The 57,671-nt window shown below is 65.3% G+C and carries 48 protein-coding genes and 1 pseudogene (2 of these 49 cut by a window edge); 19 read left to right on the top strand and 30 right to left on the bottom strand.

Translation table 11 applies throughout. The features are described from left to right. The 7 genes from ACODTA_RS20830 to ACODTA_RS20800 all read right to left on the bottom strand — a co-directional run. Window positions 1-84: the 5' portion of a nuclear transport factor 2 family protein gene (locus ACODTA_RS20830; RefSeq protein ID WP_489068186.1), read on the bottom strand. 453 nt of this gene lie to the left of the window's left edge; only the first 84 of its 537 coding nucleotides appear in the window; it begins with the start codon at window positions 82-84; the stop codon falls past the left edge of the window. A 76-nt stretch (window positions 85-160) separates the two neighbouring features. Continuing rightward, on the bottom strand, window positions 161-2,530 hold the full coding sequence (locus tag ACODTA_RS20825) for a TonB-dependent receptor (protein ID WP_489068184.1): 2,370 nt from the start codon (window positions 2,528-2,530) through the stop codon (window positions 161-163). A gap of 110 nt (window positions 2,531-2,640) precedes the next feature. Next, window positions 2,641-3,114: a nuclear transport factor 2 family protein gene (locus ACODTA_RS20820; RefSeq protein WP_489068182.1), complete on the bottom strand. Its 474-nt coding sequence runs from the start codon at window positions 3,112-3,114 to the stop codon at window positions 2,641-2,643. Beyond that, complete coding sequence (locus tag ACODTA_RS20815; protein WP_489068180.1) at window positions 3,111-3,617, bottom strand: SRPBCC domain-containing protein; 507 nt, start codon at window positions 3,615-3,617, stop codon at window positions 3,111-3,113. The genes ACODTA_RS20820 and ACODTA_RS20815 overlap by 4 nt, the downstream gene beginning before the upstream one ends. A 120-nt stretch (window positions 3,618-3,737) precedes the next feature. After that, a complete protein-coding gene (locus ACODTA_RS20810) occupies window positions 3,738-4,748 on the bottom strand; it encodes a flavin reductase (protein ID WP_489068178.1) in 1,011 nt (336 codons plus the stop codon). 76 nt (window positions 4,749-4,824) lie between these two features. Continuing rightward, window positions 4,825-5,967, bottom strand: coding sequence for a helix-turn-helix transcriptional regulator (locus ACODTA_RS20805; RefSeq protein ID WP_489068176.1), 1,143 nt, complete (start codon window positions 5,965-5,967; stop codon window positions 4,825-4,827). An 80-nt stretch (window positions 5,968-6,047) separates the two neighbouring features. After that, a complete protein-coding gene (locus ACODTA_RS20800) occupies window positions 6,048-7,136 on the bottom strand; it encodes a helix-turn-helix transcriptional regulator (RefSeq protein WP_489068174.1) in 1,089 nt (362 codons plus the stop codon). An 82-nt stretch (window positions 7,137-7,218) separates the two neighbouring features. On the opposite strand from ACODTA_RS20800, the gene cysD reads away from it, so the two are divergent. Genes cysD through ACODTA_RS20785 form a run of 3 tightly spaced genes read left to right on the top strand, consistent with a single transcriptional unit; the run spans window position 7,219 to window position 10,777 of the window. Beyond that, complete coding sequence (cysD, locus tag ACODTA_RS20795; RefSeq protein ID WP_489068256.1) at window positions 7,219-8,124, top strand: sulfate adenylyltransferase subunit CysD; 906 nt, start codon at window positions 7,219-7,221, stop codon at window positions 8,122-8,124. Continuing rightward, window positions 8,124-10,028 carry a sulfate adenylyltransferase subunit CysN gene (cysN, locus tag ACODTA_RS20790; protein WP_489068172.1) on the top strand — a complete coding sequence of 635 codons (1,905 nt, stop codon included), beginning with the start codon at window positions 8,124-8,126 and terminating at the stop codon, window positions 10,026-10,028. Before cysD ends, cysN begins: the two co-directional genes overlap by 1 nt. Then, a complete protein-coding gene (locus ACODTA_RS20785; protein WP_489068170.1) occupies window positions 10,025-10,777 on the top strand; it encodes a 3'(2'),5'-bisphosphate nucleotidase CysQ in 753 nt (250 codons plus the stop codon). Before cysN ends, ACODTA_RS20785 begins: the two co-directional genes overlap by 4 nt. On the opposite strand, the gene ACODTA_RS20780 is transcribed toward ACODTA_RS20785, so the two are convergent. The 5 genes and pseudogenes from ACODTA_RS20780 to ACODTA_RS20760 form a co-directional block, all read right to left on the bottom strand. Further along, window positions 10,758-11,945 (bottom strand): acyl-CoA dehydrogenase family protein, encoded by a 1,188-nt coding sequence (locus ACODTA_RS20780; protein ID WP_489068168.1) that lies wholly within the window; start codon window positions 11,943-11,945, stop codon window positions 10,758-10,760. The two genes, ACODTA_RS20785 and ACODTA_RS20780, sit on opposite strands and share 20 nt — an antisense overlap. 121 nt (window positions 11,946-12,066) lie before the next feature. After that, complete coding sequence (cueR, locus tag ACODTA_RS20775) at window positions 12,067-12,465, bottom strand: Cu(I)-responsive transcriptional regulator (protein WP_489068166.1); 399 nt, start codon at window positions 12,463-12,465, stop codon at window positions 12,067-12,069. Further along, on the bottom strand, window positions 12,462-14,966 hold the full coding sequence (locus ACODTA_RS20770; RefSeq protein WP_489068164.1) for a heavy metal translocating P-type ATPase: 2,505 nt from the start codon (window positions 14,964-14,966) through the stop codon (window positions 12,462-12,464). The genes cueR and ACODTA_RS20770 overlap by 4 nt, the downstream gene beginning before the upstream one ends. Window positions 14,967-15,065: 99 nt before the next feature. Further along, window positions 15,066-15,191, bottom strand: a pseudogene (locus ACODTA_RS20765) (ATP-binding protein); the annotation flags it as partial. Window positions 15,192-15,691: 500 nt separating this feature from the next. Next, window positions 15,692-15,982: a hypothetical protein gene (locus ACODTA_RS20760; RefSeq protein ID WP_489068162.1), complete on the bottom strand. Its 291-nt coding sequence runs from the start codon at window positions 15,980-15,982 to the stop codon at window positions 15,692-15,694. Between the two features lie 208 nt (window positions 15,983-16,190). Between ACODTA_RS20760 and ACODTA_RS20755 the strand changes: the two genes are divergently transcribed. Further along, window positions 16,191-16,601 (top strand): EF-hand domain-containing protein, encoded by a 411-nt coding sequence (locus ACODTA_RS20755; protein ID WP_489068160.1) that lies wholly within the window; start codon window positions 16,191-16,193, stop codon window positions 16,599-16,601. Between the two features lie 2 nt (window positions 16,602-16,603). Here the strand turns inward: ACODTA_RS20755 and ACODTA_RS20750 are convergent, their stop codons facing one another. Continuing rightward, on the bottom strand, window positions 16,604-17,293 hold the full coding sequence (locus tag ACODTA_RS20750; RefSeq protein WP_489068158.1) for a TetR/AcrR family transcriptional regulator: 690 nt from the start codon (window positions 17,291-17,293) through the stop codon (window positions 16,604-16,606). Between the two features lie 20 nt (window positions 17,294-17,313). Continuing rightward, window positions 17,314-18,519: an FAD-dependent monooxygenase gene (locus tag ACODTA_RS20745; protein WP_489068156.1), complete on the bottom strand. Its 1,206-nt coding sequence runs from the start codon at window positions 18,517-18,519 to the stop codon at window positions 17,314-17,316. Between the two features lie 160 nt (window positions 18,520-18,679). Here ACODTA_RS20745 and ACODTA_RS20740 point away from each other — a divergent pair, with 160 nt between their 5' ends. After that, on the top strand, window positions 18,680-20,776 hold the full coding sequence (locus tag ACODTA_RS20740) for an FG-GAP-like repeat-containing protein (RefSeq protein WP_489068154.1): 2,097 nt from the start codon (window positions 18,680-18,682) through the stop codon (window positions 20,774-20,776). Here the strand turns inward: ACODTA_RS20740 and ACODTA_RS20735 are convergent. Together ACODTA_RS20735 and ACODTA_RS20730 are read right to left on the bottom strand one after the other, a co-directional pair. Beyond that, window positions 20,773-21,405 (bottom strand): helix-turn-helix domain-containing protein, encoded by a 633-nt coding sequence (locus tag ACODTA_RS20735; protein WP_489068152.1) that lies wholly within the window; start codon window positions 21,403-21,405, stop codon window positions 20,773-20,775. The genes ACODTA_RS20740 and ACODTA_RS20735 overlap by 4 nt on opposite strands. Before the next feature lie 105 nt (window positions 21,406-21,510). Continuing rightward, window positions 21,511-22,788, bottom strand: coding sequence for a flavin-dependent oxidoreductase (locus tag ACODTA_RS20730; protein ID WP_489068150.1), 1,278 nt, complete (start codon window positions 22,786-22,788; stop codon window positions 21,511-21,513). 158 nt (window positions 22,789-22,946) lie between these two features. Here ACODTA_RS20730 and ACODTA_RS20725 point away from each other — a divergent pair, with 158 nt between their 5' ends. The 7 genes from ACODTA_RS20725 (at window position 22,947) to ACODTA_RS20695 (ending at window position 33,413) form a co-directional block, all read left to right on the top strand. After that, window positions 22,947-23,960: an alpha/beta fold hydrolase gene (locus ACODTA_RS20725; protein WP_489068148.1), complete on the top strand. Its 1,014-nt coding sequence runs from the start codon at window positions 22,947-22,949 to the stop codon at window positions 23,958-23,960. A 27-nt stretch (window positions 23,961-23,987) separates the two neighbouring features. Further along, window positions 23,988-25,046: a 2,5-dihydroxypyridine 5,6-dioxygenase NicX family protein gene (locus tag ACODTA_RS20720; protein WP_489068146.1), complete on the top strand. Its 1,059-nt coding sequence runs from the start codon at window positions 23,988-23,990 to the stop codon at window positions 25,044-25,046. Between the two features lie 3 nt (window positions 25,047-25,049). Then, complete coding sequence (locus tag ACODTA_RS20715; RefSeq protein WP_489068144.1) at window positions 25,050-26,351, top strand: amidase; 1,302 nt, start codon at window positions 25,050-25,052, stop codon at window positions 26,349-26,351. Continuing rightward, complete coding sequence (gene mhpT / locus ACODTA_RS20710) at window positions 26,348-27,580, top strand: 3-(3-hydroxy-phenyl)propionate transporter MhpT (protein ID WP_489068142.1); 1,233 nt, start codon at window positions 26,348-26,350, stop codon at window positions 27,578-27,580. The genes ACODTA_RS20715 and mhpT overlap by 4 nt, the downstream gene beginning before the upstream one ends. 126 nt (window positions 27,581-27,706) lie before the next feature. Next, window positions 27,707-28,648, top strand: coding sequence for a sugar phosphate isomerase/epimerase family protein (locus ACODTA_RS20705; RefSeq protein ID WP_489068140.1), 942 nt, complete (start codon window positions 27,707-27,709; stop codon window positions 28,646-28,648). 71 nt (window positions 28,649-28,719) lie between these two features. Continuing rightward, the gene (locus ACODTA_RS20700) at window positions 28,720-31,104 is read left to right on the top strand and encodes a TonB-dependent receptor (protein ID WP_489068138.1); all 2,385 of its coding nucleotides are present in this window, start codon (window positions 28,720-28,722) and stop codon (window positions 31,102-31,104) included. Window positions 31,105-31,190: 86 nt separating this feature from the next. After that, window positions 31,191-33,413 carry an outer membrane protein assembly factor BamB family protein gene (locus tag ACODTA_RS20695; RefSeq protein ID WP_489068136.1) on the top strand — a complete coding sequence of 741 codons (2,223 nt, stop codon included), beginning with the start codon at window positions 31,191-31,193 and terminating at the stop codon, window positions 33,411-33,413. A 232-nt stretch (window positions 33,414-33,645) separates the two neighbouring features. Here the strand turns inward: ACODTA_RS20695 and ACODTA_RS20690 are convergent, their stop codons facing one another. Next, a complete protein-coding gene (locus ACODTA_RS20690; protein WP_489068134.1) occupies window positions 33,646-35,751 on the bottom strand; it encodes a malate synthase G in 2,106 nt (701 codons plus the stop codon). 101 nt (window positions 35,752-35,852) lie between these two features. On the opposite strand from ACODTA_RS20690, the gene ACODTA_RS20685 reads away from it, so the two are divergent. Beyond that, window positions 35,853-36,731, top strand: a complete 879-nt coding sequence (locus ACODTA_RS20685) for a LysR family transcriptional regulator (RefSeq protein ID WP_489068132.1) — start codon at window positions 35,853-35,855, stop codon at window positions 36,729-36,731. Window positions 36,732-36,776: 45 nt separating this feature from the next. On the opposite strand, the gene ACODTA_RS20680 is transcribed toward ACODTA_RS20685, so the two are convergent. The 6 genes from ACODTA_RS20680 to ACODTA_RS20655 form a co-directional block, all read right to left on the bottom strand. After that, complete coding sequence (locus ACODTA_RS20680) at window positions 36,777-37,538, bottom strand: alpha/beta fold hydrolase (protein ID WP_489068130.1); 762 nt, start codon at window positions 37,536-37,538, stop codon at window positions 36,777-36,779. 13 nt (window positions 37,539-37,551) lie between these two features. Beyond that, window positions 37,552-38,415 (bottom strand): fumarylacetoacetate hydrolase family protein, encoded by an 864-nt coding sequence (locus ACODTA_RS20675; protein WP_489068128.1) that lies wholly within the window; start codon window positions 38,413-38,415, stop codon window positions 37,552-37,554. A 72-nt stretch (window positions 38,416-38,487) separates the two neighbouring features. Then, window positions 38,488-38,976, bottom strand: coding sequence for a DUF1097 domain-containing protein (locus ACODTA_RS20670; protein WP_489068126.1), 489 nt, complete (start codon window positions 38,974-38,976; stop codon window positions 38,488-38,490). A 76-nt stretch (window positions 38,977-39,052) separates the two neighbouring features. After that, window positions 39,053-40,303 carry a metal-dependent hydrolase family protein gene (locus ACODTA_RS20665; protein ID WP_489068125.1) on the bottom strand — a complete coding sequence of 417 codons (1,251 nt, stop codon included), beginning with the start codon at window positions 40,301-40,303 and terminating at the stop codon, window positions 39,053-39,055. Window position 40,304: 1 nt separating this feature from the next. Beyond that, a complete protein-coding gene (locus ACODTA_RS20660) occupies window positions 40,305-40,736 on the bottom strand; it encodes a DUF1636 family protein (protein ID WP_489068254.1) in 432 nt (143 codons plus the stop codon). 229 nt (window positions 40,737-40,965) lie between these two features. Beyond that, window positions 40,966-41,619, bottom strand: a complete 654-nt coding sequence (locus tag ACODTA_RS20655) for a FadR/GntR family transcriptional regulator (RefSeq protein WP_489068252.1) — start codon at window positions 41,617-41,619, stop codon at window positions 40,966-40,968. On the opposite strand from ACODTA_RS20655, the gene ACODTA_RS20650 reads away from it, so the two are divergent. Continuing rightward, window positions 41,536-41,877 (top strand): hypothetical protein, encoded by a 342-nt coding sequence (locus ACODTA_RS20650; protein WP_489068262.1) that lies wholly within the window; start codon window positions 41,536-41,538, stop codon window positions 41,875-41,877. The genes ACODTA_RS20655 and ACODTA_RS20650 overlap by 84 nt on opposite strands. Here the strand turns inward: ACODTA_RS20650 and ACODTA_RS20645 are convergent, their stop codons facing one another. The 6 genes from ACODTA_RS20645 to ACODTA_RS20620 form a co-directional block, all read right to left on the bottom strand. After that, complete coding sequence (locus ACODTA_RS20645; RefSeq protein WP_489068123.1) at window positions 41,878-42,849, bottom strand: DUF6807 family protein; 972 nt, start codon at window positions 42,847-42,849, stop codon at window positions 41,878-41,880. A gap of 86 nt (window positions 42,850-42,935) precedes the next feature. Then, the gene (locus ACODTA_RS20640) at window positions 42,936-43,364 is read right to left on the bottom strand and encodes a GlcG/HbpS family heme-binding protein (RefSeq protein ID WP_489068121.1); all 429 of its coding nucleotides are present in this window, start codon (window positions 43,362-43,364) and stop codon (window positions 42,936-42,938) included. Beyond that, a complete protein-coding gene (gene glcF, locus ACODTA_RS20635) occupies window positions 43,361-44,674 on the bottom strand; it encodes a glycolate oxidase subunit GlcF (protein WP_489068119.1) in 1,314 nt (437 codons plus the stop codon). The genes ACODTA_RS20640 and glcF overlap by 4 nt, the downstream gene beginning before the upstream one ends. After that, complete coding sequence (gene glcE / locus ACODTA_RS20630) at window positions 44,674-45,807, bottom strand: glycolate oxidase subunit GlcE (RefSeq protein ID WP_489068117.1); 1,134 nt, start codon at window positions 45,805-45,807, stop codon at window positions 44,674-44,676. The genes glcF and glcE overlap by 1 nt, the downstream gene beginning before the upstream one ends. After that, window positions 45,807-47,300, bottom strand: coding sequence for an FAD-linked oxidase C-terminal domain-containing protein (locus ACODTA_RS20625; protein ID WP_489068115.1), 1,494 nt, complete (start codon window positions 47,298-47,300; stop codon window positions 45,807-45,809). The genes glcE and ACODTA_RS20625 overlap by 1 nt, the downstream gene beginning before the upstream one ends. A 70-nt stretch (window positions 47,301-47,370) precedes the next feature. Further along, window positions 47,371-48,009, bottom strand: coding sequence for a helix-turn-helix domain-containing protein (locus ACODTA_RS20620; protein ID WP_489068113.1), 639 nt, complete (start codon window positions 48,007-48,009; stop codon window positions 47,371-47,373). Window positions 48,010-48,514: 505 nt separating this feature from the next. On the opposite strand from ACODTA_RS20620, the gene ACODTA_RS20615 reads away from it, so the two are divergent. The 5 genes from ACODTA_RS20615 (at window position 48,515) to ACODTA_RS20595 (ending at window position 56,846) form a co-directional block, all read left to right on the top strand. Beyond that, on the top strand, window positions 48,515-48,772 hold the full coding sequence (locus ACODTA_RS20615) for a hypothetical protein (protein WP_489068111.1): 258 nt from the start codon (window positions 48,515-48,517) through the stop codon (window positions 48,770-48,772). 1 nt (window position 48,773) lies between these two features. Then, the gene (locus ACODTA_RS20610; RefSeq protein WP_489068109.1) at window positions 48,774-51,161 is read left to right on the top strand and encodes a TonB-dependent receptor; all 2,388 of its coding nucleotides are present in this window, start codon (window positions 48,774-48,776) and stop codon (window positions 51,159-51,161) included. Window positions 51,162-51,278: 117 nt separating this feature from the next. Continuing rightward, window positions 51,279-53,486 carry an outer membrane protein assembly factor BamB family protein gene (locus ACODTA_RS20605; RefSeq protein ID WP_489068107.1) on the top strand — a complete coding sequence of 736 codons (2,208 nt, stop codon included), beginning with the start codon at window positions 51,279-51,281 and terminating at the stop codon, window positions 53,484-53,486. Continuing rightward, complete coding sequence (locus ACODTA_RS20600; protein WP_489068105.1) at window positions 53,483-55,372, top strand: FG-GAP repeat domain-containing protein; 1,890 nt, start codon at window positions 53,483-53,485, stop codon at window positions 55,370-55,372. Before ACODTA_RS20605 ends, ACODTA_RS20600 begins: the two co-directional genes overlap by 4 nt. 16 nt (window positions 55,373-55,388) lie before the next feature. After that, window positions 55,389-56,846, top strand: coding sequence for an aldehyde dehydrogenase (locus ACODTA_RS20595; protein ID WP_489068103.1), 1,458 nt, complete (start codon window positions 55,389-55,391; stop codon window positions 56,844-56,846). 342 nt (window positions 56,847-57,188) lie between these two features. Here the strand turns inward: ACODTA_RS20595 and ACODTA_RS20590 are convergent, their stop codons facing one another. Further along, window positions 57,189-57,671 carry the 3' portion of a TetR/AcrR family transcriptional regulator gene (locus ACODTA_RS20590; protein WP_489068101.1) on the bottom strand. It continues 105 nt past the right edge of the window, so 483 of the gene's 588 nt are visible here — the last part of the coding sequence; the start codon falls outside the window, past its right edge — the gene reads right to left on this strand; its stop codon occupies window positions 57,189-57,191.

The raw sequence follows: 57,671 nt of genomic DNA, 5'->3' as shown, positions 1-57,671 counted from the left end.
GTCGGCGGCGTTGCAATAGCTGGCGATGAGCTGGCGGATCTCCTCGCGGTCGAGCAGGTCCTGCAATCTGGCATCGAGCGTCATGTGTGTCTCCAGACAAAGAGAGGGCGGAGCGACGATCGTCGCTCCGCCCGAAGTTCCCAGATAGGAGCGGTGCGCTTCAGAAGCGCACGCCCAGGGTCACACCATAGGTGCGGGGATCGGGATAATAGGCGACGGTGAGGCCGCCGAAGCTCGGGCCGAAATCGATGAAGTTCTGCGGCGCCTTTTCCTTGGTCAGGTTGCGCACCCAGAGCGAGAGTTCGCCCTTGACCGCACCCAGCGGCAGATCGGCGAAAGTGCCGCGCAGATTGACGATGTTGCGCCCCGGCGAACGCGTCGTGCGTGCATTCTGGTCCGATGGATTGTTGACGCGTAGCGCGTAGGGGAAGGTGTAATAGGCGGAGACGAAATTGAGGTCGCCGACCATGTTGAAGCGCCCCCAGTCGCCCTCGACCACGCGCCAGTCGACGCCCGCAGATGCGGTATATTTGGGCGCATGCGGGAAGGCGCGATTGTTGGAGACGTCGGGGCCGCCCGGCACTTCGATGAAATTCTTGTATTTGGTGTCGAGCAGCGCGAACGAGCTGTTGAAGGTCAGCCAGTCGGCGGGGCGGATGATCGCTTCGAGTTCGATGCCGCGGATGCGCGCGGCCGCCGCGTTGCGCACGATCGACGCCGCCGATCCGGTGCCCAGGAATACCGAAAGCTGCAGATCCTTGTGCTCGTCCCAGAATGCTGCGGCGTTCAATTGCAGCGTGTTGCCGAGCAGTCGCGTCTTCACGCCGATTTCGTAGCTGTCGACCTTTTCGGGACGATAGGGTTGGCACAGTTCGAGCGCGCCTGACGGGCAGGCGGGCGTCGGCGCGGCGACGACGTTGGTCTCGCCGTTGAAGCCGCCCGATTTGAAGCCCTTCGAATAGCGTGCGTACAGGTCGACCTTGCGGCCGGCCTCGTAGCGGACGGTGAACGACGGGCTCAGATCATTATAGGTCGCGTCCGGCAGGCCGCCATAGGGCACGTTGATCAGCGTGAACTGCGGATTGGGCGCGGCCGTGATCGACAGCAGCCGCTTGATGTCCTTCTTTTCGTGATTGTAGCGCAGCCCGCCGACCAGGGTCAGCGCGTCGGTCACCGAGAAATCGACTTGCGCATAGGCGGCGAGCGCTTCGGTGTGCGATCCGTAGTTGGAAACGAAGGACTGCGCGCCGAAGAAGAAATGCTGCGGATTGTCGGTTTCCGCCTTGTCCTTGAAGTAATAGCCGCCGACGACATATTTCAGCCGGTCGTCGAACGCGGTGCCCGAAAGCTGCAATTCCTGGCTGAAGGCGCGATAGCGGCTGAAGCGTTGCGTCAGCGCGATCGCCATCGGTGAACCGTCCAGATCGATGCTGTCGGACCAGCGCAGCTTGCGATAGGCGGTGATCGACTTGAGCGTGGCGTCGCCAAGGTCGAGCGTCGCCGTCAGCGCATGGCCCCAGGTCTTGGATTTCTCGAACAGCGGATCGGCGTCGATGCTGCCGCTGCCCTGCCGTTCGCGATTGGCGAACAGGTAGAGTGGCAGGCCCGAATAGGAGGGCGAGTTCGGATCGAAGATGTCGCGCGGGTCGCCATTGCGGTTGACCTGATAGAGCTGTGCGTAATCGGGGCGCTGATTGTAGCGCGTCCAATCGAACATATAGTCGAAGGTCAGGTTGTCCGTGGGTTCGGCGCGCACCTGCACCATGGCGCTCTGGCCGTCGATATCATTGGTGCTGGTGACTGAATTCGGCCCGGAGAAGAACGCGGCCTGTGGATGGGGATTGGGGCCGATGGCGATGACGCCATTGCGCTTCTGGATCTGGCCGGCGACCTTGACCGAGAAGATGCCGAATTTGGGCAGGTCGATCGCGCCCTTCAGCTTCCAATAATCGAAATTGCCATAGGTCGCCTCGAACGATCCGCCGAACTCGCCGCTTGGCTTGCGGGTGATCAGATTGACCGCGCCGGCCAGCGTGTTGCGGCCGTAAAGCGTGCCTTGCGGACCACGCAGCACCTCGACGCGCTCGAGATCGGCGACGTCGAAGATCGAGCCCTGCGCCTTGGCGATATAGACGCCGTCCAGATAGAGGCCGACCGCCGGTTCCCAGGTGATCGCCGGGTTGATCGTCACCGACCCGCGGATCGCGATCTGCGAGATCGTCTTGTTCGACGGCGCGCGGTCGATCTTTACGTTGGGCGCGACCGAGCCGAGCCGGTCGATCGAGCTGATGTCGCGCGAGCGGAGATAGGCTTCGTCGACCGCCGAGATCGCGATCGGCACGTCCTGTACATTCTCGGCGCGCTTCTGCGCGGTGACGACGATATCGGCGATGCCGGTGCTTTCCTCTTCGGCCGGCGCGGCCTGGGCTGCGGCATCGCTGGACGCGCTCTGCGCGAACACGGGCGGGGCGCCGAGCGCGGAGATCATCGCGAACAGGCTCGCGGTCGAACGATGAACTCGGTTTCTCATGGCAAGGGATACCTCCGGATAGAAATGGCGTGAGGATGGAAATTTCGGGTTCGTGCGGACGCCGGGCCAAAGGTGGCCTGGGCGCATGGCGGAAGCGGATCGAGGCCCGCTCACGGCGCGACGCTTCCCAATATGTGGAAGGTGATCGCCGGATTGGGCTCGTTGAAGACGCGCTCGTAGATCCGCGTGTAGCGCGATCGGGCGATCTTCCAGTCGCCGTCCCGAAGCACGTAGCGGTCGACATAATTGGCGGCGCCGATCGTCGTCAGATTGTCGTCCCGCAGGCTCATCGCATAATCGACCAGCCGCCAGCGACCATCGGCGGTGCCGTCGCCATGGACGTCGATGATCGGGTGCTGGACCGCATGGCAACCGACGAATTCGGGATGGAACGCCGCCTCGATCGCGGCGAGGAACTCGGTTCGCCCGTTCGCCTGGAGGCGGTAGCTGCCGCCCTGGTAATCGGCGCTGAAATCCTCGGTCAGGATCGTTTCGAGCTGGGCGAGGTCGCAGCGGTCGATCGCTTCGCAATAGAGATATTTGACGCGCTTGATCCGCTCGATCGCGGCGAGGTCCAGGCTCATTGCCCGACCTTTCGTGCGCGATGCATCGCTTCCGCGCGCGCCTTGAGCGCCAGCGCGGTGTCGTCGAAGGCGCGCTTCACCCATGATCCGGCGAACCGCATCACATGGATGCCGTTGGGTCCCAGAAAGGCATCGGTCGACTGATATGCGCAGGCTTCGGGGCCGATCGTCTCGATGATCTGGTCGCGGCGCGCGGGATAGGGCCAGGCATCGTCATGGGGCAGCTCCCAGGACAGTAGTCGCTCGGGTTCGAACGCGCAGACATATTCGCAATTGGGAAAGGTGACGTCGGGCTCGATATAGCTTTTGAGCGTCATGTTGACCGGAGCGCCCATCGCCAGCGTCGACGTCGCGGCGATGCAGAAGGGGTTCCATTCGCCATAGCGGGGCAGGTCGATCAGGATTTCCCACACGATCGCGGCGGGCGCCGCGATCTCGACGCGGTCCGAAGCCACGATCGCGTCGGGATCGATGCGCGTCAATATCTCTTGCGTGTCGCGCATAACCCCTCCTGATCGGTGACGCATTATGTCGTAATAAATCCGCAATGGCGTCTATTTGCGTAGTGGTTTGCCGTAATCGGTTCCGGTTCGTCAAGCCCGCTTTACGCATTCCGTGATATTTTAAGGATTATGATGACGTTTTGCGGATTGGTCTGTCGTTCGCGCGGCGCCGGTCGTCCATGGGTCGGGCAAGCCGGGATCGGTGTTGCGGACCACATGTTTCAGCAGGTGCCGGAGCAGCGCGGTCTCATTCTCGTCGAACGCGCCGAGCGCATCCTCCTCGGCCGCCTTCGCGGCGGCGGAGAGTTCGAGCAATGTCCGGCGGCCGCGATCGCTGAGCCATAGTCGCGTGTCGCCTGCATCGATGGAGAGGATGCCGCGCGCCTCGAGTGATGCGATCCGTTCGGGCGTGACGTGCGCGCCGGTATAGCCGATCATCGCCTCGATCTCGGCGGCGGTGCGTCCGTCGCCGATGCCGAGCACGCTGAGGATGAAATGATCGCGCGCATCGAGCCGGTGCGCGTCGAGGCTCGCCTGCATGCGCGCATAGAGCTGGAAGTGCGCACGGCCGAGCAGATAGCCGAGGAAATTCTCGTTGAAGCTACCCGCCGGCGGTTCCGTTCCGCCGCCGGCAGTCAGCGACTGCGCCCTACGCGCGGCCAGCGCGTAGCGACCGCCATGGAACAGCAAGGGTGCGCGGTCGTGCCTCTCGAAGCCGATCACCTCGCCGACGAAGATGATGTGATCCCCGCCCTCATATTGATAGGCGGTCCGACATTCGAAGCGCGCTGAGCAGCCGGTCAGCAGCGCCACGTCCTCGCTTCCGCGCTCCAGCGCGACATCGGCGAACTTGTCGGCGCCGCTTTTGGCGAAGCGGTTGGACAGCGCTTCCTGATCGGCGGCGAGGATATGGACCGCGAAGTGCCTGGCGTCGCGGAATGTCGTCATGCTTTGCGAACCGCGCGCCAGGCTCCACAGGATCATCGGCGGGTCGAGCGAGACCGAATTGAAGCTGCTCGCGGTCAGTCCGACATCGCGTCCGTCCGCGTCGCGCGCGGTGACGATCGTCACGCCGGTCGCGAAGGATCCGAGCGCATCGCGAAAGGCCCGCGAATCGAGATTGACCGTCATGTCCTGCCGTCCCCCTTCGAGTGGACACGCGGACTCTCACGGCAAGGATGCGGGCGATACGTCCATTTGGGGGAGATCAGCCCAGCACGGCGACGCTGCGCAGGATCAGGCGGACGAGATCGGCCTGGCGGCTGACCCCGGTCTTGCTCAGGATCGTCTTGCAATAGCTGCGCACCGTATTCTCGGTCAGGTCGAGCTTGTCGGCGGCTTCGGACAGGCTGAGCCCGCCGGCGAGCAGCGCGGCGAGATGCGCTTCGGAGGGAGTCAGGTCGAAGATCTGGCTGACGAGCCGTTCCAGTGGCTGCCCGGTCTCCAGGCCGGAGACGTAGATCACGGCGGCGGGCTCGGCATCGTTCACATAGCGTGTCGGCGCTTCGATCGCGCGCACGAGTACGCCCAGTGGCCGTTCGGCATCGACATCGACGCGCAGCGCCTCGGTCGAGCTGCCGCCGTCACGACGGGCCGTGATCGCCTTTCCGACAAGCTGCTGGAGCGCGCCGTTGCTGGCCTTGCCCGCCAGCGAGAGGCGGCCTTCGGCCAGCCGGATATCCCGGCTGGACTGGAGCAGTTTGCGCGCGGCGCTGTTGGTGCGGATCACGCGTGATGCGCCGTCGAGGATGAAGGTGCAGATGGTGAGCCGGTCGAGCGCGTCGATCATGGCCTGAAGCTCGGTCTCGTCGCGGCGCAGGCGCGAGAAGAGCGTGAGCGCCTGTTCGAGATGCGGGCGCAGCGCGATCAGCACATCCTTGTCGGCTTGGGTGAAATCGTCTTCGTCGGGGCCGGCGGTGAGCCCGACATTGGCGTCCCAGCCGCCGGGTTCCGACACATACATGCCCAGTTCGTGGCCGATGCCATAGGGACGCATGATCTCCTGATAGAACCGGTTCTCCGCCAGTTCGGCCGGCGACATCACTTCGCTCAGGGTCAGGATATGGCCGGGGCGCGTCAGCGCGTTGCGTAGCGGATCGAGGTCGCCCAGTTCGGCATGGCGTTCGTTGATCCGGCGCGCCTCCGCCTCGTCGATCGGCTGCGGGCGCCCCCAGACGATCAGCGGTGGCGTGCCCTGCCGGCTCAGCCGCAACACCATGCCGGCGTTGCTGCACCGCATGCGCCGGGCCAGCGCCTCCAGGAAACCCTGGAAAGGCGTCGGTTCGAGCGGTCCCTTGTAGATGAGCGTCACCAGCTCATCGACGGGTTGAAGTGGCGTGCCGATTCGCATGTGCATCCTGCCCCGAATTTCTACCCTTGAGCCCAGGAGGTACGCCGCCTTGCCATCCCCGAATAGGGGTTTGCTCGATCTTACGCGATCGCAAGCACGCTGGTGAGGATGTTGCGGATCAACTCGGCCTGGCCGCGCGCGCCGGTCTTGGCATAGATGCGTTTCGAATAATGGCGGCCGGTTTCGAGGCTGAGGCCCAGTTCCTCGGCAGCTTCCGCGATCGAAAGCCCGCTGGTCAGCGCCCAGGCGAAGCGCGCTTCACTGGGCAGCAGGCCGAACAGTTCGGCGAGTTGTTCGCAACGGTCGGCGCGAGACCGGCGATCGCCGCTCAGATAGGCGATGGCGACGGGCATCGAGCTTGCGGAAACCGAACGGTCGTGAAGCGGCGCCAGCAGCATGTCCATCTGCGGATCGCGGCTGAGATTGATCGCCCTGGGCGGGCTGGCGGGATCGGCCGCGTACAGCTTGACCAATCCGGTCAGTTCGCGGTCGATCGCGGGATTGGCGGGGAGCAGCCGGCCATAGCGACCGCGCCGCAGCACCATCGTCCTTTCCAGCAGATGCTCGACATGTGGGGTCATGTCGATCACCCGGCATTTGGCGTCGAGCGTCAGCCAGCCGAAATTGAGCCGCCCGAACGCCTCGGACGTGACCGACGAGCGAAAGCGTTCGCGTTCCAGGGCGACGAAGGTCCGCAACGCGATACGCAGATGCGGCACCAGCGCGCTCAGCACCGCGCCCTGCGCAGCGCCGAGCGCGGGTCCGCCCGCGCAACCCAGCCACGCCTCAACCCCGCTGGGCTCGCTGACGCGCACCGAGCGGAGATTGGTCATCCCCTGCGGCAGCATCAATTCTTCCTTGAAGCCGCGATGGACCGGGTCATCGGGATCGATCAGCTCGTCCAGCGCATAGACGCGCCCTTCGCGCATATGGCGGTAGGCCAGCGGATCGCGGACATATTTCTCGACGAACAGCGTGCGCAGATGGGCGGGTGGCGTGCGCCCGGCGAACAGCTCGACAACGGTATCCTCGTCGATCGTCCGAAAGATCAGCGTCGTATAGGAAGCGCGAGTGCGGACACGCAGCCTCTCGAGGAAATCATGCCATAATGGCTGCTGGAACATGCCCTCGTGAAGGGCTTCGAGCAGGGTGTCGTCGTTCCAGCGCATGGCCGAATGTATATCCTCCCATATGGGAGGTTCAATGCCTCGTGAATCCTGCCAGATCGGCATCGACAGGAGAGGCGAGGCGATGGATCGCGGGACACTGACCCATATAGAGCGGCTAGAGGCCGAGAGCATTCACATCATGCGGGAGGTGGTATCGGAGGTCGAGAGGCCTGTGATGCTGTACTCGGTGGGCAAGGACAGCGCGGTGATGCTGCACCTGGCGCGCAAGGCGTTTTATCCGAGCCCGCCGCCGTTTCCGCTGCTGCATGTCGATACGACGTGGAAGTTCCAGGAGATGTACAAGCTGCGCGACCGGATGGCGGTGGAGAGCGGCATGGAGCTGCTGGTCTATCGCAATCCGGAGGCGCTGGAGCGGGGGATCAATCCGTTCGACCATGGCTCGCTGCACACCGACATGTGGAAGACGGAAGGGCTGAAGCAGGCGCTGGACCTGCACGGTTTCGACGCGGCGTTCGGTGGCGCGCGTCGCGACGAGGAGAAGAGCCGCGCCAAGGAGCGGGTGTTCAGCTTCCGCTCGGCCAATCACCGCTGGGATCCCAAGAACCAGCGGCCGGAGCTGTGGCGGCTGTACAATGCGAAGAAGGCGAAGGGCGAGAGCATCCGGGTGTTCCCGATCTCGAACTGGACCGAGCTCGATATCTGGCAGTACATCCATCTGGAGAATATCCCGATCGTGCCGCTCTATTTCTCGGCGAAGCGCCCGACGGTGGAGCGCGACGGCCTGCTGCTGATGGTGGACGACGATCGTTTCCCGCTGCGCGAGGGCGAGGTGCCGGTGGAGCGCTCGATCCGCTTCCGCACATTGGGCTGCTATCCGCTGACGGGTGCGGTCGAGAGCGAGGCGGCGACCTTGCCGCAGGTCATCCAGGAGATGCTGCTGACGACGACATCGGAGCGCCAGGGTCGCGCGATCGATCATGACCAGTCGGCGAGCATGGAGAAGAAGAAGCAGGAGGGGTATTTCTGATGACCAATCCTTCCTCCTACCAGGCCGAGGCGCTGATCGCCGAGGATATCGACGCCTATCTGGAGGCGCACCAGCACAAGAGCCTGTTGCGCTTCATCACCTGCGGTTCGGTCGACGACGGCAAGTCGACGCTGATCGGGCGGCTGCTCTACGACAGCAAGATGATCTTCGAGGATCAGCTGGCAGCACTGGAGGCGGACAGCAAGCGCGTCGGTACCCAGGGCCAGGAGATCGATTTCGCGCTGCTCGTCGACGGGCTTGCCGCCGAGCGCGAACAGGGCATCACCATCGATGTCGCCTATCGCTTCTTCTCGACCGAGAAGCGCAAGTTCATCGTCGCCGACACGCCGGGGCATGAACAATATACGCGCAACATGGTGACGGGCGCGTCGACCGCCGATCTCGCGGTGATCCTGATCGACGCGCGCAAGGGCGTCCTCACCCAGACGCGGCGCCACTCCTATCTCGCGCACCTGATCGGCATTCGCCACATCGTGCTGGCGGTGAACAAGATGGATCTGGTCGGTTACGACCGGCTGCGCTTCGATGCGATCGTCGAGGATTATCGCTGCTTCGCGCACAGCATCGGCATCGAGAGCTTCGTCGCCATGCCGATCTCGGGCTTCAAGGGCGACAACATCACCGCGCTGTCGGACAACACCCCCTGGTACAAGGGCCCCACATTGATGGGGCATCTGGAAACGGTGGAGGTCGATGCCACCGCCGATCAGGCGCGGCCTTTCCGGATGCCGGTGCAATGGGTCAACCGCCCCAATCTCGACTTCCGGGGCTTTTCCGGGCTGATCGCGGCGGGCACTGTCCGCCCGGGCGACGCGGTGCGGATCATCCCCTCGGGCAAGACCTCGCGCATCGCGCGGATCGTCACGCTTGACGGCGACCTGGAGCAGGCGGTCGCCGGCCAGTCGGTGACGCTGACCTTGACCGACGAGGTCGACTGCTCGCGCGGCGACGTGATCGCCATCGCCGAAGCGCCGCCCCAGGCGGCGGACCAGTTCGAGGCGACGATCGTGTGGATGGCGGACGAGGCGATGCTGCCGGGCCGCTCCTATTGGCTGAAGGCAGGCACGCAGACCGTGTCGGCCAGCGTGCAGGCGCCCAAATACCAGGTCAACGTCAACACGCTCGAGCAGCTCGCGGCCAGGACGCTCGAGCTCAACGCGATCGGCGTCGCCAATCTCTCGACCGACAAGCCGATCGTGTTCGAGCCCTATGCCGACAGCCGCGACCTCGGTGGCTTCATCCTCATCGACAAGATGACCAACGCCACCGTCGCCGCCGGCATGATCCACTTCGCTCTCAGGCGCGCCGAAAACGTCCATTGGCAGGCCGTCGACATCACGCGGGACGATCACGCGAACCTCAAGAACCAGAAGGCAGCGATACTCTGGTTCACAGGACTTTCGGGCGCCGGCAAATCGACCATCGCCAATCTGGTGCAGAAGCGGCTCCACCGGATGAACCGGCATACTTGCCTTCTCGACGGCGACAATGTGCGCCACGGATTGAATCGGGATCTCGGCTTCACCGATGCCGATCGGGTGGAGAATATCCGCCGCGTCGGCGAGGTCGCGAAACTGATGGCCGATTGCGGGCTGATCGTGATCACCGCGTTCATCTCACCCTTCCGGGCGGAGCGGCGGATGGTGCGCGACATGATGGCCGCCGGCGAGTTCGTCGAGGTGCATATCGACACGCCGCTGGCGGAGGCGGAGGCGCGCGACGTGAAGGGCCTTTACAAAAAGGCGCGATCCGGCGCGCTCAAGAACTTCACGGGGATCGACAGTCCCTATGAAGCGCCTGAAAATCCCGAGATCCGCATCGATACCACGCTGATTTCCGCCGAGGACGCCGCCGAAGAGATCGTGAAAAGGCTGATATTATGAGCACTGCACTGGCCGAGATGAACGACGCGGCGCTGGCCGCGCATCTGGCGCATCATGCCGGCGTGATCCTGAAGGCCGTGCGCGCTTCGGGGCTGTTTGGTCCCAAGGCTCTCGGCAAGGCTGGAGACCAGACGGCGAACCAGTTCCTCTGCCATGCGCTGCGCGCGGCGCGGCCGGACGACGGGCTGCTTTCGGAAGAGGAGAAGGACAGGCCGGACCGGCTCGACCGGCGCCGGGTGTGGATCGTCGATCCCATCGACGGCACGCGTGAATATGGCGAGGATCGCGCCGACTGGGCGGTGCATGTCGGGCTGGCGATCGATGGTGTCGCGGCCGTCGGCGCGGTGGCGCTGCCGGGCATCGACATGGTGCTGCGTTCGGACGCGCCTTTGACGGTCCCGCCCGCCCCGCCGATTCCGCGCATGGTGGTCAGCCGCACGCGCCCGGCGGCGGAGGCGGTGGCGGTTGCCGAACGGCTGGGCGCTACGCTCGTGCCGATGGGATCGGCGGGTGCCAAGGCGATGGCGATCGTGCGCGGGGAGGCCGATATCTACCTGCATAGCGGCGGCCAATATGAATGGGATTCGGCGGCGCCGGCGGCGGTCGCGCAGGCGCATGGTCTCCATTGCTCGCGGATCGACGGTTCCCCGCTCGCCTACAACCGGCAGGACAGCTATCTGCCCGATCTGCTGATCTGCCGGAAGGAACATGCGGAACCGATACTCGGCATCATCGCCGAACTCGGCTGAGCGGCGGATCCGCTTTATGGTCGCGCTTGATCTTCTTGGCGAGCGACCATTTATGGACCTCGGTCGGGCCGTCATAGATTCGGAAAGCGCGGATCTCGCGGAACACCTGTTCGACGATCGTATCGCCCGAGACGCCGGTGCCGCCCATCACCTGGACGCAGCGATCGGCGACGCGCATCAGCGCTTCGGACACCGCGACCTTGGCCATCGAGCTTTCGACGGTGCCCAGCGCGCCGGTATCGAGCACGCTCGCGCACCAGTCGATCATCAGTTCGGCCTGTTTCAGCTCGATCAGGTTTTCCGCCAGCATGAAGCCGACGCCTTCATGGTCGATCAGCGGCTTGCCGAAGGCATGGCGGGTACAGGCATAGGCGGTCGCGATCTCGTTGGCGCGCGTCGCCGCGCCGTGCCAGCGCATGCAATGCGTCAGCCGTGCCGGCGCGAGCCGCACCTGCGCATATTTGAAGCCCTCTCCGCTGGCGCCCAGCATCTGATCGGCGGGCACGCGCAGATTGTCGATGGTGATCACCGAATGGCCGCCCGGCATCGAACTGTCGATCGTGTCGAGCACGCGATCGATGCGGATCGCCGGATCGGGCAGTTCGACCAGGAACATGCACGCTCCCTCCTCAGCCTTCGCCATGACGATGCCGACGCCGGCACCGTCCGCGCCGGTGATGAAGGTCTTGCGCCCGTCGATCACCCAATGATTGCCATCGGGCCGGCAGGTCGTGCGCATCATCGAGGGGTCGGAACCCGCGCCGCCTTCGCTCGCCGGTTCGGTCATGAAGAAGGCGGAGCGCACCTCGCCTGAAATCAGCGGATCGAGAAAACGCTTCTTCTGCTCGGGGCTGGCGACCTTGCCGAGAAGATACATATTACCCTCGTCGGGCGCCATGGTGTTGAGCGCCACGGGCCCGAGCGGCGACAGGCCAGACGCCTTGAGCACGGTCGCGGTTTCGGCATGGCTCAGATGGTCGCCACCGGACAGGATATGCGGCGTCATCACGCCCGCTGCGCGCGCCTTTTCCCGAAGTTCGCGGACCAGGTCCGCCGACGGGCCATGCTGGCCGCAGCGCGGGTCGCGTTCATAGGTCGCAACCACGTCGCGCACGAACGCTTCCACCCTGGCGGCAATCTCCTTCGCGCGATCCGTTGCTGCCGTCATATTCTCGCCTCCCCATCCCATGCCGAATCCCATCGGGGGGGCCGTACCTCAGAAAGTGCCGGATATCAGCTTTCAAGTTCGGGAGCGGTGCGTCGATATCTGAGTGGTGTTCCCTGTATCGTCAGCGTGGAGCATCCACGGCCAGTTCGTCGATGATCGGACAATCCGGCCGGTCATCGCCATGGCAGCTTTCGGCCATCTGGATCAGCGTGCGGCGCATCTCGTCGAGCTGGCGGGCCTTGCGATCCAGTTCCGCCGCATGTCGCAATGCGATGCACTTCACATCCGCGCTGGCGCGATCGCGGTCGCGCCACAGCGCGAGCAGATCCCCCATCTGCTCCACCGAGAAGCCGAGTGCGCGAGCGCGCGCGATGAAGCGCAGCGTATGGACATCCTTGTCCGAATAATCGCGATAGCCGGAACCGGTGCGCAGTGGCGGCGAGATCAGGCCGATCTCCTCATAATAGCGGATCATCTTGGCGGAGATGCCCGACGCCGCCGATGCCTTGCCGATATTCATGCCGTTGCTCCAATCGCTCGGGGCGCACGGAATGCGCGCAATCGCAGCGCGTTGCCGAGCACGAAAATACTGGACAGCGCCATCGCGCCCGCCGCGAGCATCGGCGACAGCAGCGTGCCGCCCAACGGATAGAGCAATCCGGCCGCTATCGGAACCAGGCTGGCATTATATGCGAAGGCCCAGAACAGATTCTCCCTGATGTTGCGGATCGTCGCCTTGCTGATCGCGATGGCGGAGACGATCCCCCCGAGGTCGCCCGACATCAGCACGACGTCCGCGCTCTCCATCGCGACATCGGTGCCGGTGCCGATCGCCAGCCCGACATCGGCCTCCGCCAGCGCCGGGGCGTCGTTGATGCCGTCTCCGACAAAGGCGACCGCGCCGCCCTCCGCGCGCAAGGCCTTCAGCGCGTCCGCCTTGCCGTCGGGCAGCACCTCCGCCACCACCCGGTCTATGCCCAAATGGCGGGCGATGGCCTCGGCGGTGCGCCGGTTGTCGCCGGTGATCATCACCACCTCCAGCCCTTGGGCATGAAGCGCGGCGATCGCCGCCGGCGTCGTTTCCTTGACAGGGTCGGCGACCGCGACCAGCGCGGCCAGTTCGCCGTCGATGGCGACATAGAGCGGGCTCTTGCCTTCGTCGCCCAGCCGCGCCGCTTCGGCGGCGAAGCCGTCGATGGCGATTCCGCGCCGTGCCATCAGCCGATCCGCGCCGACGATCACGTCATGGCCTTCCACCCGCGCGCTCGCGCCGAAACCGGGCAGCGCCTCGAATGCCGAAGCCTCTGGAATCGACAGGCCCTCGTCGCGGGCGGCGTCCACCACCGCGCGCGCGATCGGATGTTCCGAATGCGCCTCCACTGCTGCGAGCAGCCGCAGCACCGTCGCGCGCGCCTTGCCTGGCGCCACGGCGAGATCGGTCAGTTCCGGATGGCCCTTGGTCAGCGTGCCGGTCTTGTCGAGCGCGATGATGCGCGCGTCTCGCAGTGTCTGCAGCGCCTCGCCCTTGCGGAACAGCACGCCCAGTTCGGCGGCGCGCCCGGTGCCCACCATGATCGAGGTCGGCGTCGCGAGCCCCATGGCGCAGGGGCAGGCGACGATCAGCACCGCGACCGCATTGACCAGCGCGAGCCCAAGCGAGCCTTCCGGACCGAAGATGAGCCATGCCGCGAAGGTCAGGATCGCCGCCGCGATGACGGCGGGGACGAACCACGACGTCACCTTGTCGACCAGGGCCTGGATCGGCAGCTTTGACGCCTGGGCCTGTTCCACCATGCGGACGATCTGTGCGAGCATGGTATCGGCGCCGACGCGTGTCGCTCGGAAAGCAAGCGAGCCGTTGCCGTTGATGGTCCCGCCGACAAGCTCGGCACCCGCTTTTTTCTCGACTGGCACCGGCTCGCCGGTCACCATGGATTCGTTGACGAAGGACGCGCCGTCGATCACTTCGCCATCGACCGCGATCTTCTCTCCGGGGCCGACCAGCACATGATCGCCGACGATCACCGCCTCGACCGGGATTTCACGGGTTTCGCCGTCGCGCACGACGCGCGCGACCTTCGCACCCAGCCGCACGAGCCGTCGGATCGCGTCGCTCGTCCGCCCCTTGGCGCGGGCTTCGAGCAGGCGCCCGAGCAGGATCAGCGTGACGATGACCGCCGCCGCCTCGAAATAGACGTTCACCGTGCCGTCGGGCAGCAGGTCCGGTGCGAAGGTCGCGATCGTCGAATAGCCCCAGGCGGCGGTCGTCCCCAGCACCACCAGCGAGTTCATGTCGGGCGCGGCTCTGAACAGGGCGGGCACGCCCGTGCGGAAGAAACGCAGACCCGGGCCGACCAGCACGGCGGTGGTGAGCGCGAACTGGAGCCGCCAGCTCGCATCCATGCCGATCGTCTCCATCACCAACAGGTGCAGCGGCGGATAGAGATGCGAACCCATCTCGACGATGAAGACCGGCAGGGTGAGCAAAGCCGCGAGCAGGAACGACCATCGCAGACCGCGAATCTCGCTGTCGCGCTTTTCGGCTCCGCGATCGGCGGTATTGGCGTCGCCCTCCAGGGCATGCGCTTCATAACCTGCATGGCGGACAGCCGCCTCGAAATCGGCGGCGGCCGCGCCGCCGACATGCCGCACCGTGGCTTTTCCGGTCGCCAGATTGACCGCCGCGTCGATGGTGCCGGGAACGGTCTTGAGCGCGGCTTCGATTTTTCCGACGCAGGACGCGCAGTTCATGCCGTCGATGGCGAGTTCGAGCGTCTCGGTTTCGGCGGCGTATCCGGCGGCTTCGATCGCGCGCGCCACCGCCTGCGGGTCTGCGGTGCCGAGGAAGCGGACATCGGCGCGTTCGGTTGCCAGGTTGACCACCGCCGATGCCACGCCGGGAACCGCCGCGATCGCGCGTTCGACGCGCCCCACGCAGGATGCGCACGTCATCCCGGCGATGCGCAACACGGCGCTGGAACCGTGGTCGCCGGCGGGTTTGGACACGGCATTCGATGCCATGGATACACTCCTCGATCTGCTTCCCCATCAAGATGGGGCTTCCCATCATGGGAAGGTCAAGGGGTCTGCGAGTTCCTTTTGTTCCGGCAGCCGCGCCGTTCAGATCGGGAGCGTCACCTGAGCGACCAGCCCGCCCGCCGGATCGTTCCTGAGCGTGGCGTCGCCGCCATGCCCGCGCGCGATCGTGCGCACCGTCGCCAGCCCGATTCCCGCGCCGCCGGTGTTGCGGTCGCGCGCATCAAATCATCCCTCGTCAGTCCGTTCGAGGACAGCCTGAGCGATCCGGCGCATCCCGAATTCGTCCATCGGCAGCAAATGTTGCTCGGAAATTTCAGCATGGCTGGTCACAAGTCGGGCGCGTGATGCCGCGATCGCCTCGGGTGTGGTTGGAGTTGCAGCGCGCTGGCCAGTGTCGCCCGGCGCGGGCGGCTGAAACATACTGCAAGAATCTGTCATTCCGCAGAAACCAGCGGCCCGCAGACATGCGGGTCAAGCACGCAGCAATCCGATGAAGATATCGATCGGCCGAGATCCTCAAACCTGCGCAAAGTTCGTTTCTAGGCTTCCCTTGGCCTAGCGACGTCGACCCGCGAAGTCCCGACTTCGCGGGTCGCTTCTTTTGTCCCGCTGCTGTTGGGACGCCCGGAAAAAGGCGGGTGCGATAGCGGTGCGGCCTTGAATCGACGGCGCTTCGATCATGGACCGTCGTGCCGGCCCGGCGTCGTTCAGCCCGCCCCGCGCTCGCGGATGCGGCGGAGGAAATGGACGCGCCACAGATCGATCAGCGCATCGGCGACCGGGCCGTCGCCCGCTTCGATCGTCACCTGCGCCTCGTCGCCCTGGACACGAAAGGGGTTCGGGCCACCGATACGGAGCCCGTCGAGCGCAAGGCCGTCGCGCCGCAGCGCGGCCTTCGCGGCGTCGTCGAACGCCAGATCGGCCCAGATCTCGGCATTCAGCCGGTCGATATCCGATGGATCGAGCGCACCGCGCTCGAAGGCGAAATACGCGCCCATGGTCTTGCGATTTCCTCTGTCTGGCCGGTGGCGTGCGATCCTGTCGCTTCCGGCTTGCCGGTGTGGATATCGTGCCTCGCTCCGGTCCGCAACCGTTACCGGGCCTTTCGCTTGTGGCGAGCATGATCGATGCCGGCTCGCCCGGAATGTCATTCACGCTGCCGACAGCCGCACGCGGCGAATGTTCGGCTTTACGAAGGAATGACGCATGATCCGGATCATGGTTGCCATGTTGCTTGGCTTCGGTGCCCAGGCCGCGCTCGTCTCGCCGGCGGCCGCCCAATCGTCGATCGCGCTGGGTGAGCGGCCGATCAAGCGACCCGAGGTTGTTGTTTTCGTGAAGCGGCAGTTCGCGCAGATGGACAGCAATCACGACGGGCGCGTCGATCTGGCGGAGTACGAGGCCTATCGCGCGGCGCAGGGCGACAGGGCTGGTGCCGGGCTGGGCTATATCGGCCGCCGCTGGTTCGAGCGGGCGGACACGAATGGCGATGGCCATGTCACGCCCGAAGAGGCGCAGGTCCGACCGCTCCAGCTGTTCGACATGGCGGACGTCAACAAGGACGGCGTCGCCAGCTTGCAGGAACAGTCGGTGGCCTCGCTCTTCATGGGACGATAAGATCAGCTCTCAGGGGCGGTGAAGCCGCCGGCGACGAAGGCGACGAGTTGGCGGAGCGTCTCCGCATCATCGCGGACCTGCACCGCGCCGGCTGTCAGTTCCTGGATCCGGTGCGCGTCCGAGATCAGGTAGAGATAGGCGCCGATGGTCTGCACCAGCCGCCAGTAGATCGTCCGTTCGGACAAATGCGGCAGATGCTCGCCCAGCAGTGTCGCATAGGCGCGCGTGGATTCGTCATAGGTCTGCCGGCGAATGTCATAGGCATAGACCATCGGCTCGGTATGCAGCCGTGCCTGAAGTCGCAGGAAGGCGCGGCCGCCGGGCGATCCGCGCAGCTCGAAGCCCGGCGCGAGATAGTCGTGGAGGATATCGGCGACGCCGAACGCATCCGCGCGCTCGCGCAGCGCCGCCAGGTTCGCCATGCGCCGATCGGCGACCACGCGACCCCGCCGCAGATAGACCTCCACGAACAGGCTGTGTTTCGAACCGAAATAATAATTCACCAGCGCCTGCGTCACGCCCGCCTGTTCACTGATGTCGCGCAGCGACGTGCCGGCGAAACCATATTCGGCGAACTTCTCCTCCGCCGCATCCAGGATTTCCGTGCGGACGGTGCTCGGGCCTTCGGGGCGCCCCGGGGTGGCTCTCTTCTTGCGTGCGCCGACGGGCGGCGTGTTCGGCTTGGTCGCCATCGATTCTCGCTCCTCCCGCCTCACGCACCAACAGGTTTCGTGCCGAGCGGGACCGTGGTGGCGTCGTAGGCGTAGATCCAATCGGCCTGCAAGCCCGACGCGTGCGGATCGCGCAGCGCGCGCAGCCGGTGGATGAGGTCGCGGAGCTTGCGGCCCAGCCATGACGACTGGTGATAGCTGTGACCGCGCGCGCGGGCGCCGAGCTGCACCCGGGCGGTGCGGGGACGACGATCCGCCTCATAGGCGGCGAGCTTCGCGGCAAGATCGCCAGGCACTTCGGTGAGCGCGCGCGCGAGGACATTGCCGTCCTCGATCGCCATGGCCGCGCCTTGTGACAGGAAGGGCAGCATGGGGTGGGCGGCATCGCCGAGCAGGGTCACGCGCCCGACGGTCCAGCCCTGCATCGGATCGCGATCGAACAGGCCCCATTTGAATACGCTGTCGGTGCGTGAGAGCAGTTCGCGGACGCGCGGGTGCCAAAGTGCATAGGCTTCCCCCAACTCGGCGGGCGAACTCGGGGTGGTCCAGGATTCTTCCTCCCAGGCGTCGGTCTCGTGGATGGCGACGACATTCACGGCTTTGCCGCCGCGCACATAATAGGTCACGACATGGCCGCGAGGGCCGAACCACATCGTCGATCCCGGCAATACCAGATCGAAATCCGGCGGATCGAGCGGCACGACGGCGCGCCAGCACATATTGCCGGTATAGCTCGGCTCCGCCCCCGCGAAGAATTGCGAGCGGACCGCAGAGCGGATGCCGTCGGCGCCGATCACCAGATCGGCCGTCGCGCTGGCGCCATTCTCGAAATGGATGGTCGCGCCATCCGCGTCCTGCTCGATCCGGGCGCATCGATGCGCGAGATGGATATGTTCGGGCGGCACGAGACCGCGCAACAGATCATGCAGGTCGGCGCGATGGACGTGATAATAGTCGGCGCCATAGATCCGGTCGCAATGGCCGGCGAGGGGGGTGCGAAACGCCTCCTTGCCGGACTTCCAGTCGAGCCCGAAGATCGCGTCCGGCTTGAAGCCGCGCCGCGCCAGTTCGTCCTCCAGCCCCAGCGCGCGCAGCACCTTGGTCGCGTTGGGGGTCATCTGGATGCCGGCGCCGACTTCGCCCAGCCTGTCCGCCTGTTCGTAGACGGAAACCTCGAAGCCTTGGCGAAGCAGCGCGGCTGCGGTCGCCAGACCACCGATTCCCGCGCCGACGATTGCTACATGCACCTGCGAATGTCCCTGTTGTCGATGGAATGTCGGCCGTCGGATCGATCGGTCGCGTCAAATTATTTATATGATCATTTAATTATAGTCAATCGTGCCTCTCCGTGATATTCGCGAAGCGAAGACATCGCCGTCCGGACTGTTCTGCATCGGGGAGTGAACCATGGTGACGTTCAGGGGATCGATGCCGGCGTGGTGGCGACCATGGCTGGCAGCCGCCCTGGCCCTGTTCGTCCTTGCCGGCGCGGCGCGTCCGGCGTGGGCCGAGATGCGCTGGGTCCGTCCGGCGGCGGCTGATCTGGAAGGATGGCGAAAGATCGGGCCTGACGGATGGCGTGTCGTGGCCGGCGATCTTGATGGCCGCGCGCGTCGGGGCGGCGAGAGCGTCGTGATGGCCGATCGCGGCTATCAGGATTTCATGATCCGTGCGGCATTCCGCTGCGCCGATTGCACCGCCGGCATCCTGGTCCGCGCGACCTCGGCCTCCGCCGGGCTCAGCGCCATCTATATTCCGTTGTCGGGGCCGGATCTTGGCAAGCTGTATCGGGTCAGCATTGATCAGCGCACCGGTGCGCTGACCGGTGCGACGGCGATGCCCGCGCCGCCAAGGGCGCTTCCGCCCGGCAAGATCGATGTCGGCCCGTGCAGGCCGCTCGCCTGTGCGGGTATCAGGGACGGGCATGGCGGCGCTCCGCTGGCGCGCCCTGCCGGCCCGGTGTCGATTGCGCTCGATCGTGACGGCTGGAATCAGATCGAGATCGTCATGCGCGGCGATGCGATCACGGCTTCGATCAACGGCCGCCGGCTCGCCGCCGCGCGGATGGATCGCGCGCCGCTGTTCGGCCGGATCGGTTTGCGCGTCGCCGGAACGGGACCGATCCAGCTTCGCGATCTGCGCGTGCTCGATCTGATGGAGCGTCCCGCCGGTTTCGCTTCGGCTCATACTGACCCCAGCTTTGAACGTCGCCAGTTGAGCGACGCCTATTATTCGGAAGGGGCCGCGATCGGGGACATCAATCGCGACGGTCATGTCGATCTGGTCGCCGGCCCCTTTTATTATCTCGGACCCGACTTCGCGATCGCACGCGAAATCTATCCACCGGAAACCGCCAATATCGCGGGGCCGCAGGGTGGCCAGCTCGACGGGCCGTCGATCCCCGGCATGGGCATGTCGTCCGCGGCGGCCTTCGAAGCGGGTGCGCGGGTGCCCGCGGTTTCGCACGGCAGCTACAGCAACGCCTTCCAGTCATGGGTTCACGATTTCGATGGCGATGGCTGGCCCGATATCCTCGCGATCCTGGGCCTGGGCGGCAAACCCACTTTTTCGGCGCATCTCTTCATCAATCCTGGCGCCGAAAGCCGGAGCTGGGACAATTACGAGATCGCCTCTATCGTCGCGGACGAGCAGGAGGACCTGGTCGATATCGACGGCGACGGCCGGCTTGAACTGGTCATGCGCCGTGCCGGCCTTGCAAGCTGGGATGATGCGAAAGTGGGCATCCTGCGCCCCGATCCCGCCGATGTCACCCGGCCGTGGATCTTCACGCCGATCTCCGAAAAGGCCACCTGGCGCGGCCATGGCAGCGGGGTGGGGGATATCGATGGCGATGGCCGGCTGGATATCGTCAATGGCGAAGGGTGGTGGCGGCAGCCCGAGCCGGGCGTCACCGGGCTATGGACCTATCATAAGCAGCTCTTCCGCGCCGATGATCCCGTCTGCGGCTTTATCTGCGGCGGCGCGCAGATGTCGATCCAGGATGTCGATGGAGATGGGCTGGCGGATGTCGTCACCAGTCTGGTGGCGCACGGCCCCGGCCTCGCCTGGTATCGGCAGCGCCGCGATGCAGCCGGGGCGATCGGATGGGAGAGGCATCTGATCATGGGCAGCCCGGAAAGCGATCCCGCCGCACGCGGCGACTGGGCGGAAACCGACACATCGGTGGCCTTCACCGAACTGCATGCGCTGGGCTTCGCGGACATGAACGGCGACGGCCTGCCGGATATCGTCACCGGCAAGCGCTGGTGGTCGCACGGTCCCCAGCCGCAGGAGAGCGAAGTCGACGATCCGCCGGTGCTCTACTGGTTCGAGCTCAGCCGTGCCGGTGGAACGGTCCGCTGGATTCCGCACCTGATCGACAATCGGTCGGGCGTGGGCACGCAGATCGCGGTGGGGGATGTCGATGGCGACGGACGCCCCGACGTGCTGACATCGGCCCGCAAAGGGACGTTCCTGTTCAACAACCGGCTTGGGAGGCCCTAGCCGACCTGGACTTCGTTGAGATTGGTGCCCACCCAGAGGACAAGCGCGTCCTCCTCGCTCACCGAAATGCAGAGATGGCCCATACGCGCGTCGAAATAGGCGCTGTCGCCAGCCTGCATGCGCTGCGGCTGGTAGAATTCGGTGTGCAGTTCGATCTCGCCCTCGATCACCAGCAGGAAATCGTCGCCTTCATGGCGCACCCAATCCTTGAATTCGGTCAGCGATCGGGCATGCACGCGCGCCTTCGACGGCAGCACGCTCTTCTGCGTCAGGCCCGCGCAGAGGAATTCGCTGGTATAGGGGCCGGTGTCACGAATTTGGCCCTGGCCGTTGCGCGTCATGCTCCAGCGACCGATCGGCGCCAGCGCCGCGGGGGATGAGAGCAACTCGTCAATCGCCACGCCCAGGCCGAAGGCGAGTTTCTGCAACACTTCGAAGGTTGGGGAGGTGTGGTCGTTCTCGATCTTCGACAGCGTCGATCGCGCCAATCCAGCGCGCTCGGCGACTTCGTTCAACGTAAAACTCTTCGCCGCGCGAAGTGCGCGCACCCGCTCGCCAAGTTTGAACTCGGTGGGGGAACCGGGCCTTGGAATATGGGGGCCGCCCGGCTCGTCGCTATTCTGACCCATCTCCTCCGATGGGAACTTGCCCTGTTTCACCAAAGTCGTTCTCGCCTTGCGCTCTGCACAGCTGCGGGGCCGAAGCCCGATATGCGCTGCCTAGCATCTCAATCGCTATACTGGTAGCCGGGTTGTTCCGCCCTTCCGGGCGATCTCGGATTGTTTCGCCTGCAGGCTCTCCGGATCGAAGCCGGCCACTTTCTGATAGCTCCGCGTGATGGCGTCGATCTCTTCCCGCGAGATCAGCGCGCTGATGTCGTCGTCGGGGCCGGTGACGCGCTCGCGTGCGAGCTGGAGCACGGCTTCCGGTCCCTTGGCGCGGTTTGCGGCGACCACGGCGGCGGCGGCCGGCAACCGCTGCCGCTCATAGGCCTGGAGCGCTTCCACCGGATCGGCATGCTCCCTGAGCGCCTTGTCGAGCGCATCGGCATCGAGAAACGCCTGCGAGGCGCCGTTCGCGCCGATCGGATACATGGGATGGGCACTGTCGCCCATCAGCGTCACCCGCCCCTGGCTCCAGAAGGGCAGGGGGTCGCGATCGACCATCGGATAGACGAACACGTCCTCGATCTCGCGCAGCGCGGCCGGGATATCGAGAAAGTCGAACTTCATATGTTCGAAGGCGTGGATGAACTCGCTGACATGCGCGGGCCGGTTCCAGTCTTCCTTCGGATAGGTGGCGCTGGTGCCGATATGGATCTCGGCGGTGAGGTTGATCAGCGATCGGCCGCGAAGCCGCGCCTCCTCCGAGATTGGATAGATCACCATCTTGGCGTCGTGATGGCCGGCGATCACCATGGTCCGCCCGTCCATATAGGGTTCGCGCTCCACCGCCCCGCGCCACATCATCGTGCCGGAGAAGGTGAGCGCGGCATCGGGGTGCATCTGCTTGCAAAGCGCGGAATGCACGCCGTCGGCGCCGATCAGCAGGTCCGCCTCCAGCGTCGCGGCGGTGCCGTCCGTCCGCCGGAGCTGGGCGGAAACGCGATCGGCGGTTTGGGTGAAGCCCTCGATCCGGTGGCCGGTCATGATGCTCCCCGCCGGCAGAGCTGCGGTCGCCGCCTCGAGCAGAACCTTGTGCAGATGGCCGCGATGGATCGAATATTGAGGGAAGGGGTCACCGGCGTTGCGTCCGCGCGGGTCGCGGAGAATCACCTGGCCGAATTCGGTGCGATACTCGACGGCGCTGGTCTGGATGCCCGTCCGGTTGAGCGCGTCCTCCAGCCCCAGTTCGTAGAGGATGCCCGCCCCGTGCGGCAGCATGTTGATCCCGACACCCAGCGGCAGCAGCATCGGAGCGGCGTCGATAACCGTCACGTCGTGGCCAAGGCGGTGCAGCTTGTTCGCCGCCACCAAGCCGCCCAAGCCCGCGCCCGCAACGATCACTTCCATTCGCATTCTCCGTTTTTCGGGCGGCCAGACAGCACCGCTCGATCCTCGATACCTATTCTCTTATCCGCTATAAATGTTTCCAACAAGCTACATTAGTAGTTGAACTAGATCATATGTGTCTCATAAAACGCTGGCTATCAGTGGAGGTTTGCGCGCGGATGAGTTGGGAAACGCAGCAGGGCAGCTATGAGCTGGGCGATCTGCCGCTGCAGAAGGGCGGCGTGCTCCAGGCGGCGCAATTGAGCTGGAAGGCGCACGGCACGCTTTCGCCCGCACGCGACAATGTGATCCTCTATCCTACCAGCTTCGGCGTTCATCACACCGATGTGGAATGGCTGATCGGCCCGGATGGCGTGCTCGATCCTACCCGCTGGTTCGTCGTGATGGTGGACATGTTCGGCAACGGCCTGTCGTCGAGCCCGTCGAACAATGCGTCCTATCCGATGCTGCTTTCGATGGCGGACAATGTTCGCGCGCAGCAGCGGTTGCTCGCCGATCTGTTCGGCGTCTCGCGACTTGCCTGCGTGTATGGCTGGTCGATGGGCGCGCAGCAGGCCTATCACTGGGCCGCACTTTATCCCGACATGGTCGAACGGATCGTCGTCAATTGCGGCAGTGCGCGTACCGCGCCGCACAATCAGGTCTTCCTCGCCGGGCTGATGGCGCTGCTCCAGGCGGCGCCGCAATATAAGGGCGAGGGCCGTTTTCATTCGAAGCCGCACGAGGCGCTGCGCGCTTTTGGCCGGGTTTATGCAGGCTGGGCGATGAGCCAGGGTTTTTATCGCGAGGCGCTGTATCGCGACGCTTTCCAGGTCGAGGCGCTGGAGGATTATCTGGCGCAGAACTGGGACGGCCGCTTCGCCGCCCGCCACGGTTCAGACCTCCATGCCCATCTGATGACCTGGTATCACGCCGATATCAGCGACAATGATCTGTATCGCGGCGATCTTGCCGCCGCGCTCGGCGCTATCAAGGCGCGGGTGCTGCTGATGCCGGGGCAGACCGACCTGTATTTCCGCGTTGCCGACAATGCGCTGGAGATCCCGCATCTCGCGCAAGCGGCGCTTGTGCCGATCCCAAGCAAATGGGGGCATGTCGCCGGCAATCCCCAACGCAATCCGGCCGACGCGGCGTTCCTGCGGGAACATGCGCGCGCGCTGCTGGCCGCGTGAAGCAGATGATGATCGAAGGAGTCACGAATGAGCGCGCTTGACCTGCTGGATTTGTTTCAACGCGAGCTTGAGCTTTGCAAGGTCGGCCCCGGCGAGGTGATGGCGGTGCTCAGCGGCCCCGGCACGCGGCCTTTCTATGCCGAGGCGTTCGTGGCGGCGGGGCAGCGGCTGGGCGCGGAGGTGTTCCACCTGCATCTGCCGCAACCGATGAAGAGCGCGGGCGCGACGCCGACCACGGCGCAGGGCGCATTATGGGGGATCACGCCGCTCACCGGGCATAGGTCGGGCGTCGAGATCCTGAAGGGTACAGACATATTGATCGATCTTGTCGGGCTGCTGCATTCGCCCGAGCAGATCGAGATCCAGAAGGCCGGCACGCGGGTGCTGATGGTCGTCGAGCCGGCCGATATATTGGCGCGCATGATCGCGCGTCCCGATGCCCGCCCGCGCGTGGAGGCGGCCGGCCGCAAGATCGCCGCGGCGAAGACGCTGCGGATCACGAGCCCGGCGGGCACCGACCTGACCTATCAGCTCGGCCAATATTCGCACACGCCGATCCTGCAATATGGCTATACCGACATACCCGGCCGTTGGGACCATTTCCCCGGCGCCTTCGCCTATACCTGGCCCAATGAAGGGCAGAGCGAGGGCACGATCGTGCTGCGCGAGGGGGACATCATCTATCCCTTCAAGGAATTCGTGCGCGGCGAGATCCGCATCACCGTGGAGAAGGGCTTCATCACCGATATTTCCGGCGGTTTCGACGCCGAACATCTCAGCCATTTCCTGGCGGCCTGGAACGATCCAGACGCCTATGCCATGGCGCATATCGGCTGGGGCCTGGACGAGATGGCGCTGTGGAACAATATCAGCCTGATCAACCGTGAGTCCGCCATCGGGCAGGACGGCCGCGCCTTCTACGGCAATGTGCTGTGGTCGACCGGCCCCAACACCGATGTCGGCGGCAGCCGCAACACGCCGGCGCACCTGGATATCGTCATGAAGGGCGCGAGCCTCTATCTCGATGGCGAACCGATGGTCGAGAATGGCGACGTCATCCCGGCAGACCAGAAGCTCGTTCGCTAGACCATGTTCGAAACGCTGACCCTGACCGAGATCGCCGGCCGCATCCGCGGCGGCGATCTCTCGTCGGAAGCGGTGGTCAGCGCATGCCTCGAACGGATCGGCGAGCGGGAGGGACAGGTCGGCGCGTGGCAATGGCTCGATGCCGGGGGTGCTCTCGCCGCCGCGCGCGCGGCCGATCGCGCGCCGGCACGGGGGCCGCTCCACGGCGTGCCGATCGCCGTGAAGGACATCATCGACACGCACGATATGCCCACCGGGCTTGGCTTTGATCCTTATCGCGATCGTCGCCCGGCCTGGGACGCCGGTTGCGTCACCTTGTGCCGCCGCGCGGGCGCGATCGTGATGGGCAAGACGGTGACCACCGAATTCGCCTATTTCGCGGCGGGCAAGACGCGCAATCCGCACGATCCGGATCGCACGCCCGGCGGATCATCGAGCGGATCCGCCGCCGCGGTCGCGGACAATATGGTGCCCGCCGCCTTCGGATCGCAGACCGCGGCATCGCTCACGCGCCCCGCCGCCTTTTGCGGCGTGGTCGGCTACAAGGGCAGCCATGGCGAATTCAGCCTTTCGGGAATCCGGCCGCTTGCCGAATCCTTCGACAGCCTGGGGGTGCTCACCCGCGCCGTGGCGGATGTGGCGATGCTGCGCGATGTGCTGCTCGGGCGCTCCGTAGCCGCGCCGATCCCGATCGCGAGACCTCCGCGCATCGGTTTCGTCCGCACCAACCATTGGGCGCAGATGGAAGCGGGGATGGACGCGCTGGTCGAGGCGGCGGTCGTCGGCCTCGCCGATGCCGGGGCGGCAGTTGACGAGATCGTCCTGCCGGAAGGTTTCGCGCCGTTGGCCGAACTCCACAAGACCGTCATGGCCTTCGAAGCGGCGCGCAATTACGCGTTCGAGCGGCAGGCGCACGCGTCGGCCTTGAGCCCCGCCTTCACCCAGCTTTGTGAGACCGGGGAGGCCGTCTCGAAGCGGGATTATGACATGGCGCAGGCCAAATGCGCCTGGGCCCGTGTTGAGTTCGACCGTCTTTTCGCAGGCTATGACGCGTGGATCGCGCCATCCGCGCTGGGTGAGGCGCCTCCAGCGGTCGACGGAACCGGCGATCCGGTGATGAGCCGGTTATGGACGCTGTTGCGCGGTCCGAGCGTTGCCCTGCCGATCGGATCGGGCGCGCAAGGGCTTCCGATCGGAGTGCAACTCGTCGGCCCGGCCGGCAGCGATGATCATCTGATCGGTGTCGCTGGCTGGACGGAGCATCATTTGGCCCGGATGGCTGGATCGGGGGAGCGGAGGCCATGAGCAACGCCGATATGGCGGCATCCGCATCCAGTGTGATCCCGCCTGTGGAAACCCCGTTCCGCGCGACGATGGCGCTGTGCTTCCTCGTCGCGATCATCGAGGGGTTCGACATCCAGGCCGCTGGCGTCGTCGCACCGCGCCTCGCGCCCGCGCTGGGCCTGGGGCCTGCCGAGATGGGACTCTTCTTCAGTTCCGCCACGCTCGGCCTCATCGCCGGCGCGGTGATCGGCGGCCGCATGGCCGACCGTTTCGGACGCAAGGCCACGCTGATTCCCGCGCTGCTGCTGTTCGGCCTGTTCTCGCTGGGAACCGCCTTCGCGGACGGCTTCACCGGCCTGTTCGTCATGCGCTTCATGACCGGCTTGGGCATCGGCGGGGCTTTTCCCAGCCTGATCGCGATCGTGGCCGAGAATGCGCGGCCTGGCCGGATCGCCGCCGCCGTCGCGGCGCTTTATGCCGGGCTGCCGGCGGGCGGCGCCGTGGCGTCGCTCGTCTCCACGCTCGGCGCGCATGGCGGCTGGCAGATCATCTTCATCATCGGCGGCATCGCGCCCTTGTTCGTGGCGCCGCTGCTTTATTGGGTATTGCCCCATGATCGGCCGGCTCCGCGCAGCCCCGAAGCGCGCGCGACGCCGCTCGCGGCGCTGTTCGGGCGGACAAATCTCAACAACACGCTGCTGCTGTGGCTCGGTTTCTTCTGCGCGCTCGGCGTGCATGGCCTGTTGCTGAACTGGTTGCCCACGCTGCTCGTGACTCGCGGCATTGACAAGGCGGGCGCCGGCATCGTCCAGATCCTCTTCAATGTGGCGGGCGCGACCGGCAGCGTATTTGCCGGTCGCGCCATGGTCGCCTTCCGGCCACGTCTGGTGGTCGCCGCCGCCTTCGCCGGGCTTGCGCTCGCGCTTGCCATCATCGCGGATGCTCCCGCGCAGCTTGGCTTCATGCTGGCCGCCGGCGTGCTCGTCGGCCTGGGCAGCATGGGCGTGCAGGGCATCATCTACGGTCTGGCGCCCCGACTTTATCCGACCGAGGCGCGCGGTACCGGCGTTGGCGCGGCGATGGCGGTGGGGCGCTTCGGCTCCGTCGTCGGCCCGATCTTCGCGGGTTTCCTGATGGCGGCCGGTGGAGGAAGCGCGGGCGTGCTGCTCGGGGTCCTGCCCATCGTGCTTGTCGGCGGCATCGCCACCTTCGCCATCATCAATCGTGATCAGCAGTCGAAGTTGAGTTGAGTAAGGGGTCGGTCCGAACATGACGAAAAGTCCTCGGCCGACACCCTGAGTTTGAACCGATCCGAAGAACAGCGGCGGACGCGATTCCGCCGATGTGGACGCTTGTGCCTTGAAAAGGAGCAACTGATGCATCGCCGAGACTTTGTGCGAACCATGGCCGGAGGCGCGATCGTCGCCGCTTGTGGCGGCGCGCCCGCTCTCGCGGTGGAAGGGCCGGCGCTCGAGCCCTGGCAGCTCCGGCGCATCGGCATGACCACCGTCTGCCTGCGTGACCGCATTCCCACCAATCCGAACCAGCCGATCCCGCTGGTGTCCCCGTCACTGCCGATGCTGGAGGCGCCGGGCTTCATCCGCGACACCTTCGGGCTCACCAATATCGAGGTGTGGAACTTCCAGTTCGCCGACGACAGCCCCGCTTATTGCCGCAGCCTGCGCGCCGCGGCCGAGCGGGCGGGGTGCCGCATCTTCAATCTTCAGCTCGACGGCGATTACGATCTGTCGAGCAAGGACGATGCAGTGCGCGAACGGTCGATCACGTTCGTGAAGGACTGGATGCAACGCGCCGCGCTGATCGGCGCCCCGATGATGCGCGCCAATATCGATTCCGGAAATCCGACCGATCCCTTCGATCCGGTCGCTCTCGCCCCCACGATCCGGCTGCTCGGCGACTATGGCCGCACGATCGGCGTGAAGCTGCTGATCGAGAACCATCTGGGCCATTCGAAGCACATCGCCAATGTCGCGAAGCTGCTGTCGCTGGTGAAGCATGAGAATGTCGGTGGACTGCTCGACTGGGGCAATTCGGACGCGCCCGACCCGCGCCGACGCATCGCGGACTTCAGCCGGATGTTCCCTTATCTGTCGCTGGTCTCGGCCAAGGGGCTGCATTTCGACGCGGCGGGCCGGCATGTCGAATATCCGATCCGCCCGATCGTGCTCGCCACCGAACGCTCGGGATATGGCGGCATCTATTCGGTCGAACTCTACACCGAGAGCGATTTTCCGGACCCGCTGGTCGCGGTGAAATCGCTGGTCACGACCATCGCCGCCGCGCTGACCCGACCCTAGCGAGGGGATCGAGGCGGCAGGAAGCACAGCATCAAGGACGCAACGACAGAACGATCAAGAGGGAGATTTCCATGAACTATCGCCATCGCCTCGGCCTGATCGGGGTTTCGATCGCAGCGCTTGCCGCCTCCGGCGCGCAGGCGCAGACCACCGGCGCCCAGGGGGAAAATCCCGCAGGCGAGGGTGAGATCGTCATCACCGCGAACAAGCGCAGCGAGAATGTCCAGGACGTTCCGAAATCGGTTCAGGTCGTCACCAACGACGCGCTTGTGCAGCAGAATATCACCAATATCGCGGACCTCTCTAAGATCGTGCCGACCGTGTCGGGCGTCGGTCAGACGCTGACGATGCGCGGCGTCGGCACCGGCGCGCCCACCATCGGCGCGCAGAGCAAGGTCGGCATCGTGGTGGACGACGTGCCGCAGCCCTCGCGCGCCAATATCGCCAACAATCTTCAGGACATCGCACAGGTCGAAGTGCTGCCCGGACCGCAGGGCACGCTGGCGGGGCGCAACGCCACCGGCGGCCTGATCAATATCGTGACCTCAGCGCCGACGAGTGAATGGACCGGCTTCATCAATGTCCTGGGCACGACCGATCATCAGTTCCAGGCGTCTGGCTTCGTCTCCGGGCCGATCAGCGACAAGATCAGCATCAGCATCTCGCAATATTATGACGGTTTTCGGGGGCTCTACAAGAACATCACCCTCGATAAATGGGCCAATTCCTACGTCTATGGCACGCGCAACAAGATCCAGTTCCGGCCCACCGAGGACCTGACGATCACCGGCACCTTCTTCTACCAATACGCCCATCGCAATGGCGTCGGCGCCGCGCCGACCGGCGTGTCCGCGACACCGGGCAACGCGTCGCTCGGCGGTAACGAATATATCCACGCCTATGCCAACCCGACCATATTCTTCGCGGCCGACATCAATCGCCGCAGCCTCGCCCAGCTTCAGCCCGGCGTGTCGATCGGTCCGGACAACAAATATTACGCGTCGCCCAACAACGGCACCGCGCATAGCCAGACCTGGGGCGGCGTGCTGCGTGGCGAATGGGAAAGCTCGGGCGGCGTCACGCTCACCTCGATCACGTCCTATCTCAAGGAAAACAGCCCGATCCGCGGCGATTTTCTCGGCTTCACCCTGCCGCTCGCCGATTTCAACGCCCGGCCGGAATGGCAGGGGTATAACAACCTGCTCAACGCGACGGACTATCTGACGCAGGAATTCCGCGTCTCCTCACCATCGAGTGGACCGTTCCACTATGTCGCGGGGGTTTTCTACAGCGACCTCAAGCAGCGCTTCAACTATCAGCGCTACTGGCTGCCGGTCGACTGGTATCGCACCTTCTGGACCGAAACCATCGCGGCCTATGCCCATGCCGATTATGCGGTGACCGATCAGCTCACCATCCAGGGCGGCATCCGTTTCGAGCACGACAAGGTGAAATATAGCTGGCTGTTCAATGGTATGCCGGCGGCGCAAAAGGCGCTTTCGAACGGCACCGTCGCCAATTTCCCCGCGATCGCCACGGTGCTGAGCAAGGGCAAGGACGACGCGAGCTTCGTCAATTTCGACTTCGGGGCGCAATATCACATCACGCCCGACGTGATGGTCTACGCTACCTATGCCCAGGCGAAACAGGGGCCGGTCTATGACGCGGAGGACAATACCACCGCGATCGTGACCTCGCTCCAGACGCTGCCGCAGGAAACGGTGAAGAACATCGAGTTCGGCCTGAAATCGCAGTTCCTCGATCGTCGCGTGACGCTGAACATCGCTGCGTTCCAGGGGCGCTACGCCAATTACCAGGCCTATACCAACGTCCCCAACGCGACGCCGAACCTGCCGCCCGTCGTGAAGACGCAGCCGGTTGGACGCGTACGCACGCGGGGCGTCGAACTCAGCCTCGATACGCATTTCATCGAGGAACTGCGGACGACGCTGAACCTCGCCTATACCGACGCCAAGATCCTCGATTTCCCCAATGCGCCTTGTTACACCGGCGCGGTGGCGACGGCGGCGCCGGTCGGCACGGTCGCCTGCGCGATCACGCCCACTGGCAATACCCAGGGCGACATGTCGGGCGAGACGCTGAACAACGCGCCGAAGCTCCGCTTCACCGCCGGGCTCGATTATTCGGTGCCGGTCGGCGACGGCGATCTGAAGCTGTTCGTTGCGCCGCTGCTCAAATATGCCAGCAAGCAGCGCTTCGATCTGCTGCGCCTGCCGACCTCCTACATCAAGTCCAAGGCGTTCGTGGATCTGAATGTCGGGCTGCGGTCCGACAATTATACGCTGGAGGTGTTCGCCTCGAACCTCTTCAAGACCAGGGCGCAGACCTACACCATCTCGGCGCTGGGCTACACGCCGGCGACCGGCTTCCTCAATCGCGTGATGGACCGCACAAACACGCGCTATTTCGGTCTGCGGGGGCGCGCCAGCTTCTGACCCCGCAGTCGGGCACCGGGCCGATCCCCTTCGGTCCGGTGCCCAATGTCCTCCCGTTCCTGCCCGTGTTCATGCCGGAGTTGTCCATGGCTCGCCGCCCCCTCGCGTTTCTCGGTCTCGCGACCATATTGGCCGGTTGCCAGACGGCATCGACATCTGCGATCCGGCCAGTGCCGGCGGGGCTGGAAACCGCCGAATGGGCGCATTTCGGCGGCAATCTCGGATCGAACCAATATTCGCCGCTGGTCCAGATCGACAGAACCAATGTCAGCCAGCTCGGCATCGTCTGGGAATATGATGTCGGCGATCCCACCACGGTCGCGGCGCCGCTCATCGCCGACGGGATCATGTATATCGTCCGCAACGCCGATACGCTGGTGGCGCTCGATCCGGAGACGGGCAGGGAAATCTGGGTGGCGGAGGGCGCGATTGACCGCACCCGCGGGCTTTCCTACTGGCGCAGCGCGGACGGCAGGGAAAGCCGGCTGTTGTTCTGCAAGAATCAGGCTCTGCGCGCGGTCGATGCGAGGACGGGCGGGCCGATCACCGATTTCGGCGTGGACGGCGCGGTCGACTTGCGCCTGGGGCTTGGCCGCAATCCCGCCAGGATCGGCAGCATCGCGCCCATCGCCGGCGGCAAGGTGGTGGGCGACATCATCATCATGGGATCGAACACCGGCGAGGGCTATGGATCGCCGCCCGGCGATATCCGCGCCTATAATGTCCGCACCGGCAAGCTCGTCTGGCAGTTCCATACCATCCCGCACCCCGGCGAGCCCGGCTATGATAGCTGGCCCAAGGATGCCTGGCAGACGATGGGCGGCGTCAACAACTGGGGCGGCATGGCCATCGACGAGGCATTGGGCATCGCCTATCTCGGGCTGGGTTCCTCCACCTATGATTTCTGGGGCGGCGACCGGAAAGGCGACAATCTCTACGCCAACTCGCTGATCGCGCTGGATATCAGGACGGGCAAGCTCGTCTGGCACTATCAGCTCGTTCACCATGACCTGTGGGATTATGACGTCACCAGCAGCCCGGTGCTGATGCAGGTGCGCCGCGACGGCAGGATGATCGACGCGGTCGTGCAGGCGACGAAGCAGGGGATGGTGTTCGTCTTCGACCGCGCGACCGGAAAGCCGGTCTTCCCGATCGAGGAACGTCCTGTTCCAAAAAGCGAGATGGAGGACGACATCGCCTCCCCAACCCAGCCTTTTTCATCGCTGCCGCCTTTCGCCCGGCTGCGCTTCACCGAGGCGGACATCGATCCCAATCTCCCCGAAGAGGAGCGGCGCGCTTTCGCGTCCCAGGTGCGCGCCGCGCGCAACGACGGGCTGTTCACGCCGCCGGGGCTGCGCGACACCGTTCAGATGCCGGGCAATCATGGTGGCGTGAACTGGGGCATGGTGGCGGGCGAGCCCGGATCGGGTCGCTTCTACGTCTCGTCTTTCGACCTGCCGACGATGATGAAGCTGGAGAAGATGGATGGCCAGCCGGCGGGCGGCTATGCCACGCCCAAGGATCGCGGCCGCGCGGTCTACAAGAATAATTGCGCGATCTGCCATGGCGACAAGATGCAGGGCCAGCCCGCGATCCCCGCGCTCCAAGGCGTCGTCGCGCGGCTGGGCTCGACCGAGGCCGCGAAGACGATCATGGGCGGACGCAACACCATGCCCGCCTTCGCCGGCAGTCTCGAACAGGCCGATATCGACGCCGTTATCGCCTTTCTCGACGATCCCTCCGAAACCCAGCAGCCGGTGATGCCGGCGGTGTCGCGCGGGTTGCCGGTCGATGCACAGGCGCATGGCGCCTCGGGGCCGGACCTCAGCAATGCCGGCAAGGGCCGCTGGTATTCCAGCTATGGCTTCATGGTTTCGGCCAAGACCTTCCTGCCCGCGATCAAGCCGCCATGGACGACGATCACCGCCTATGACCTGAACGAGGGCAAGATCATCTGGCAGGTGCCGCTGGGCGGTGTGCCGGGCTATCCGGTCGCGCAGACCGGCGTGTCGCGTTCCAAGGGCGGGCTGATCGTCACAGAGGGCGGGTTGATCATCGCGACCTCTTCCGATGATCGCAAGATCCACGCCTATGACCGGGATACCGGCAAGCTGCTGTGGGAGCACGAGCTGCCGTCGATCCCGCAGGGCGTGCCCGCGATCTACGCGGTGCGGGGCCGGCAATATATCGCGGTGCCGGTCGCCTATTATTTCCCGAGCGGGATGAGCCCGATCGGCCCGTCGCGCGGGCCCAAGGGGCGGAATTCCTATGTGGTCTTCGCGCTGCCGACGGTGCCGGCGAAGCGGTAGGTGGCGTCTCCTCCCTACGCGCAGCGTGGGGAGGGGGACCGCGACGCGAAGCGGCGTGGTGGAGGGGAAATCGATGTATCGACCCGCACCGCATTCGACAGAATTGTCGAGACGACTCCGCTTGAATAGCTGCGCGGTTTCGGCACCGGATTTCCCCTCCACCACCGACCTATGGTCGGCGGTCCCCCTCCCCATCTTTGATGGGGAGGAGAGGTTTTTTGCACGTGAGGCTTTATGCCTGACCCTGCTTCGCGAGCAGGCGGTAGCGGTGGAGCAGCGGCTCGGTATAGCCATTGGGCTGCGCGGTGCCTTCGAAGACGAGCGCGCGGGCCGCCTGGAGCGCGATGCCCGGCGCGCCCGAAGTGACGAGCGGGCGATAGGCGGGGTCTTCCGCATTCTGCGAATCCACCTTGGCCGCCATGCGCGCGAAGGCCGCGTCGACATCCCCGGTTGAACACACGCCATGCAGCAGCCAGTTGGCGATGTGCTGCGACGAGATGCGCAGCGTCGCGCGATCCTCCATCAGCCCGACATCGTGGATATCTGGCACCTTGGAGCAGCCGATCCCTTGGTCGATCCAGCGCACGACATAGCCCAGCAACCCCTGGACGTTGTTGTCGAGCTCGTCGCGGATTTCCTCCGCCGTCCAGTTCCGGCCGGCGGCGAGCGGGACGGTGAGCAAAATGTCCAGTCCCGCGACAGGTTCCGCCCGGCGTTCGTCCTGCCGGGCGAACACGTCGACTTCGTGATAATGCGTCGCGTGCAGCGTGGCGGCGGTGGGGGAGGGAACCCAGGCGGTGTTCGCGCCGGTCCGGGGGTGCCCGATCTTCTGTTCGAGCATGTCCGCCATGCGATCGGGCGCCGCCCACATGCCCTTGCCGATCTGCGCCTTGCCCGAAAGTCCGCACGCGAGCCCGATCTGGACGTTGCGATTCTCATAGGCCGCGATCCAGTCCGACGACTTCATGTCGCCCTTTCGGATCATCGCGCCGGCCTTCATCGAGGTGTGGATCTCGTCGCCGGTGCGGTCGAGGAAACCGGTGTTGATGAAGACGATGCGATCCTTCACCGCATGGATGCAGGCGGCGAGGTTCGCGGAGGTGCGGCGCTCCTCGTCCATCACCCCGACCTTCACCGTGTGCCGGGCCAGCCCCAGCAGATCCTCGATCGCGTCGAACAGCCGGTTGGTGAAGCCGGCCTCTTCCGGACCGTGCATCTTGGGCTTGACGATATAGATCGATCCGGCGCGGCTGTTCACGAAACGGCCGGTGCGCTTCAGGTCGTGCATCGCGATCAGGCTGGTCACGATGCCGTCCAATATGCCTTCAGGCGCCTCGCTCCCGTCCGCCAGCAGCACGGCCGGCGTCGTCATCAGATGGCCGACATTGCGCACGAACAGCAGGCTGCGGCCCGGCAGGGTGACGGTGGCGCCGTCCGGCGCGACATGCTCGCGGTCGTCGTTCAGCGCGCGCGTCATGCTGCGGCCGCCCTTGTCGAAACTGGCGGTCAGATCGCCCTTCATCAGGCCGAGCCAGTTGGCATAGGCGGCGACCTTGTCGGCCGCGTCGACCGCAGCGACAGAATCCTCGAGATCGACGATGGTCGAGAGCGCGGATTCGAGCACCACATCGGCAAGGCCGGCCGGATCGGTCCGGCCGATCGGGTGGTTGCGATCGATCACCAGTTCGATGTGCAGCCCGTTATGGACGAGAAGCAGATTGTCTCCGCGCGTGCCGGCGAACTGGGCGCGGTCGGCGAGATCCGGCGTGCCTCCAGCCCAGTCGGCCCAGCTTCCGCTGGCGAGCGGCACGGCCCGGTCGAGGAACGCCTTGGTCCATGCGATCACTTGCGCGCCGCGGGCGGGATCATAGCCGGGGACGGAGGCTGTGCCGGGCAGGGCATCGGTGCCGTAGAGCGCGTCGTAGAGACTGCCCCAACGCGCATTCGCCGCGTTGAGCAGGAAGCGGGCGTTGAGCACGGGCACCACGAGCTGCGGGCCGGCGAGTGTCGCGAGTTCGGCGTCGACATTTTCGGACGTGATCGCGAAGGGCGAGGGCTCGTCGACCAGATAACCGATCGAGCGGAGGAATCCGGCATAGGCCGGCCCGTCGACGGCCTGGCCCGGACGGGCCTCATGCCATTGGTCGATCTGCGCCTGGAGCGCGTCGCGCTTCGCGAGCAGAGCGGCATTCTCGGGCGCGAAACGCGCGAACACCGCGGAGAAGCCGGACCAGAAGGCTTCGGGATCGAGGCCGGTGCCGGGCAGGACCTGATCCTCGATGAAACGGACCAGTTCGTCCGCGATCCGGATGCCTGCCTTGTCGATCATGTCGGCCATCTGCCGTCTCCCTGATGATAGTCAGGATTCAGATAGGCGATAGCCATATGCGCCGGTAGAGTATAAAAAAGAGAGACAGTTTATCTCTCAGGGAAAAGATGATGGACGCCGATCACGCGCTGTTCGCCACCGTCGTCGCTTCCGGCAGCCTCTCCGCGGCCGCGCGTGCGCTGGGCATTTCGCCGGCGATGGTGTCGAAGCGGATTGCGCGGCTGGAGCTGCGCCTGGGCACGCGGCTGCTCCACCGGACGACGCGGACGATGGAATTGACGCCGCTGGGGGAGCAATTCCACCGCGACGTGGTGGACTTGCTGTCCGCGCTCGAAAAGGCGGAGGCGCGGCTGATCGGCGCGGCGGAGCCAAGGGGCTCGCTCGTCGTCACCGCGCCGACCAGCTTCGGGCGCATGCATGTCGCGCCGCATCTCGCCGGCTTTCTGCGCAGCTATCCGCACATCCAGCTCACCCTCGACCTGACCGACAGTTTCGTCGACATGGTCGCCGGACGGATCGACATGGCGATCCGCATCGCCCAGGCGAAGGGCCTGGGGCTGGACGGCAGCAAGCTCGCGACCAGCGAGCGCATCCTGTGCGCGGCGCCCGACTATCTGGCGCGCAACGGTACGCCCGAAACGATCGAGGTGCTCAAGGGGCATCGGCTGCTGGCAGCCGAGGGGCAATGGCCCTGGATCCTGGCGCGCGGCGGCAGGACCATCACTGTCGAGGGGGTGAGCACCGTCCGTACCAATTCGAGCGAGGTGGTGCGCGAGCTTGCGGTGGCGGGCATCGGCATCGCGCTCAGGTCGCTATGGGACGTCAGCGGAGAACTGAAGGATGGACGGCTCGTTCGCGTGCTGCCAGATTATGGCGGAGTCGCGGATCTCGGGATCTTCGCGGTCTACCCAGCCTCGCCCTTTGTCCCCGCGCATGTGCGGGCGCTGACCGATTATCTCGCGGATCTCTACGCCGATCCGCTCTGGTGAAGGGTGGGCATGCCGGGCCGCCGCTTGGACGGCCCGACACGATATTCAGGCCGCGTCGAGCAGGAAATTCAGCGCCGCGTTGGTGATGGCAGAAGGTGCCTCGAAGGTCGCCCAATGGCCGCAGCGGTCGAGCACGCGATATTCCGCGCCGCCGATCGCCGCCGCCAGCGCCTTCACGGCACGGGGCGGTGCGGTGCCGTCCTCGTCCCCGGTCAGCAGCAATGTCGGCACCGCGATCTTCGCGACGTCGGCGCCTTGCACGGCGGCCAGCGCCTCGCAGGTCAGCGCATAGCCTTCCGGCTCTTGGCGCATCAGCATCTCGCGCACCAGCGCCGCGACCGCCGGCTGATGGGCCTTGGTGTTGGCGGACGTGCCGCCCTGGACGATGGCGTCGGCGATCCCCGCCATGCCGGACTGGCGTGCGGTGCCAGCACGATCCCGCAAAGCGGTGCGGGCGCCCTCGGGCGGTGCGAGCAGGGGGCCGACCAGCACGAGGCTGCGCACCAGATCGGGCCGGCGCACCGCGAGATGCTGGCAGACGATCGTGCCCAGCGAATGGCCGACGACGTGCCAGCGGCCACCGCCATTCTCCTCGATCAGCGCGGCCATGTCGTCGGCGAGCGCGACGAGGTCGATCGCGCCGGGCGTCGCGCTGCGGCCCGATCCGGGAAGATCGGGGCGAACGCATTTGAAGAAGCGCTGGAGCACCGCCACTTGCGGCGTGAACACGTTGGAGGTGCCGCCCAGCCCGTGGACGAACAGGATCGGATCCCCCTCGCCCTGTATTTCCGTGACCCGATTCGACATGATGCTGGCTCCGTTATGCGATGACGTTGCTGAGGCGGCCGAGGCCGGTGATCTCGACCGAGACGCGATCTCCGGGCACCAGATAGCGGGGCGGATCGAAACCGATGCCGACGCCTTCCGGCGTGCCGGTGGCGATGATGTCGCCGGGATGAAGCGTGATGCCGGCGGACAGCGCCTCGATCAGCGTCGGTATGTCGAAGATCAGATCGGACGTAATTGCGTCCTGGCGCAATTCGTCATTCACCCAGCAACGGACGTTGAGATTTTCGGGCTCCACCTCGTCGGCGGTCACCAGCCACGGCCCCATCGGGCAGAAGGTGTCGAGCGACTTGCCGATCAGCCATTGCTTGTGCGTCGACTGAAGGTCGCGCGCCGTCATGTCGTTGACGATCATATAGCCCCAGACGTGATCATAGGCGTCGGCGCGCGAGATGCCGCGACCGCCCTTGCCGATCACGATCGCGAGTTCCGCCTCGTAATCGACCTTGTCGCTGACGCCGGTCGGGTAGCGGATCGGCTGTCCGGTCGCGATCACGCTTTCGGGCACCTTGGAAAAGATGATTGGTGCCTTGGGGATGGCGTCGGCGGCGCTCTGTGCGCTGCTGTCGAAACCGCTGCGGGTGAATTCGTGCGCGTGCGCATGGTAATTCTTGCCGACGCAGAAGATGTTGCGGCGCGGCGCGGGGATCGGCGCGAGCAATTCGACGGCGGACAGATCCACGCCGTCGCCCGTCGGCGTCGGCAGCGCGCGGCCGGCGGCATCCTCCGCGATGATGTCGAGCATGGTGGTGCCGTCGAGTGGCCATGCGCGATTGGCGTCCGGATCGATGATGGCGGCGCATGTCCTCCCGTCATGCCGAACGGTCGCAAACTTCATGATGATACGTCCTTTCTTTGCGGGGCCGATCGATGCCCCAATTCCCCGGCTTTATTGGCGCCGGTCTGATGATCAGTGACTATGGATCTTGTGCGCGAAATGCGCGGCGACCCAGCCGCACGCGCCGCCAAAGGCGACGGGCGCGGCGAGCATCGCCAGGCTTTCGGCGCCAGGCTCCAGATGCGACGCGAAATAGCCCGTCATGCCCAGGAAATAGCCGATGATGCTGTTCACCGGCGGGGTGAACATCGACAGCATCGCGATCGTCGCCAGGAAGAAGACGACGATGATCAGGGCCAGCGTGCCCAGGCTGTGGATCGAAGCGAGCACGGTGGCGCCGACCATGCCGAGAACGATCCCGAGGATCACGCACGCGATCGCCTGCGCGCCGCCCTTCGCAGCGCCGCCGCCCGTGCTGAACGCGCACCAGCCGAGGAACAGCAGCCAGGGCTGGAAACCCGCGACCGCGCAGAGCCCGGACCCGAGCGCCGCGACCAGTCCGACCCAAATCGCGACCAGCAGATGGCCTGCATTGCCGCCCTTCGAAACCTGCTCGCTCATCGATCTCTCCCTCTTTTGTGATCCAATGCCTGTGGAATTATGATCCAATCGCCCGGTCTTTGCCGGGCCTGTCGGTTCAATTGACGGGCGGGGCCTTGTGGAACACGCCGTCCTTCATCACCGCCGCGATGCCGCTTTCGTCCTGCAGGATGGTGATGTCGGCGAGCGGATCGCCATCGACCAGGATCAGATCGGCCAGATAGGTTTCCCGCACTCTGCCCAGTTCGTGTGGCCGGCCCATGGCCTCGCCGCCCGTCACCGTCGCGGCGACGATCGCTTCCATCGGCGTGAAGCCGAACAGGTCGACGAAATATTCCAGATCCTTGGCGTAGGTGCCGTGCGGCGTCCAGGCGAAGCCATAGTCGCCGCCGGGGACGAGGCGGATGCCCGCGGCCTTCATCTTCTTCACGCCGGCGATGCAGGCTTCGAGTTCGCGGTGATAGCCCATGTCGCGAGCCATGTCGGGCGTGATCCCCCAGCTCGAGGCGTTGTAGGAGGTCTGGTAGAGCCAGGCGACACCGGGGCCGACGAAGTGGCGGTCGCGTACGGCGGCGAGCTGCTCGATCGTCTCGTCGCTGGCGAAGCTCGCATGATAGATGAACTCGATGCCGTGCTTCAGGCATTGGCGCACGCTCTCGTCCGAGCGGGCATGGGCGGCGATATAGGTGCCGGGCTTGCGGCGCGCTTCGGCCACCGCTTCCGCGACTTCATCGTCCGCCATCGGGGTGCGCTCGGCATCGATCCCGGCGATGTTCTCGCCAGACAGGTTGAGCTTGATGCCGTCGACGCCTTCCTTCAGGAGTTGGCGCACGGTGCGCCGCATCTCCATCGGGCCGTTGATCACCTCGACATAGGTATAGGCGGCGACATGGCTGGGGTTGAGATCGCCCAGGCCGCCGATGGTGGCGATCTCGGGGCCGTTGGCGCGATAACGCGGGCCGGGCAGCTTGCCCGCGTTGATGTAGTTGCGGATCACCACGTCCAGCCGCGGTTTCGCGGCGGCGGCGCCCACGCACATGGTATAGCCCATGTCGAGATATTTCCGCGCCGATCCCGCCGCTTCCAGCACATGCTCCTCCACCGGCATCATGCCGATCGCGTCGAGCGAATCCTGATCAATCCAGCTGAAATGGGTGTGGGCGTCGCACAGGCCGGACATCAGCGTCATGCCGCGTCCGTCGACGATCCGGTGGGGCTCGTGCGGAATCGCGTCGCGATCGCGCTCGATCCGGGCGATGCGATCGCCCTCGACCAGCACGTCCGCATCGAACGGCAGCGCGCCGCTGCCGTCGAGCACGCGGACATTGGTGAACATCGTCGTCGCCATATCAATCTCTCCCGATGCGGGGTGCGCCGCGCATGCGGCCAACCCCTGCGCCCGCATTGCGCGGTGCGATTTGTGCCGCGACACGGCCGAGGAGTTCGGCCGGCCATTGGTGCGCCGGAACCACGCCATCCCGCGTGTCGGCATAAAGCCTGGCGAGCCGGGCGACCGCGTCGGCATCGCCTTCTTCCAGGCCGTCGAGCCGGACGGTCACCCTGTCCGGCGCGCTCAGCTCGATGTTCGCCGGGCGCTTGCAGCCCGCGAGGCAGGGCACCTGGCGCAGCATGATCCGGCCGCCGAGCGCCGGCTCCAACGCTGCCGCGATGCCGCCGGCCAGGCGCGCGCCGTGCGTGGAGCCGCGCGCGAAGCGATCGCAGCGCACGCACGTCTTGAGCCGGACGGGCGAAGGCGAGGGGGCATGGGTTACGCCGATCATCACGATTGTCTCGTCCGCTCCCGTTCGTTCGCCAGCGGACGAATCTGAACTTATACCAATGTCGCTGATCGTAGACGTTAGTAGCTGATTGCGTCAATGGGGTTCATATTATGCGCGTCGGACGCCGATCGTGGTGCATGTGCGCGCGAAATCGCGCGCGGGGCCGCGCTCGGCCGCGCGCCGTCACGCGGCTAAGCGCGATTATCGATTGTCCGTGGGTTTGACGGCGTCAGGAAATCTGGAGATTGTCCCGAACCGCCCTGAGATGCGCGAGCGTGAATTCGCGCGCGCGCACCGGATCGCGATCCATCAGTGCGCCGACGATATCGACATGCTGTTGCTGATAGAGGTCACGTTGCGCGGGGCTCAGCGAACGTTGCTTCAACCGCATCCATTCGGGCTGATTGCGCGCCTCGTTGATCGCCTTGTACATGGTCAGCAGCAGATCGTTGCGCGCGGCGGACATGATGGCGACATGCAGCATGCTGTCCCAATGTTCGAACTCGGGCACGTCCGCGGCCGCGCGCATCCGATCCAGGCAGTTCTGAATCTGCGTGAAATTCTCGGCGCTTGCGCGATAGGTCGCAAGCTCGGCCGCAGCAGGCTCGATCATCAGCCGCACGTCCATCACGTCCGACGGGCTGGCGCCGCGGATTTGATCGATCAGGCCGCCATCTTCGGCCTGCTCCTTCGGGCGGATAATCGCCGTGGCGGCGACCGCCGCCTTATACGCCTCGAACGGCCGCGCCTGCATCGGCGCCCTGGCGGATGGGTCGGCCACGAAGGACCCGCGCCCGACATGGCGTTCGATGCGACCCTGTTCCTCGAGCTGACGGAGGCCCTTGCGCAGCGTGTTGCGCGATACGCCGAGTTCCTGTTCCAGCTCGCGCTCGGTCGGGATCTTGGTTCCGACCTGCCACAGTCCATCGGCGATGTTTCGTTCGAACCGGGTCAGCAGGCCACCGACCGTTTCTCCTGCTCGCTTGCGAACGTTCCGGTCCGTCATATTTTATCGTCGCTTTCCGCAGGCTTGGGCGCGGGGCGGACTCTGGCACGCGAACCCAATGCCGTCAAACCGGACGCGCCGATTGGCTCTTGCGGGATGACGGCATTGGATCAGTTCGGCCGGTGCGGGTTCTGATCAACTGCGGGCAAATTCCCGGTGCAGCCGGTTCAACACCGCCGCATCGGCCGGTCCGTCGTGGGAAACCACGCGGTGGCGCAGGGTCAGGCCCTTGCCCGGCTGTATCTCGATCGCGCCCGGCGCCACGATGCATGGATTGACCATGTATGCGCCACGGATGATGTGCCAGGTCGACGGCGGGTTGCCGGGATGATCGAGCAACGCGCCGCCTGCGACCTTCCCGTCGGGCGCGGTCGTCGAGAAGTCGTACCAGGGCCGGGCCGGCCAGTTGAGTTCGTAACTGTCCTGCCAGCTATCCTTCAGGTCGAGCGGGCCGGAAGGATCGCTGATCACGATCGCGCCGCGCGGCTTCGCGCGATAGCAGAAGCCGCCAAAGGGGTTCTGCGCGATCGTCACCGGCCGGTTTGTCGCGGGCATGAAGGTATAGATATAATCGAGGATATTGCAGCCATGCTGCTGGCTCGCGGTGACCTGCATGGTTTCGATCAGCACATTCACGCCATCCGCCTGCCAGGCATTGACGGCTTCCAGCGCCGCCGACGACCTACCGGTCGAGAGCAGCTTGGCTGATCGGCTGACGATCGCCCTGCCGTCCTTCGGCGCACGTGCGCCCCAGCCCCACCAGTCGCCGCGTTTCTCGCCATCGACGTTGATCCATGCGCAGAAGACGCCGCGATGATGCGGATGGTCGGGCGCCGCGACATCGGTGACGATCTCGCCGCCCGGCGTCCACAGCGGATGGGTATAGGCCGTGCCTGGAACCGCCGGGCCTTTCTCTCCGGCCGGCAGTGCACCGAACAGGTAGCGCATCGCGTCGCGCCCGTCCGGGTCGCGGATCAGGATCGCGCTGGCATCCTTCACGCCGCCGAACTTGCGCGTGCGGGCGGCCATGACGGGCTGGTTCGCCATCATCGCCAGCCCCGTTGAGACGAGCATACCCGCCAGTAGCTCTCTGCGATCGGTATCCATTGCTTCTCCTGTTCGAAATGGCGCGATCCATGCCGGCCAATATTGTTGTCGATCCCGTCCATGTGATCCGCCCGTCCGCTTGCCAGTCAGCCCTGTGCGGCGAGCCCCGCAGCGGCGATGCCGGCGAGTGCGCAGATCTCGTCATTGTCGGATGTGTCGCCGGTCACGCCCACCGCGCCCAACGGTTCGCCTGCCGCATCGACGACGATCACGCCGCCGGCTGCCGGGATCACGCCGGTCGGCGCGATCGGCCCGAGCGCCGCGACGAAGGTCGGGCGCTCCGCCGCCATGTCGCCGATCTTGCGGCTCGAGATGCCGAGCGCGAGCGCGCCGCCGGCCTTGCCCGCGGCGATGCCCAGCCGCAGCGAGGAAGCGCCGTCCTGGCGTTGAAAGGCGATGAGGTGGCCGCCGGGATCGAGCACGGCGACGCTCAGTGGCTTCAGCCCCATACCTGCCCCTTTGTCGAACGCGGCGGCGATGATGCTGTTGGCCTGGGCAAGCGTGATCCGGTTCATTGCGTGGTTCCTGTTGGTTGGAGGTGAGCAAGGGCCTTGGGGGCGGGGCCTCCCGTCGCCCAGTCGAGCAGTTCGACGGTGTGGACGACGGGCAGCGACGCCCGCTGCCCGATCTGCACGGCACACCCGACATTGCCGGTCGCGATGACATCGGCTGTCAGCCGCTCGATGCTGGCGACCTTGCGGTCGCGGAGCTGGCCCGCGATCTCGGGCTGGAGGATATTGTAGACCCCGGCAGAACCGCAGCAGAGATGCGCATCCGCCGGCGTGACGACGGCGAAGCCCATCTGCTTCAGAAGCCGTTTCGGCGGCTCTGTCACTTTCTGCCCGTGCTGGAGCGAACAGGCGGGGTGATAGGCGACGGTGAGGCCCGGGGAAGTGCCCGCCGGCAATTCGATCGCGGCGAGGAATTCGCTGATGTCCTTCGCCATGGTGGAGACGCGCGCAGCCTTGCCCGCATAAAGCGGATCGTCGCGCAGCATATGGCCGTAATCCTTGATCGTCGTGCCGCAACCCGAAGCGGTGAAGACGATCGCATCCAGCCCCTCAGTTTCGGCGACGGCGATCCAGGCGTCGACATTGCGCTTCGCCGCGCTCAGGCTTTCGGCTTCCCGGCCCATATGGTGGACGAGTGCGCCGCAGCAGCCCTCGCCGGGCGCGGCCACGACGTCATAGCCGGCGCGGTTGAGCAAGCGTTCGGCGGCACTGCGGAATTCGGGGCGCAGCACGGGTTCGGCGCAACCCTGAAGCATCGCCACGCGCCCCTTTGCACCGGTTATGCGCGCATCGGCGATGGGCGTGCGGGGCGGCACATGATCGGGCGCCAGCGCCAGCATCGCGGCGAGCGGTTTCTGCCCCGTCAGTCGCGCAAAGGCGGTGCCGATCGGTCGCGTCGCCCGGGCGAGCGTCAACGCCAGCCGGAAGCGGTTGGGGTAGGGCAGGATATGCGCCAGCGCCGTGCGATAGAGACGGTCCATCAACGGCCGGCGATAGCGCCGCTCGATATAGGCGCGCGCATGATCGACCAGATGCATATAGTTCACGCCCGATGGGCAGGTCGTCATGCATGACAGGCAAGAAAGGCAGCGATCGACATGCTTGACGATCTCGGGCGTCGGCTGCTGCTCGGTCTCGAGCATGTTCTTGATCAGGTATATGCGGCCGCGCGGGCTATCGAGCTCGTCGCCGAGCAGGACATAGGTGGGGCAGGTGGCGGTGCAGAACCCGCAATGCACGCATTTGCGGATCACGGCCTCGGACATGGCGGTCGCCGGATCTGCAAGCTGCTCGGGGGAAAAGTTGGTCTGCATCAGGATTGTCCAAAACGGCCGGTTTCGAATACGCCCAGTGGATCGAAGGCGCGTCGCACGCGCACCTCGAGCGCGGCGATCGCCGGCGGTTGCGCATCGAGGGGCGGCGTGTCGGCGAGTGCGTCGCGGCGGACGAGCATGGCATGGCCGCCTGCCCGTCGCGCGGCTTCGCGCACGTGTTCCGCCGGCCCCTCGTGCGCCAGCCAAACCAGCCCGCCCGCCCAGTCGACGAGATAATCGGCGCTGCTGGCGCCCAATCGCGCGATCAGGTCCGCACAGCCGCGCGATCCGATCGCGATCCGCCAGAGCGGACCGCTTCCGGCAAGCGGGGACACCGTGCGCAGCATGTTCCACAATGCGTCCGCCTCGGCGTCCGGCATGGGCTCTCCGCCCGGCAGAAGGCGCGCGAGCAGCGCGAGGCGCGCCGTGACCGAATGGTCGAAGCCCTCGATCCGCAGCGCGGTGATGCCACCGGGCAGATAGGCGGCTGCGGCGACATTGGCCTGCGACCCCATCGCGCGGGCCATGGTCGCCACGGCATCCGCCGGCATCTGCCCGCGCAACGCGAAGGTCGCGGTCGTGCGCGGGCGCGGCAGCACTTTCAGCGTCACTTCGGTGAGCGCGGCGAGCCGGCCCCAGCTTCCACAGACCAGCTTGGACAGATCATAGCCGGTGACGTTCTTCACCACCTTGCCGCCGGCGACGAACCGCTCGCCCCGGCCGGAAACGGCGGTGAAGCCGAGCAGATGGTCGCGCACGCCGCCGGCGGACAGGCGACGCGATCCGCCGACGCCGGCCGCGATGATCCCGCCGATCGTCGCGCCGCCGGCAGGGCAGCCGAAGATCGGGCCATGATCGAATGGATCGAAAGCCAGCATCTGGTTCTCGTCGGCGACCAGGCGTTCGATCTCGGCGAGCGGCGTGCCGGCGCCAGCGGTCAGCACCAGTTCGGCTGGATCATAGTCGATCACCCCGGCAAAGCCCGTCATGTCGACGATCTCGGCATCGGTTTCGGACAGGCCGATACCGTCCTTGGTTCGACCGCCGCGCAGGGCGAGCCGGCGCCTGGCGTCGCCTGCAGATGCGACGATCGCTTCGAGTTCGGCGGATGTGGTGGGGCGCAGCACGGTCATCAGAAGCGCGGCAGTTCGGGGAAGGGGACGCGGCCGCCATGGACATGGACGCGGCCGAGTTCGGCGCAGCGATGCAGCACCGGAAAGACCTTGCCGGGATTGAGCAGCAGTTCGGGATCGAACGCGCATTTCAGCCGCTGCTGATGCGCAAGGTCGACCTCCGAGAACATCAGGGGCATCAGGTCTCGCTTCTCGATCCCGACGCCATGTTCACCGGTGAGCACGCCCCCCATCTCGACGCAGAGCCGCAATATGTCGTTGCCGAAGGCCTCGGCGCGGTCGAGCTCGCCGGGAACGTTCGCGTCGTAGAGGATCAGGGGATGAAGATTGCCGTCCCCGGCATGGAAGACATTGGCGACGCCCAGCCCATAATGTTCGGACAGCGCGGTGATGCGGCTCAGCACCTCGGGCAGGCAGCGCCGGGGAATCGTGCCGTCCATGCAATAATAATCGGGCGCGATCTGGCCCACGGCGGGAAAGGCGGCCTTGCGTCCGGCCCAGAAGCTCAGCCGTTCCTGCTCGCTTTGCGAACTGCGGACCGACACTGCGCCGTTCGCGACCGCGATGCGCTCCACCTCGTCGACCAGATGGTCGCATTCGATCGCCGGTCCGTCGAGTTCGACGATCAGCAGCGCGTCGACGTCCAGCGGATAGCCGACTTTCACGAAGGCTTCCGCCGCATGGATGGCCGGGCGGTCCATCATCTCCATGCCCGCCGGGATGATCCCGGCGGCGATCACATCGGCCACGCACTGGCCGGCGCCCTCGGCGGTCGCGAAGCCGATCAGCAGCGCGCGCGCCGTTTCGGGAAGCGGCTGGATCCGCACCGTCACCTCGGTCACCACGCCGAGCAGCCCTTCGGAGCCGACGATGACGCCGAGCAGGTCGAGCCCGGCCGGATCGAGCGCCCGTCCGCCGAAGCGCAGCACCTCTCCCGCCATCGTCACCAGCTCGACGCCCAGTACATTGTTGGTGGTGATGCCGTATTTCAGGCAATGCACCCCGCCCGAATTCTCCGCGACATTGCCGCCGATCGAACAGGCGATCTGGCTGGACGGGTCGGGCGCGTAATAGAAGCCATCGCCTTCGACCGCGCGGGTGATGGCGAGGTTGGTGACGCCGGGCTGCACCACCGCGATCCGCTCGTCATAATCGATCTCGAGCACGCGATTGAGCTTGCCCAGGCCAAGCAGCACGGCGTCCGCCAGCGGGATCGCGCCGCCGGAAAGCGATGTGCCCGATCCGCGCGGCACCACCTTGATCCCTTCCGCATGGCACCAGGCGAGCACGCGGGCGACCTGTTCGGTCGAATCCGGCAGAACCGCGACCATCGGCGGCTGGCGATAGGCGGTCAGCCCGTCCGATTCGTAGGTGCGCAGCGCATCGGCGTCGTCGATCACGCCTTCACCCGGCACGATCGCGCGCAGCGCGGCGACGATCTCCGTGCGCCGCGCCAGGACGGCCTGATCGGGGGGCGGCATTTTCAACGCCATGATTCTCGCTCCGCTGCGACGATGTCAGATCCGGCATGTTTACCCTGAGGATCGCGAATGACACTGGTCTTCATGCGGTCGTGGTCAGGTTCGATCCCACCCAGAGCACCAGTGCATCCTCCTCGCTGACGGAAATGCAGAGATGCCCCATGCGCGCATCGAAATAGGCGCAATCGCCGACCTCCATCCGCTGCGGCTGATAGAATTCGGTGTGCAGTTCGATCGCGCCTTCGAGCACGAGCAGGAAGTCGTCGCCCTCGTGCCGGATCCAGTCCCCGAATTCTCCGAGCGAACGGGCGTTGATCCGCGCCTTGGATGGCACCACGCTTTTCTGCGTCAGGCCGGTGCACAGGAATTCGTTGGTATAGGGGCCGGTATGCTGGATCTGTCCCTCATGGGCCTTGGTCAGGTTCCAGCGGCCGATCGGCGCCAGAATCGGCCGGTTCGCGAACAGTTCGTCGATCGCGATGTCGAGCCCGACGGCAAGCTTCTGAAGAACCTCGAACGTGGGAGAGGTATGGTCGTTCTCGATCTTCGACAAAGTCGATCGCGCGAGGCCGGCCCGCGTCGCGACCTCGGCCAGCGTCAGGCCCTTGCCGGTGCGCATCGTCCGCATGCGCTCGCCAAGCCTGAACTCTGGCATCGTGCCCGGCCTCGTGGCGGGCTCGGCTTTTGGAGGGTGTCCGTCGGCGGTTGCGTTCGCGACCATCTCCTCTCCTTTGCCCCTCACCAATTTCAACCTCATCTCATCGATGCTCCCGTTCGCCGGCGCTGGACTGGATCGCGTTCGCCCATGGGCAGCCCGCGCTGAAGCGCGATCTTCGAATCATGCCGTGACGACGCATCCATCTCCGCTTTCGGGCGCCCGATGGCGCGTCCGATTCATTCGTTCCACCATACGATGCACTGTCGCTCAGTGCGTGCAATAGATCATTATAGTGGAAATATGTTTCCAACAAGCTACATTCGACGTTGACAGTATCCAATTTGGCGCTGTATTGGTTCAGCGGCTGATTGGGGAAACGGTCATCCTGTCGATACGTATTTTTCCTGATAGCCCGATAACGATGGTTGCCAGTCTGCCTTGCCGGGCGGAATTCAGGGTTTCGGTGATGCAGGCAGGGTGGAATGGTGCCAAAGTCGATCCCTTGGGGATTGGATCATTGGCTGCCTCGTCGGTCGCGTCAATATGAGGGCGTCGATCCGGGGCGGGCATGCCGGTTGCGACGGAAGGCGATATTGTCTTTCCAGGCGGCCGGGGCACCGTTCACTCGATCGGAAATTGCAGAATAGAGAAAATAACAAAAGCCGCGTTGGATATAGATTACGAAGTACCGCGTAAATTCGGCAATGTTTTGAGAGGGTTCAATCAGCGCATTGGCAAATGGCGCACCTTGCACGATCTGCGAGGGCTGGACGCTTTTGCCCCATGCGATGACGACTCCGCGAAAATAACAGAACGGAGGGAGTGAAATGGGAAGATTCTATTCGATGACGTTGCGCACGGCGGGCGTTTCGGTATTGGCTCTCATGGCGGGGGCGGCTTTCGCGCAGGACGCGGCGGCGGACGAGGCGCCCGGTGAGGCCGATATCGTCATCACCGCCAACAAGGTCGCCCAGAATGTCCAGGACGTTCCCAAATCGGTGCAGGTCGTGGGCTCGGCGGCGCTGCAGCGCCAGAACGTCACGAACATCTCCGAACTGACCAAGCTGGTTCCGACGGTCTCGGGCGTCGGCCAGTCGCTCAACATGCGCGGTGTCGGCACCGGCGCGTCCACTGTCGGCTCGCAGAGCAAGGTCGGCATCACGCTGGACGATGTGCCGTTGCCCTCGCGCTCCAACATCGCCAATTACCTGATCGATATCGAACGGATCGAAGTGCTGCCGGGGCCGCAGGGCACGCTGGCGGGGCGCAATGCCACCGGCGGCCTGATCAACATGGTCACCCGCTCGCCTTCGGACGACGACTGGATGGGCTTCGTCAACCTGCTCGCCACCACCGACGGGGAGCGCTCGGCATCCGGTTACGTCTCCGGCCCGATTTCCGACAAGATCAGCGTCAGCCTGTCGCAATATTATCGTGGCTTCCAGGGTCTCTACAAGAATGTGCTGCTCGACAAATGGGCGAGCGACTATGTCTATGGCACGCGCAGCAAGATCGAGTTCCGGCCGACCGAGACTTTCACCTTGACCGGCACCTTCTTCTACCAGCGCGCGCACCGCAACGGCGTGGCGGGCGGCGGCGGGCAGCCGCTGGGCGGCAACCCGATCATCCTGGCCGGCGGCGACACCAGCATCGTGTTCGGTTCGGACATCAAGGGCCGCACCTTCGCGCAGCTCCAGCCCGGCGTCACGCCCGGGCCGCGCAACAACAAATATGCCTCGTTCCTGAACGGCACATCGCAGAGCACCAGCGTCGGCGGCGTCCTGAAGGCGGAGCTCGACCTGCCGGGCGATCACACGCTCACCTCGATCACCTCGCATCTCGACGAGCGCAGCCCGATCCATGCCGACAACCTTGCCATCGCCCTGCCGATCGCCGATTTCATCGTGCGTCCGGAATGGGACGGCTTCGGCAATTATTATAACGGCAGCCGCTACACGACGCAGGAAATCCGGCTGAACTCGTCGGCCGGCGGCCGCTTCCACTATGTCGCCGGCGTGTTCTACAGCGATCTGCGCCAGCGCTACGACTATCAGCGCTTCTTCCAGCCGGTGAACTGGAAGCGCACGTTCAACACCAAGGCGATTTCCGCCTATGCGCATGCCGATTTCGATGTCACCGAACAACTCAAGATCCTCGGCGGCATCCGCTACGAGCATGACAAGATCGATTATAACTGGACCTTCCTGCCGATCCTCGCGGCATCGAAGGTGACGTCGGACGGCATCGTCCGCAATTTCCCGACGACCAACACCTTGATCGTGAACAAGGGCAATGCCAGCGGCGATTTCGTCAATTTCGACTTCGGCGCGCAATATAAGGTCACGTCCGATGTGATGCTCTACGCCACCTATGCGCAGGCGAAGCAGGGACCGATCTACGACGCCGAGCTGAACGTCATCGCGATCACCGGTCGGGAACTGACGCCGCTGCCGATGGAGCGGGTCAGGAATATCGAGTTCGGCATCAAGAGCCAGTTCCTGGATCGGCGCGTCACCTTCAACCTGTCGGCATTCCAGGGCACCTACGACAATTACCAGGCGCAGACCTCGGTCCCGAACGAGGATCCGCTCCAGCCGCCGACGCTCAGGGTCTATCCCGTCGGCAAGGTGCGCACGCGCGGCATAGAGTTCACGCTCGACACGCATCTGGTCGAGACGCTCAGGACGTCGCTCAACGTCGCCTATACCGACGCCAAGATCCTCTCTTTCCCCAACGCGCCCTGCTATACCGGCTCGGTCGCCGTGCTGGCGCCGGTGGGCACCGTGCCGTGCTCGATCATCCCGGCCACGCCGACGAGCGCGACCTTCAACACCCAGGGCAATCTGGCGGGTGAATCGCTCAACAACGCGCCGAAGATCCGGGCGAGCCTCAGTGTCGACTACAGCATTCCGGTCGGCAGCGATGGCCTGGAATTCTACATCGCGCCGCTGGTCAAATACGCGTCCAAGTACCGCACCGACCTGCTGCGCCTGCCGACCTCCTATCTTGGCGCCACCACTTATGTGGATCTGAACGTGGGTGTGCGGAACGACGCCTGGACCGCCGAGGTCTTCGTGCGGAATCTCTTCAAGGAGTTCGAGGAGGGGTACACGGTTTCAGCGACCGGTTTCACGCCCAACAACCGCATCCTGAACCGCGTGCTCGATCGCATCAACAATCGCTATGCGGGTGTTCGCTTGCGGGCTAGCTTCTGATTTCCGCAATGCGCCAGGCCGTTCCGGCGGCCTGGCGCCAGCCCCCCCGAATTCTCCTGATATTTCCGGATTGGATTTTCGCATATGGTCAGCCGCAACCGGCTTGCGATCGGCGTCATGGCTTTTTTTCTGACCGGCGTGCTGGCGGCCTGCCAGACCGGCTCGGGTGTCTCTTCAGTGGCCGCCACGCCGGCGGCTTCGTCCGAATGGCTGTTCTACGACGGTAGCCTGGGCGCCAATCAATATTCGCCGCTGACCCAGATCAACAAGGCCAATGTCGATCAGCTCGTTCCGGTCTGGGAATATGCCACCGGAGACGTGATCACCAACGCGGCGCCCTTGATCGCCGACGGGCTGATGTACGTCATTTCGAACGGCACCAGCGTCGCCGCGCTCGATCCGGCGACCGGCCAGGAGATTTGGAAGGCGGAGAATATCATCGATCGCACGCGCGGCTTTTCATATTGGCGCAGCGCCGACGGCAAGGAGAGCCGCATCCTGTTCTGCAAGGATCAGACGTTGCGCGCGATCAACGCGAAGACCGGCGCACCGATCACGGATTTTGGCGGAGGTGGTTTCGTCGACCTCCGCGAGGGGCTCAATCGTGACGTCAGCCGGATCGGCAGCATCCAGCCGGTCACGCCGGGCAAGGTGGTCGGCGATATCATCATCCTGGGGGCCAATACCGGCGAGGGTTATGGCGCGCCGCCGGGCTATATCCGCGCCTTCAACGTGCGGACCGGCAAGCTCGCATGGCAATTCCACGTCATCCCCCATCCCGGCGAGCCGGGCTATGAGAGCTGGGAAGACAAGAATGCGTGGAAGACCGCGGGCGGCGTCAACAGTTGGGGCGGCATGTCCGTCGACGAGAAACTGGGCATCGCCTATCTCGGGCTCGGTTCGGCCACCTATGATTTCTGGGGCGGCGATCGCAAGGGCACCAATCTCTACGCCAATTCGCTGGTCGCGCTCGATATCAAGACCGGCAAGCTCGTCTGGCATTACCAGACCGTCCATCACGATCTGTGGGACTATGATCTCACCAGCAGCCCGGTGCTGATGCAGATCACGCGCGACGGCAAGCCGATCGACGTCGTGGTGCAGGCTGCGAAGACCGGTTTCTTGTTCGTCTTCGATCGCGCGACCGGCAAGCCGGTCTTCCCGATCGAGGAACGCCCGGTGCCGAAGAGCGATCTGCCGGGCGAAGTCGCCTGGCCGACCCAGCCCCATTCCACGCTGCCGACTTTCGCCCGCCAGCGCTTCACCGAGGCCGATGTCGATCCCGCGCTGCCCGAGGACGAAAAGCGCGCGGTGATCGCGCAGATCCTGGATGCGCGGAACGACGGGTTGTTCACCCCGCCGGGGCTGCGCGACACCGTCCAGATGCCGGGCAATCATGGTGGCGTGAACTGGGGCATGACTGCGGGAGAGCCCAAATCGGGCCGTTTCTATGTGTCGTCCTTCGATCTGCCGACGATGCTGCGGCTCGCGAAGATGAGCGCGCAGCCGGTGGGGCAGTTCGCGACGCCGAAGGACCGGGGTCGCGCGCTGTTCGGGATCAACTGCGCGATCTGTCATGGCGACGATATGGAGGGCATCCCGCCCGTGCCGGTGCTGCGTGGCGTGACCGCCAAGCTTGGGATCGAGAACACATATACGACGATCCGCAATGGCCGCAGCACCATGCCCGCTTTCGCCGGCAGCCTGAGCGACGCCGACATCAACGCGATCGTGGCCTTCCTCGCCGATCCGACGCCGTCACCACAGGCGGCGCCATCGGGTGGGCAGATGGCACAGGCCGCGGATGCGCATGGCGCCACGGGGCAGGATCTGAACGCGCCTGGCGAGGAGCGCTATTATTCCAGCTATGGCTTCATGATCTCGGCCAAGAGCTTCCTGCCGGTTATCCGGCCGCCCTGGACGACGATCACCGCCTATGACCTGAACCAGGGCAAGATCCTGTGGCAGGTTCCGCTGGGCGGCGTGCCTGATTATCCCGTCGCGCAAACTGGGGTCAGCCGGTCCAAGGGTGGTCTCGTCGTCACCGAAGGCGGCCTGATCTTCGCGAGCTCGTCGGACGACTGGAAGATCCATGCCTATGATCGCGACACCGGGAAATTACTCTGGGAAGCGGTGCTGCCGTCGATCCCGCAAGGTGTACCGGCGATCTATCAGGTGCGCGGGCGGCAATATCTGGCGGTGGCCGCGACCTATTATCCGCGTGGCGGCGGCATGACCCCGGTCGGCCCCGCGCGTGGCCCGGCGGGCAACAATCGCTATGTCGTCTTCGCCCTGCCGGAGAGGAAGGCGGGGGCCGGAAAATGAAACGCTTCGTCGTCCTTTTGGCGCCTGCGTTGGCCCTATTCTCCACGCCTTCGGGTGCGGAGGATGTGAAATGGGAAGGCGCCTTCGATCCTGCGCGCGGCGAGTGGCAGGCGAGCGGGGCCGGGCGCTGGACCGTCAAGGACGGTGCAGCGAGCGGGAAAGCGCCTGCATCGGGTGCCGCGCTGCTGGCAACGCCCGACCGTTTCCAGGGCGTCGGGATCGAGGGCGAATATCGCTGCGACGGCGCCTGCAAGGGCGGCGTGATCCTGCGCGCGGTGCGGAATGGCGATCGGATCAGCGGGCTCTATGTCTCGTTCGATGCCGGCGATCTGCGCGTCTATAATGCCGTCTTCGACACCGCCGGACGCGAGATCAGCCGCACGCCGCTCCCCGCGCGGGGGCCTTCGGCGGCCGGTGCCGCCAATTCGGGCGTGCCGGGCCCGACGCCGGAGGCGAAGCGGATTTCCTTCCCCCCGGAAATGCCGTCGCCGACCGCCAATCTCCACGCGGAGCTGAAGAAGGGGGTGTGGAACAGCTTCAGCATCTTCCTTTCGCGCGACGCTGCCGAGGTCATCGTCAACCAGATCCGGGTGGTCGCCGGCAATGCGGCGGCGCCCGCCGGCGGCGAATATGGACCGGTCATCCTGCGCGTGGCCGGCGAAGGACAGGCCCAGTTCCGCGGCGTCAGGATCAAGGACCTGCAATTGCGCCGGGCACTCGCGCCCGACACCGTCGGCAAGGGGTTCCGCAAGCGGCAACTCACCGATCTCTATTTCGGCGACACCGTCGCGGCGGGCGACATCAATGGCGACGGGAAGCTGGATCTGGTTTCCGGCCCCTTCTGGTATGAAGGGCCGGATTTCGAGATCGGCCATGCGATTTATGATCCCGCGCCATTCAATCCGGCCGGCTATGCCAATTCGCTGATCAGCTATGTCGAGGATTTCAACGGCGATGGTGCGCCCGACATCTTCATGGTCGGCCAGCCGGGGCAGCCGGGCGAGGTGTTCATCAATCCCAAGGGCGCGTCGCGCAACTGGGCGCGTCATATCGTCATCGATCATATCGACAACGAGACCACCGCCTTTGCCGATATCGACGGCGACGGCCGCAAGGAACTGGTGATCGGCCGCAGCAAGCAGATCTGGCTGGCGCGGCCCGACCCGTCGGATGCGACCAAGCCGTGGCGCCTGACCGCGATCAGCGAGGTCGGCGATTGGGGCCGGCTCTGGACGCATGGACTTGGGCAGGGCGACGTCAATGGCGACGGCCGGCCTGATATCGTGTTCGGATGGGGCTGGTGGGAACAGCCCGAGCGGATCGACGGCACGCCGTGGCGCTTCCATCCCGTCGATTTCCTTCCCAACCCCAAGGGGTTGCCGCTGGGCGATCCGGGCGGCGCGCAGATCTATGTGGAAGACGTCAACAAGGACGGGTTGCCCGATATCATCACCTCGCTGGAGGCGCATGGCTGGGGCCTTGCCTGGTACGAGCAGAAAAAGGGTGCCGACGGTGCGCGCAGCTTTGTCCGCCACATGATCATGGGCGGCCCCGATCAGCCCAATGACGGCGTCAGCTTCTCCGAACTCCACGCGCTGACCCTCGCCGATGTCGATGGTGACGGGTTGAAGGATATCGTCACCGGCAAGCGCTGGTGGGTGCATCCCGATGGTTATTCGGATCCCGATCCCAATGGCTCTGCCGTGCTCTACTGGTTCAAGGCCAGCCGGAAGCCCGATGGCGGGATGGAATTCCTGCCCCGGCTGATCCACAATAATTCGGGCATCGGCACGCAGATCGTCGCGACCGACCTGAACGGCGACGGCCGGCTGGACGTGGCGACGGCGGGGCGGAAGGGCATCTTCATTTTCACTGGCACCGAATAGATTTGGGAAGAAAACGATGAGCGAAGCGATCGTGCGGCTGCAGATCGGGGGAGAGTTGCGGGATGCGGCGTCGGGCGCCACGTTCGAGCGGCGCAATCCGCTGACCGGCGCGGTGGCGACCCGCGCCTCGGCCGGCGGGGTGGTGGACGCGATCGCGGCGGCGGACGCGGCGGCTGTGGCATTGCCCGGCTGGTCGGCGCTTGGCCCCAATGATTATCGCGCATTGCTGCTCAAGGCGGCCGACGCCGTCGCCGCGAAGGGGGATGCCTTCGTCGCCGCGATGATGACGGAGACCGGTGCGACCGAGGCCTGGGCACGCTTCAACGTCAGGCTCGCAGCGGGCATGGTGCGCGAGGCGGCAGCGCTCACCACCCAGGTTTCGGGCGAGGTCATCCCGTCCGACAAGCCCGGCAGCCTCGCCATGGCCATCCGCGAGCCCGCCGGCGTCGTGCTCGGCATCGCACCGTGGAATGGGCCGGTGATCCTGGGCGTCCGCGCCATCGCGACCCCGCTTGCCTGCGGCAATACGGTGATCCTCAAGGCGTCCGAGCTTTGCCCCCGGACTCACGCGCTGATCATCGAGGCTTTTGCCGAGGCGGGCTTCCCCGCCGGTGTCGTCAACCTGGTCACCAACGCGCCGGAGGATGCGCCCGATGTCGTCGGTGCGCTGATCGATCATCCGGCGGTGCGCCGGATCAGCTTCACCGGATCGACCAAGGTGGGCCGCGTCGTCGCCGAGCGGGCCGGTCGCAACCTGAAGCCGGTCCTGCTCGAGCTCGGCGGCAAATCGCCGCTATTGGTGCTGGAGGATGCCGATCTCGACGAGGCGGTGAAGGCCGCCGCATTCGGCGCCTTTTTCAACCAGGGCCAGATCTGCATGTCGACCGAGCGGATCATAGTGGTCGATGCCGTCGCCGACGCCTTTGTCGAACGCTTCGCCGCGAAGGCCGCGACGATGATCGCGGGTGATCCGAGCGAGGGCCGCGCGCCGCTCGGTGCGCTCATCGACCGCAAGGCCGCGGAGAACGCTGCCGTGCTGATCGCGGACGCGCTTGCCAAGGGCGCGACCAGGGTAGTGGGCGATCCGGCCGAGGGCATGTTGATGAACGCCACGGTGATCGACAATGTGACCGCGGAGATGGCGCTCTATTCGCAGGAGAGTTTCGCGCCGATGGTCGCGGTGATCCGTGCGCGTGACGAAGCGGATGCGATCCGGCTCGCCAATGACAGCGATTACGGGCTGACCGCGGCGGTCTTCACTCGTGACGTGGCCGCCGGCCTGCGCGTGGCGCGCCAGATCAAATCGGGCATGTGCCACATCAACGGCCCCACCGTGCATGACGAGGCGCAGATGCCGTTCGGCGGCACCAAGGATTCGGGCTATGGCCGCTTCGGCGGCAAGGCCGGGATCGACCAGTTCACGGAGTTGCGCTGGATCACCGTGGAGACCCAGCCGGGCCATTATCCGATCTGATCGGGCATGTTATTGGGCGTGCGCTGGCGCCCTTCGCGTCGAAGCACGGCGGTTTCGCTCTCGGCTTGCGGATCGTTGCGCGCCGCTATCTGCTCGTGCCCGCCAAGGGGCTCGATCGCGTGCTGTGTTCGAATTCGACGATGCGCGCGGCCGGCTGCGATTGCACGATGATGGCCATGCGGTGATGCGGCCCGGCGCCGGGCCCCGGCATCTCGTTTTCCATCCGACGCCTCCGCTATCGAAGGGCTGACCAGCGGCGATCCGGTCGCTGAGCGCTATCAGGGCGCTGGCTTTTGCGGCAAATATTATACGCGCGGCGAGCCCGTGGATTCCCGGTAATCCTCAATCGACGCCGCAATCGAGAAGCGCCGTCAATTCCCGTGTCACGATGCGCTGCAATTGCTCGAGCGAGATGCGTTCGGCGATCGCTGCGTAGTTGCGAAGGCCTTCGAGGAAGCAAAGGATCGACAGTGCTCGATCCTGAACCTCCTCGTCCGTGAGGCGGGGGCATAGGCGGCGCACGGTCGTTTCCAGCATATGAACCGCATGGCCCGTCACCTTTTCGATGAGCGGCCGCAATTCCGGTGCGCGCAATCCGTCCATTTGAAGCTCGCCCAGCGATATCGCGCGTTCGCGCCCGCCGGGGCCGGCCACGAAATCGAGATTGTTCAGCGACCATCGGACGAATGTCAGCAGGTCGGGCGCCGTGCCCAGCCTGTCGAGATGTTCGAGATTACGCTGCAGCATCCCCCTCAGCAACTCGGTCTTGGTCGGGAAATGGACATAGACTCCGCCTTTGCTGAGCCCGGCCGCCTTCGCCACGTC

The sequence above is a fragment of the Sphingomonas sp. FG14 genome (genome assembly GCF_057809675.1).
This window is presented reverse-complemented; position numbering and strand designations above follow the sequence as displayed.

Coding starts and splice junctions, on each gene's coding strand:
- ACODTA_RS20595 (WP_489068103.1), top strand. CDS start 55,389: ATGAGCGAAGCGATCGTGCGGCTGCAGATCGGGGGAGAGTTGCGGGAT.
- ACODTA_RS20780 (WP_489068168.1), bottom strand. CDS start 11,945: ATGACGGCAGCAACGGATCGCGCGAAGGAGATTGCCGCCAGGGTGGAA.
- ACODTA_RS20685 (WP_489068132.1), top strand. CDS start 35,853: ATGGACGCCGATCACGCGCTGTTCGCCACCGTCGTCGCTTCCGGCAGC.
- ACODTA_RS20815 (WP_489068180.1), bottom strand. CDS start 3,617: ATGCGCGACACGCAAGAGATATTGACGCGCATCGATCCCGACGCGATC.
- ACODTA_RS20675 (WP_489068128.1), bottom strand. CDS start 38,415: ATGAAGTTTGCGACCGTTCGGCATGACGGGAGGACATGCGCCGCCATC.
- ACODTA_RS20760 (WP_489068162.1), bottom strand. CDS start 15,982: ATGGGCGCGTATTTCGCCTTCGAGCGCGGTGCGCTCGATCCATCGGAT.
- ACODTA_RS20735 (WP_489068152.1), bottom strand. CDS start 21,405: ATGGGTCAGAATAGCGACGAGCCGGGCGGCCCCCATATTCCAAGGCCC.
- ACODTA_RS20645 (WP_489068123.1), bottom strand. CDS start 42,849: ATGGATACCGATCGCAGAGAGCTACTGGCGGGTATGCTCGTCTCAACG.
- ACODTA_RS20600 (WP_489068105.1), top strand. CDS start 53,483: ATGAAACGCTTCGTCGTCCTTTTGGCGCCTGCGTTGGCCCTATTCTCC.
- ACODTA_RS20695 (WP_489068136.1), top strand. CDS start 31,191: ATGGCTCGCCGCCCCCTCGCGTTTCTCGGTCTCGCGACCATATTGGCC.
- ACODTA_RS20640 (WP_489068121.1), bottom strand. CDS start 43,364: ATGAACCGGATCACGCTTGCCCAGGCCAACAGCATCATCGCCGCCGCG.
- ACODTA_RS20825 (WP_489068184.1), bottom strand. CDS start 2,530: ATGAGAAACCGAGTTCATCGTTCGACCGCGAGCCTGTTCGCGATGATC.
- ACODTA_RS20740 (WP_489068154.1), top strand. CDS start 18,680: ATGGTGACGTTCAGGGGATCGATGCCGGCGTGGTGGCGACCATGGCTG.
- ACODTA_RS20615 (WP_489068111.1), top strand. CDS start 48,515: ATGCCGGTTGCGACGGAAGGCGATATTGTCTTTCCAGGCGGCCGGGGC.
- ACODTA_RS20605 (WP_489068107.1), top strand. CDS start 51,279: ATGGCTTTTTTTCTGACCGGCGTGCTGGCGGCCTGCCAGACCGGCTCG.
- ACODTA_RS20660 (WP_489068254.1), bottom strand. CDS start 40,736: ATGATCGGCGTAACCCATGCCCCCTCGCCTTCGCCCGTCCGGCTCAAG.
- glcE (WP_489068117.1), bottom strand. CDS start 45,807: ATGACCGTGCTGCGCCCCACCACATCCGCCGAACTCGAAGCGATCGTC.
- cysD (WP_489068256.1), top strand. CDS start 7,219: ATGGATCGCGGGACACTGACCCATATAGAGCGGCTAGAGGCCGAGAGC.
- ACODTA_RS20690 (WP_489068134.1), bottom strand. CDS start 35,751: ATGGCCGACATGATCGACAAGGCAGGCATCCGGATCGCGGACGAACTG.
- ACODTA_RS20665 (WP_489068125.1), bottom strand. CDS start 40,303: ATGGCGACGACGATGTTCACCAATGTCCGCGTGCTCGACGGCAGCGGC.
- ACODTA_RS20800 (WP_489068174.1), bottom strand. CDS start 7,136: ATGCGCTGGAACGACGACACCCTGCTCGAAGCCCTTCACGAGGGCATG.
- ACODTA_RS20720 (WP_489068146.1), top strand. CDS start 23,988: ATGAGCGCGCTTGACCTGCTGGATTTGTTTCAACGCGAGCTTGAGCTT.
- ACODTA_RS20610 (WP_489068109.1), top strand. CDS start 48,774: ATGGGAAGATTCTATTCGATGACGTTGCGCACGGCGGGCGTTTCGGTA.
- ACODTA_RS20620 (WP_489068113.1), bottom strand. CDS start 48,009: ATGGTCGCGAACGCAACCGCCGACGGACACCCTCCAAAAGCCGAGCCC.
- cysN (WP_489068172.1), top strand. CDS start 8,124: ATGACCAATCCTTCCTCCTACCAGGCCGAGGCGCTGATCGCCGAGGAT.
- ACODTA_RS20670 (WP_489068126.1), bottom strand. CDS start 38,976: ATGAGCGAGCAGGTTTCGAAGGGCGGCAATGCAGGCCATCTGCTGGTC.
- ACODTA_RS20755 (WP_489068160.1), top strand. CDS start 16,191: ATGATCCGGATCATGGTTGCCATGTTGCTTGGCTTCGGTGCCCAGGCC.
- cueR (WP_489068166.1), bottom strand. CDS start 12,465: ATGAATATCGGCAAGGCATCGGCGGCGTCGGGCATCTCCGCCAAGATG.
- ACODTA_RS20680 (WP_489068130.1), bottom strand. CDS start 37,538: ATGTCGAATCGGGTCACGGAAATACAGGGCGAGGGGGATCCGATCCTG.
- ACODTA_RS20705 (WP_489068140.1), top strand. CDS start 27,707: ATGCATCGCCGAGACTTTGTGCGAACCATGGCCGGAGGCGCGATCGTC.
- ACODTA_RS20625 (WP_489068115.1), bottom strand. CDS start 47,300: ATGGCGTTGAAAATGCCGCCCCCCGATCAGGCCGTCCTGGCGCGGCGC.
- mhpT (WP_489068142.1), top strand. CDS start 26,348: ATGAGCAACGCCGATATGGCGGCATCCGCATCCAGTGTGATCCCGCCT.
- ACODTA_RS20770 (WP_489068164.1), bottom strand. CDS start 14,966: ATGGCATCGAATGCCGTGTCCAAACCCGCCGGCGACCACGGTTCCAGC.
- ACODTA_RS20725 (WP_489068148.1), top strand. CDS start 22,947: ATGAGTTGGGAAACGCAGCAGGGCAGCTATGAGCTGGGCGATCTGCCG.
- ACODTA_RS20750 (WP_489068158.1), bottom strand. CDS start 17,293: ATGGCGACCAAGCCGAACACGCCGCCCGTCGGCGCACGCAAGAAGAGA.
- ACODTA_RS20820 (WP_489068182.1), bottom strand. CDS start 3,114: ATGAGCCTGGACCTCGCCGCGATCGAGCGGATCAAGCGCGTCAAATAT.
- glcF (WP_489068119.1), bottom strand. CDS start 44,674: ATGCAGACCAACTTTTCCCCCGAGCAGCTTGCAGATCCGGCGACCGCC.
- ACODTA_RS20700 (WP_489068138.1), top strand. CDS start 28,720: ATGAACTATCGCCATCGCCTCGGCCTGATCGGGGTTTCGATCGCAGCG.
- ACODTA_RS20730 (WP_489068150.1), bottom strand. CDS start 22,788: ATGGAAGTGATCGTTGCGGGCGCGGGCTTGGGCGGCTTGGTGGCGGCG.
- ACODTA_RS20810 (WP_489068178.1), bottom strand. CDS start 4,748: ATGACGGTCAATCTCGATTCGCGGGCCTTTCGCGATGCGCTCGGATCC.
- ACODTA_RS20715 (WP_489068144.1), top strand. CDS start 25,050: ATGTTCGAAACGCTGACCCTGACCGAGATCGCCGGCCGCATCCGCGGC.
- ACODTA_RS20785 (WP_489068170.1), top strand. CDS start 10,025: ATGAGCACTGCACTGGCCGAGATGAACGACGCGGCGCTGGCCGCGCAT.
- ACODTA_RS20650 (WP_489068262.1), top strand. CDS start 41,536: ATGGCGTTCGATGCGACCCTGTTCCTCGAGCTGACGGAGGCCCTTGCG.
- ACODTA_RS20805 (WP_489068176.1), bottom strand. CDS start 5,967: ATGCGAATCGGCACGCCACTTCAACCCGTCGATGAGCTGGTGACGCTC.